Source organism: Pedobacter sp. PLR (genome assembly GCF_026239675.1).
GTDB lineage: Bacteria > Bacteroidota > Bacteroidia > Sphingobacteriales > Sphingobacteriaceae > Pedobacter.
Genome location: NZ_JAPIVQ010000007.1, coordinates 346028 through 403698, shown reverse-complemented (window position 1 = coordinate 403698; position 57671 = coordinate 346028). Strand labels below are relative to the sequence as shown.

Annotated in this window: 44 protein-coding genes, 1 tRNA gene and 1 pseudogene (2 of these 46 running past the window's edge); 33 read left to right on the top strand and 13 right to left on the bottom strand. The window is 38.3% G+C overall.

The window, feature by feature from the left end:
* From OQX61_RS19090 to OQX61_RS18980, 23 genes are all read left to right on the top strand, one after another.
* Positions 1-162, top strand: the end of a protein-coding gene (locus OQX61_RS19090; protein WP_265843394.1) for an SLBB domain-containing protein. It extends 2364 nt beyond the left edge of the window; only the last 162 of its 2526 coding nucleotides appear in the window; the start codon falls outside the window, past its left edge; it ends in the stop codon at positions 160-162.
* Between the two features lie 26 nt (positions 163-188).
* Complete coding sequence (locus tag OQX61_RS19085) at positions 189-1268, top strand: Wzz/FepE/Etk N-terminal domain-containing protein (protein WP_265843393.1); 1080 nt, start codon at positions 189-191, stop codon at positions 1266-1268.
* A 1-nt stretch (position 1269) separates the two neighbouring features.
* The gene (locus OQX61_RS19080; RefSeq protein ID WP_265843392.1) at positions 1270-2301 is read left to right on the top strand and encodes a ferredoxin--NADP reductase; all 1032 of its coding nucleotides are present in this window, start codon (positions 1270-1272) and stop codon (positions 2299-2301) included.
* A gap of 16 nt (positions 2302-2317) precedes the next feature.
* Positions 2318-3091 (top strand): glucose-1-phosphate cytidylyltransferase, encoded by a 774-nt coding sequence (gene rfbF / locus OQX61_RS19075; protein ID WP_265843391.1) that lies wholly within the window; start codon positions 2318-2320, stop codon positions 3089-3091.
* A 2-nt stretch (positions 3092-3093) separates the two neighbouring features.
* Positions 3094-4173, top strand: a complete 1080-nt coding sequence (gene rfbG, locus OQX61_RS19070) for a CDP-glucose 4,6-dehydratase (protein ID WP_265843390.1) — start codon at positions 3094-3096, stop codon at positions 4171-4173.
* Position 4174: 1 nt separating this feature from the next.
* Positions 4175-5227 (top strand): NAD-dependent epimerase/dehydratase family protein, encoded by a 1053-nt coding sequence (locus OQX61_RS19065; protein ID WP_265843389.1) that lies wholly within the window; start codon positions 4175-4177, stop codon positions 5225-5227.
* 4 nt (positions 5228-5231) lie between these two features.
* Positions 5232-7055 (top strand): thiamine pyrophosphate-binding protein, encoded by a 1824-nt coding sequence (locus OQX61_RS19060; RefSeq protein ID WP_265843388.1) that lies wholly within the window; start codon positions 5232-5234, stop codon positions 7053-7055.
* Positions 7027-7941: an acetaldehyde dehydrogenase (acetylating) gene (locus tag OQX61_RS19055; RefSeq protein ID WP_265843387.1), complete on the top strand. Its 915-nt coding sequence runs from the start codon at positions 7027-7029 to the stop codon at positions 7939-7941. The genes OQX61_RS19060 and OQX61_RS19055 overlap by 29 nt, the downstream gene beginning before the upstream one ends.
* A gap of 10 nt (positions 7942-7951) precedes the next feature.
* Entirely contained in the window at positions 7952-8962 is a 1011-nt protein-coding gene (dmpG, locus tag OQX61_RS19050) for a 4-hydroxy-2-oxovalerate aldolase (protein WP_265843386.1), read from the top strand.
* Positions 8959-10026, top strand: a complete 1068-nt coding sequence (locus OQX61_RS19045) for an NAD-dependent epimerase/dehydratase family protein (protein WP_265843385.1) — start codon at positions 8959-8961, stop codon at positions 10024-10026. The genes dmpG and OQX61_RS19045 overlap by 4 nt, the downstream gene beginning before the upstream one ends.
* Before the next feature lie 9 nt (positions 10027-10035).
* Complete coding sequence (rfbH, locus tag OQX61_RS19040; protein WP_265843384.1) at positions 10036-11337, top strand: lipopolysaccharide biosynthesis protein RfbH; 1302 nt, start codon at positions 10036-10038, stop codon at positions 11335-11337.
* A gap of 49 nt (positions 11338-11386) precedes the next feature.
* On the top strand, positions 11387-12736 hold the full coding sequence (locus OQX61_RS19035) for a hypothetical protein (protein ID WP_265843383.1): 1350 nt from the start codon (positions 11387-11389) through the stop codon (positions 12734-12736).
* Between the two features lies 1 nt (position 12737).
* A complete protein-coding gene (locus OQX61_RS19030) occupies positions 12738-13742 on the top strand; it encodes a glycosyltransferase (RefSeq protein WP_265843382.1) in 1005 nt (334 codons plus the stop codon).
* Complete coding sequence (locus OQX61_RS19025; RefSeq protein ID WP_265843381.1) at positions 13742-15055, top strand: hypothetical protein; 1314 nt, start codon at positions 13742-13744, stop codon at positions 15053-15055. The genes OQX61_RS19030 and OQX61_RS19025 overlap by 1 nt, the downstream gene beginning before the upstream one ends.
* Entirely contained in the window at positions 15052-16083 is a 1032-nt protein-coding gene (locus OQX61_RS19020) for a glycosyltransferase family 4 protein (RefSeq protein WP_265843380.1), read from the top strand. Before OQX61_RS19025 ends, OQX61_RS19020 begins: the two co-directional genes overlap by 4 nt.
* A complete protein-coding gene (locus tag OQX61_RS19015; RefSeq protein ID WP_265843379.1) occupies positions 16073-17179 on the top strand; it encodes a glycosyltransferase family 1 protein in 1107 nt (368 codons plus the stop codon). Before OQX61_RS19020 ends, OQX61_RS19015 begins: the two co-directional genes overlap by 11 nt.
* A gap of 56 nt (positions 17180-17235) precedes the next feature.
* Entirely contained in the window at positions 17236-17979 is a 744-nt protein-coding gene (locus OQX61_RS19010; RefSeq protein ID WP_265843378.1) for a methyltransferase domain-containing protein, read from the top strand.
* A 2-nt stretch (positions 17980-17981) separates the two neighbouring features.
* Positions 17982-19160: a glycosyltransferase gene (locus OQX61_RS19005; RefSeq protein ID WP_265843377.1), complete on the top strand. Its 1179-nt coding sequence runs from the start codon at positions 17982-17984 to the stop codon at positions 19158-19160.
* Positions 19153-20046, top strand: coding sequence for an NAD-dependent epimerase/dehydratase family protein (locus OQX61_RS19000; protein WP_265843376.1), 894 nt, complete (start codon positions 19153-19155; stop codon positions 20044-20046). The genes OQX61_RS19005 and OQX61_RS19000 overlap by 8 nt, the downstream gene beginning before the upstream one ends.
* Positions 20047-21123: a mannose-1-phosphate guanylyltransferase gene (locus OQX61_RS18995; protein WP_265843375.1), complete on the top strand. Its 1077-nt coding sequence runs from the start codon at positions 20047-20049 to the stop codon at positions 21121-21123.
* Positions 21124-21223: 100 nt separating this feature from the next.
* A complete protein-coding gene (locus tag OQX61_RS18990) occupies positions 21224-22171 on the top strand; it encodes a glycosyltransferase family 4 protein (protein WP_265843374.1) in 948 nt (315 codons plus the stop codon).
* Between the two features lie 74 nt (positions 22172-22245).
* On the top strand, positions 22246-24207 hold the full coding sequence (locus tag OQX61_RS18985) for a nucleoside-diphosphate sugar epimerase/dehydratase (RefSeq protein WP_265843373.1): 1962 nt from the start codon (positions 22246-22248) through the stop codon (positions 24205-24207).
* A 10-nt stretch (positions 24208-24217) separates the two neighbouring features.
* The gene (locus tag OQX61_RS18980) at positions 24218-25840 is read left to right on the top strand and encodes a gliding motility protein RemB (protein WP_265843372.1); all 1623 of its coding nucleotides are present in this window, start codon (positions 24218-24220) and stop codon (positions 25838-25840) included.
* A 124-nt stretch (positions 25841-25964) separates the two neighbouring features.
* Here OQX61_RS18980 and OQX61_RS18975 read toward each other — a convergent pair whose 3' ends face one another.
* Positions 25965-26723, bottom strand: a complete 759-nt coding sequence (locus tag OQX61_RS18975) for a GDSL-type esterase/lipase family protein (RefSeq protein WP_265843371.1) — start codon at positions 26721-26723, stop codon at positions 25965-25967.
* Positions 26724-27078: 355 nt separating this feature from the next.
* On the opposite strand from OQX61_RS18975, the gene OQX61_RS18970 reads away from it, so the two are divergent.
* Positions 27079-28278, top strand: coding sequence for an acyltransferase (locus OQX61_RS18970; RefSeq protein ID WP_265843370.1), 1200 nt, complete (start codon positions 27079-27081; stop codon positions 28276-28278).
* A 265-nt stretch (positions 28279-28543) separates the two neighbouring features.
* Here OQX61_RS18970 and OQX61_RS18965 read toward each other — a convergent pair whose 3' ends face one another.
* The 4 genes and pseudogenes from OQX61_RS18965 to OQX61_RS18950 form a co-directional block, all read right to left on the bottom strand.
* A complete protein-coding gene (locus tag OQX61_RS18965; protein WP_265843414.1) occupies positions 28544-29173 on the bottom strand; it encodes a DUF4143 domain-containing protein in 630 nt (209 codons plus the stop codon).
* A gap of 132 nt (positions 29174-29305) precedes the next feature.
* A pseudogene (locus OQX61_RS18960) lies at positions 29306-29701 on the bottom strand (AAA family ATPase); the annotation flags it as partial.
* 389 nt (positions 29702-30090) lie between these two features.
* Positions 30091-30798, bottom strand: coding sequence for a LytTR family DNA-binding domain-containing protein (locus tag OQX61_RS18955; protein WP_265843369.1), 708 nt, complete (start codon positions 30796-30798; stop codon positions 30091-30093).
* Positions 30799-30828: 30 nt separating this feature from the next.
* Complete coding sequence (locus tag OQX61_RS18950; protein ID WP_265843368.1) at positions 30829-31662, bottom strand: histidine kinase; 834 nt, start codon at positions 31660-31662, stop codon at positions 30829-30831.
* 385 nt (positions 31663-32047) lie between these two features.
* On the opposite strand from OQX61_RS18950, the gene OQX61_RS18945 reads away from it, so the two are divergent.
* The 8 genes from OQX61_RS18945 to OQX61_RS18910 all read left to right on the top strand — a co-directional run bounded on the left by OQX61_RS18945 (position 32048) and on the right by OQX61_RS18910 (position 46821).
* Positions 32048-34450, top strand: a complete 2403-nt coding sequence (locus OQX61_RS18945; RefSeq protein ID WP_265843367.1) for a TonB-dependent receptor family protein — start codon at positions 32048-32050, stop codon at positions 34448-34450.
* 238 nt (positions 34451-34688) lie between these two features.
* Positions 34689-37262 (top strand): TonB-dependent receptor, encoded by a 2574-nt coding sequence (locus OQX61_RS18940; protein WP_265843366.1) that lies wholly within the window; start codon positions 34689-34691, stop codon positions 37260-37262.
* Between the two features lie 8 nt (positions 37263-37270).
* Positions 37271-38476 (top strand): DUF4876 domain-containing protein, encoded by a 1206-nt coding sequence (locus OQX61_RS18935; RefSeq protein WP_265843365.1) that lies wholly within the window; start codon positions 37271-37273, stop codon positions 38474-38476.
* Between the two features lie 9 nt (positions 38477-38485).
* Positions 38486-40024, top strand: coding sequence for a DUF6850 family outer membrane beta-barrel protein (locus OQX61_RS18930; protein ID WP_265843364.1), 1539 nt, complete (start codon positions 38486-38488; stop codon positions 40022-40024).
* Positions 40025-40033: 9 nt separating this feature from the next.
* Positions 40034-41155, top strand: coding sequence for a cytochrome c peroxidase (locus tag OQX61_RS18925; protein WP_265843363.1), 1122 nt, complete (start codon positions 40034-40036; stop codon positions 41153-41155).
* Between the two features lie 240 nt (positions 41156-41395).
* The gene (locus OQX61_RS18920) at positions 41396-42862 is read left to right on the top strand and encodes a DUF3375 domain-containing protein (protein WP_265843362.1); all 1467 of its coding nucleotides are present in this window, start codon (positions 41396-41398) and stop codon (positions 42860-42862) included.
* The gene (locus tag OQX61_RS18915) at positions 42855-43427 is read left to right on the top strand and encodes a DUF4194 domain-containing protein (RefSeq protein WP_265843361.1); all 573 of its coding nucleotides are present in this window, start codon (positions 42855-42857) and stop codon (positions 43425-43427) included. Before OQX61_RS18920 ends, OQX61_RS18915 begins: the two co-directional genes overlap by 8 nt.
* Positions 43420-46821 (top strand): SbcC/MukB-like Walker B domain-containing protein, encoded by a 3402-nt coding sequence (locus OQX61_RS18910; protein WP_265843360.1) that lies wholly within the window; start codon positions 43420-43422, stop codon positions 46819-46821. The genes OQX61_RS18915 and OQX61_RS18910 overlap by 8 nt, the downstream gene beginning before the upstream one ends.
* A 116-nt stretch (positions 46822-46937) precedes the next feature.
* Here OQX61_RS18910 and OQX61_RS18905 read toward each other — a convergent pair whose 3' ends face one another.
* The 4 genes from OQX61_RS18905 to OQX61_RS18890 all read right to left on the bottom strand — a co-directional run bounded on the left by OQX61_RS18905 (position 46938) and on the right by OQX61_RS18890 (position 49565).
* Positions 46938-48056 (bottom strand): AhpC/TSA family protein, encoded by a 1119-nt coding sequence (locus tag OQX61_RS18905; RefSeq protein WP_265843359.1) that lies wholly within the window; start codon positions 48054-48056, stop codon positions 46938-46940.
* Positions 48057-48305: 249 nt separating this feature from the next.
* Positions 48306-48378 (bottom strand) — tRNA-Thr (locus OQX61_RS18900).
* Between the two features lie 198 nt (positions 48379-48576).
* Entirely contained in the window at positions 48577-49386 is an 810-nt protein-coding gene (locus OQX61_RS18895; RefSeq protein WP_265843358.1) for an endonuclease/exonuclease/phosphatase family protein, read from the bottom strand.
* A 23-nt stretch (positions 49387-49409) separates the two neighbouring features.
* Positions 49410-49565 (bottom strand): hypothetical protein, encoded by a 156-nt coding sequence (locus OQX61_RS18890; protein ID WP_265843357.1) that lies wholly within the window; start codon positions 49563-49565, stop codon positions 49410-49412.
* A gap of 155 nt (positions 49566-49720) precedes the next feature.
* Here OQX61_RS18890 and OQX61_RS18885 point away from each other — a divergent pair, with 155 nt between their 5' ends.
* Complete coding sequence (locus OQX61_RS18885) at positions 49721-50980, top strand: DUF2264 domain-containing protein (protein WP_265843356.1); 1260 nt, start codon at positions 49721-49723, stop codon at positions 50978-50980.
* Positions 50981-51032: 52 nt separating this feature from the next.
* Here OQX61_RS18885 and OQX61_RS18880 read toward each other — a convergent pair whose 3' ends face one another.
* The 4 genes in view from OQX61_RS18880 to OQX61_RS18865 are tightly spaced (at most 18 nt apart) and all read right to left on the bottom strand, a layout consistent with a single transcriptional unit that may run on beyond the window.
* Positions 51033-51830: an endonuclease/exonuclease/phosphatase family protein gene (locus OQX61_RS18880; RefSeq protein ID WP_265843355.1), complete on the bottom strand. Its 798-nt coding sequence runs from the start codon at positions 51828-51830 to the stop codon at positions 51033-51035.
* 15 nt (positions 51831-51845) lie between these two features.
* Entirely contained in the window at positions 51846-53594 is a 1749-nt protein-coding gene (locus OQX61_RS18875; protein WP_265843354.1) for a RagB/SusD family nutrient uptake outer membrane protein, read from the bottom strand.
* An 18-nt stretch (positions 53595-53612) separates the two neighbouring features.
* Positions 53613-56903, bottom strand: a complete 3291-nt coding sequence (locus OQX61_RS18870; protein WP_265843353.1) for a TonB-dependent receptor — start codon at positions 56901-56903, stop codon at positions 53613-53615.
* Between the two features lie 13 nt (positions 56904-56916).
* A protein-coding gene (locus OQX61_RS18865) for a FecR domain-containing protein (RefSeq protein ID WP_265843352.1) crosses the window boundary here: on the bottom strand, positions 56917-57671 show its 3' portion. Its footprint extends 310 nt past the window's final position; 755 of the gene's 1065 nt are visible here — the last part of the coding sequence; its start codon lies off the right edge, out of view — the gene reads right to left on this strand; its stop codon occupies positions 56917-56919.

The window sequence follows — 57671 nt, the reverse complement described above, 5'->3', positions numbered from 1 at the left end:
AGAAAGTTCCTGTTCTTTAATAACTACCCTAAGGTGAAACCTGGGGCAGAGATCATGGTCCCTAAGAAAGCTGAGAGAGAAAGAATGACAGCGCAGAGCTGGATAGGATTAGGGACTGCTATTGCTTCTATGGGAGCAATTATTGTATCCTTGCTTAGATAAATACATTAAAAGTCTTCTTTTATTAAATGAATTTAGAAAATAAAATTAAACAGTCCGAAGTGGCAGATGAAATTTCTTTAAAGGAAGTCATCCTGAAAATCAAAGATTTGTATCGGTATCTATTATCGAAAACCCTGTTAATTCTGTCCTTGGCGTTTTTTGGGGCAGTTATTGGATTTGGCTATGCTTATTTTAAGAAACCTAACTATACGGCCTCAACTACTTTTGTATTAGAAGAGGGGGGGGCTGGGGCTTCTGGGGGATTAGGCGGCTTAGGAGGCCTTGCTTCAATGGTAGGTATTGATGTAGGCTCAGGTGGAGGGATTTTTCAGGGTGATAATATTCTTGAATTATACAAATCAAGAAAAATGATTGAAAAGACCCTTTTAACGCCAATAGAGTATGAAGGTGGAAAACAATTATTAATAAACAGGTATATTGATTTCAATAAACTTAAGGAGAAGTGGGTAAATAAACCAGAACTAACTAACATTAGTTTCGACTTTTCTAAAAAGTTTACACGTCTTCAAGACAGTATTATTGGGACTATTGTAACTGATATTAATAAAAATTACCTCACTGTTGGAAAGCCAGATAAGAAATTAAGTATAATTAAGGTTGATGTTAAATCTGAAGATGAATTTTTTTCTAAATCATTCGATGATAATATGGTTATGAACGTTAATGATTTTTACCTACAGACTAAAACAAAAAAATCATTGGAGAATATAGCTATTCTACAGCAGAAGACTGATTCAGTTCGAATGATAATGTCCGGAGCTATTTATTCTTCGGCTTCAACCATTGATGCTACACCTAATTTAAACCCAACACGACAAGTTTTAAGAGCGCCTGTTCAAAGAGCTCAGTTTAATGCAGAAGCAAATAAAACGATCCTTGGAGAGTTGTTAAAAAATTTAGAATTATCCAAGATTTCCCTAAGGAAGGAAACGCCATTAATTCAAGTAATTGATCAACCAATATTTCCGCTTGAAAAGGATAAAATTGGAAAAATTAAGGCAACTTTAATTGGAGGAGTAATTGGGGGATTTTTGACCGTTCTCTTCCTTTTAGTGAAGAGGTTTTTTAAAAGTATTATGGCATAGTATGGTTACTTACACACTGAAAATTGTAGATATTAGAAATGAAACGGAGGATACTGTAACAGTATGTTTTAAGCAACCGGCTTTACGTAAAGTTAAATATAAAGCAGGGCAGTATCTTACTTTAATATTTCGAATTAATGGTAGGAGATATATTAGACCATATTCCTTCTCTTCTGCACCATCTGTTGATAAATTAATAGAAGTAACTATTAAAAGAATTCCAAATGGAATTGTTTCTAATCACATTCATGATCAAATTAAAACAGGAGATTCTGTAGAAGTGTTCGAGCCAATGGGTGAATTCATATATCATCCTAATGAAGATGTAAGAAACGTTTATTTTTGGGGCGTTGGTAGCGGTATAACTCCTTTAATGTCTTTAATTAAAGAGATTTTAGCTTTGAATAGTGAGATTCAGGTTAACCTCGTATATGGAAATCGAAATTTTGGTACCACTATATTTAATCATGTTATTAATGAATTATTAGTTAAATATAAAGACCAATTTAAAGTATGGCATTTTCATACCCAAGCTGTTTTAAGTGAGGATAATACACATGTAATTGAAGGTCGTATAAAAGAAGATCGGGCACTAGATATTTTAACAAAGATATATGCTCCTGAATCCTTGCATTATATTTGTGGACCTAGTGGATTAAAAGAGTCAGTGAAAACTGTTTTAAATAATATTGGAGTGCCACTGGAAAATGTTTTTGTGGAAGACTTTGAACTAGTTAAAGATCCTAAAGATTTTGAAGATATACATACCCAAGTTATAAACCTTAAATTTGAAAATGTAGACTATACGCTAGAGGTTATAAAAGGTAAAAGTATATTGGAATCGGCTTTGGATGCAGGAATTGAATTGGCATACTCTTGCCAAACTGGAAATTGCAGTACTTGTAAGGGTATTTGCATAAAAGGTGAATTAAAAATGATAGGTCTGTCTAATGAAAGATCTGATTTAATGATTAATGAATATTTACTTTGCTGTAGTCATCCTTTAACAATGGATGTTTGCATCGAAATCTAAGAAATGAGAAAATAATATGAAAGTTGTTATCCTTGCAGGGGGCTTAGGCACCAGATTATCAGAAGAAACTGTAGTTAAGCCAAAACCAATGGTGGAAATAGGTGGTATGCCCATCTTGTGGCACATTATGAAAATTTATTCCGCTCATGGATTTAATGATTTTGTAGTTTGTTTAGGCTATAAAGGCTATGTTGTGAAAGAGTATTTTGCAAATTATTTTATGCATAAATCTGACGTAACGATAGATTTAAAGAATAATTCTATTGAGGTTCATGAATCCGAGGCGGAGCCTTGGAAAATAACGTTAGTTGACACCGGTGATAGTTCAATGACTGGCGGAAGAATCAAAAGAATTCAAAAATATGTAAATGATGAAGCATTTATGTTAACCTATGGTGATGGTGTAGGAGACATAAATATAAAAGATCTTGTAGAATATCATAAAAGTCATGGAAAGCTATTTACAGTAACTTCTGTACAGCCATCAGGGCGTTTTGGTGCACTTGATCTATCTTCTAAAAACGAAGTAAAATCATTCCTGGAAAAACCAAAAGGTGATGGCTCATGGATTAATGGCGGATATATGGTTTGTGAACCAGGTGTTTTCGATTTTATAAAAGATGGCGATTCAACGGTTTGGGAACAGGAGCCAATGCAAAATATCGCATTAGCAGGTGAAATGAATGCTTTCAAACATTATGGATTTTGGCGCCCAATGGATACACTGAAAGATAAACATGATTTAAACGAGATGTGGGAAAAAGGTAGTTTTCCGTGGAAAAAATGGTAAGTATGTTAAATCAACTGGAAGAATGTTACAAGGGTAAGAAGATATTTCTTACAGGTCACACTGGATTTAAAGGAAGTTGGATGCTTAAGGTGTTATCTATGCTTGGAGCTGAAGTTAAAGGATATGCTTTAGCACCTTATACTTCAAATGATTTATACCATCTGATAAATGGTAATTCACTTTGTGATTCTGTTATAGCTGATTTACGCGATCGAGATCGCCTTAAAGAAGCTATTGTAGATTTTCAACCAGATTTTGTCTTTCACCTTGCGGCTCAACCACTAGTAAGACTTTCTTACGAAATTCCATCCGAAACATTTGAAATAAATGCTATTGGTACTGCCAATGTATTGGATGGTGTTAAAATGCTTAATAAAAAATGCAGTATTGTGTTGATCACAACTGATAAGGTATATCATAATAACGAATGGGTATACCCTTATAGAGAGGAAGATAAATTGGGAGGATATGATCCATATAGTGCAAGTAAAGCTTGTACTGAACTTGTGATCTCTTCTTATAGGAATTCTTTTTTTAATGTAAATAATTATACTCAGCATGAAAAAGCAATTGCTGTTGGGCGGGCAGGAAATGTGATTGGTGGCGGAGATTGGTCAAAAGACAGATTAATTCCAGATATAGCTAAAGCCTTTGGTCGAAACGATATTGTGAGTATTCGTAACCCTAGCTCAGTTAGACCTTGGCAACATGTTCTTGAACCTGTATTGGGCTATCTTTTACTTGGATTAAATTTGGTCAAAGATCCTATTAATTTTTCGAAGGCTTTTAATTTTGGGCCAAATGCGGATGATGCACTTTCGGTAACGGAAATGGTAAAGCTGGCTATAAACGAATGGCCAGGAAATAATTATGAAATAATAGGTCTGGAAAATCAACCACATGAAGCTGGTTTGTTAATGTTGGACATCAGTAAGGCAATTAAAGAACTAAAATGGAAACCGAAATTGTCCGCTGAGGAGGCAATAGCAAAAACCATTTTATGGTATAAATCTTTTTATAACGAGAAGGAAAAAATTGATGAGTTAACAGCTGCACAAATTAGCAGTTTTATATCAGGTTAATATGACAGAAAACCCCATAATTCAAGAAGATTTAGAATCTATATATCAATCTGATATTAATTGGTCAAAATTTGATAATTGTACTGTTTTGATCACTGGAGCTAGTGGATTTCTACCTGCTTACCTTGTTGAATCTATTCTGTACTTGAACCTTAAAAGGCCAGAACTAAATGTGAAGGTAATTGCATTGGTAAGAAGTTTATCAAATGCAAAAATCCGATTCTCTGAGTATTCCTCCAATACTAATTTGAGTTTTATCCAGCAGGATGTTTCCGAACCCATTACGTTAGTTGAAAAGGTTGATTATATTATACATGCAGCTAGCCAGGCGAGTCCTAAATATTATGGCACTGATCCAGTAGGTACATTAAAGGCAAATGTTTTAGGAACAATAAATTTAATGGAGTTTGCTCTTTTAAATAAAATTAAATCTTTTTTATATTTCAGTTCAGGTGAAGTGTATGGTGAAGTTGAAATCAGTAAGATACCTATAGAGGAGAACTCGTACGGTTATGTTAATCCTACGAATGTTCGCTCATGTTATGCCGAAAGTAAAAGAATGGGCGAGAATATTTGCGTAAGTTATTTTCACCAATTTGGAGTGCCAGCTAAAATTGCCAGACCATTTCATACTTATGGTCCTAAAATGAAGCTGGATGACGGCAGGGTATATGCTGATTTTGTTGCAAATATTTTGAACGACCAGGATATATGTATGCAAAGTGATGGTTCTGCAATTAGAGCTTTTTGTTATCTATCAGACGCAACAATCGGTTTTTTTAAGGTTTTACTTGAAGGAGGTAATGGAGAAGCTTATAATGTTGGGAATTCCAAAGAAGAACATAGCATCTTAGAATTAGCAGAAATACTTGTTAACATATACCCAGATAAGGGGTTAAAAGTTATCAGACAATTAAAGCAGGGTGACAATAGTTATTTGAAGAGCCCTCTGAAAAGAAATTCTCCAAGTATTAATAAAATTAGTGAGCTAAATTGGAAACCAAGCATAGATGTTGCTGAGGGATTTAAAAGGACCATTCAAAGTTATAGATAGAATTATGAAAGTAGCAGATTTAATTGCAGACTTCTTAGAAGAAAAAGGAATCAAACATGTTTTTGGTATTATAGGAGCAGGAAATGCACATATTTTTGACTCCATTCATAAGAAAGGATATACCGAGATTATATGTGTACATCATGAACAAGCTGCCTGTATGGCAATGCAAACATATTATAGGACATCTGGCATTGTAACGGCTGCAATTTTAACCACAGGTGCAGGCTCCACAAATGGAGTAACAGGTGTTGTTAGTGCATGGGCAGATTCTATTCCAGGTATTATTATATCAGGTAATGAACATTCAAAATATGTGGAGCTTCATAAAGACTTAAGGATGTGGGGAGTTCAAGGTTATGATAGCCCCGCAATGGTGGACAAAGTAACAAAATATTCTAAACAGGTAACTGAAACTAATTCAGTAATCTTTGAATTGGAAAAAGCTTACCAAATAGCCACTCATGGTCGTCCAGGTCCTTGCTGGATTGATATTCCTATGAATATACAATCTAGTAATATTGAGGAAAAAGATCTGATTCAATTCAACTCTTCCGATTTACCAGTATTAAATTTAGATAGTAATGAGGAGTTAAGTAAAAGTGTGTCACTAATCTCTGATGCCTTAAAGAGTGCTAAAAGACCTTTGTTTTGGTTGGGAAATGGAATACGATTAAGTGGAGGAGAACATTTATTAGAGGAGCTATTAAATAAATATAATGTCCCGGCATTGGTGACTTGGGCTGGAATTGATTTAATTGATTCTTATCACCCATTAGTTTATGGTAGAGCAGGAACTTATGGTCAAAGATGCGGAAATTTTGTCCTCCAAAATTGTGATCTGTTAATCTGTATTGGTACAAGGATGGCAATTTCTCAAATCGGCTATGAAATCAATGAATTGGCCAGGGGAGCGGATATTGCGGTTGTTGATATTGATAAATTTGAGTTAGAAAAATATAAGGATCGTTATAAGTATTCTGTAAATGCAGATGCAAAAGATTTTATTGAAATGCTATTAGGTCAAGAGCCTTCAAAATCTGTTGATTACTCTAGTTGGATTGCGGAATGTGATAAATATCGTAATGATTATCCTTGGGTTAATGACCAGGATCATCCTGATAGAGATGGATTTATAAACTCTTATAAATTCATAGAAAAACTAAATACACATTTAAAAGAAGACCAACATGTGACTACTGATATGGGAACAGCTCTTTTAAGTGGACATCAGGTTTTAAAAATGAGCAAGGATCAAAGACTGATGACTTCTACAGGCTTGGGAGAAATGGGTTATGGACTACCTGCTGCAATTGGAACATCAATTGCCAGAGATAAAGGCGAAGTAATGTGCTTGAATTGTGATGGAGGAATGATGATGAATCTTCAAGAATTACAAACTTTGGTACATTATAAATTACCAGTCAAGTTATTCATTTTTAATAATGATGGTTATTTGATGATTAAACATACTCAAAATGCTCTTTTTAATGGTAGAAGAGCAGGCGTAGATGGGAAATCTGGAGTTTCATGCCCTGATTTCAGTGAATTGGGTAAGGCTTTCGGGATACCGACATTCCAAATTCGGACTTGGGAGGATTTTGAGGAAATAATCCCTCAGGTTCAAGAGATTAGTGGTCCAGTGATTTGTGAGGTCTTTATGCATCCTAATCAGCCATTTGTACCTAAATTATCTTTATCTATTCAAAAGGATGGTACTTTAATCTCCCCTCCACTGGAAGATCTTTCTCCGCTTTTATCAAGAAATGAACTGAAAAGTAATATGATTTCTGGTTTGCATGAAAAATCAGCAGCAATGGATGCTTAACAAAACTAATATGACAAAATTAAGAGTAGCCATTTTGGGCAGTGGAAATATTGGGACAGATCTATTAATCAAAATTCAGAGATCCGAATTTCTCGAATGTGTTTTATTCATTGGAAGAAATTTGTCTTCTCCAGGTATGGCAAAAGCAATTGCTATGGGAGTAAAGGTCTCTGATGAAAGTATTAAAGCTATTGAAAAAGATCCTGATGCTATTGATTTAGTTTTTGATGCTACTTCGGCAAAAGATGCAGCCCATCATTGGAGTATTTTGGAAAAGCTAGGAAAAATCGTTGTAGATATGACCCCTGCTAAATTAGGTGGGCTTTGTATTCCTGCTGTAAATCTAGCTGAAGCGGTTAAACAACAAAATGTAAACATGATCACTTGTGGCGGACAAGCGTCTATCCCTATGGCCTATGTAATAGGTAAGACACAAAAGAATGTTGATTATATTGAAGTTGTTTCAAGTATAGCTTCTAGAAGTGCAGGCCCCGCAACCAGGCTGAACCTCGATGAATATGTAGATACAACAGAAATGGGCTTAATGTATTTTTCTAAAGCAAAGAAGACTAAGGCAATACTAAATCTAAATCCTGCAGATCCTTGTATAGATATGCAAACCACAATCTTTGCACAGGTTGAAAATCCAGATATGGAAGAACTAACTAAAGAGGTGAATATTATGGTGGAGGCAATTAGGAAATATGTACCGGGTTATAGCTTACTCGTTTCACCAATTTATGAAAATGGACGAATTGTGATTATGGTTAAAGCTCAAGGCTTAGGAGATTACCTTCCCAAATATGCCGGCAATCTAGATATAATTAACTGTGCAGCTATTGCAGTTGCAGAGGAATATTCAAAAGTTCAGAATAATAGTAATTAAATCCTTTTTAATGATTAAGCAGATATTAATAAGCGATCCTACATTGCGTGATGGTAATCATGCCGTTGCACATCAATTAAGCGCTAAGCAAATAGCAATATATGCTGAAGCTGCTGATAAAGCAGGTGTACCAATTGTAGAGGTTGGACATGGCAATGGTTTAGGGGCATCCTCAATGCAAGTAGGACTCAGTTTAGAGGATGATGTAACTATGCTAGAGACGGCTAGAAAACATCTTTCAAAAAGTAAATTGGGGATCCACGTGATTCCGGGGTTTGCTACCATTAAGAGAGATTTAATTAAAGCACTTGACATAGGGGTTGATGTGGTTAGAGTTGCATCACATTGTACAGAAGCAGATATTACTCAAAGACATTTAGGTTTCGTTCGTGAACGCGGAAAAGAAGCTTATGGGGTATTAATGATGACCCACATGGCTTCTGCTTCAACTTTGGTGGAAGAAGCCCAGAAAATGGAGCTTTACGGCGCTGAGGGGATTATAATTATGGATTCAGCAGGAGCCTATTTACCATCGGATGTTGAAGAAAAGATTACAGCGCTGGTTAACAATCTAAAAGTGCCTGTAGGTTTTCATGCACATAATAATCTTGGCATGGCAATCGCTAATTCTATAACAGCAGTGGAATCTGGAGCTAAAATTTTAGATGGTACAGCTAGAGGGTTTGGTGCTGGTGCTGGTAATGCGCAATTGGAAGTTTTGGTTGCAGTATTAGAAAAGATGGGATACATTACTGGAATTGATTTTTATGGAATGCTTGATGCATCTGATATTGCTGAAAGAGAAATTATGCCTCAAATTCCAGTGATTAAATCTGAAAGTATTGTAAGCGGTTTATCAGGTGTTTTTTCTGGTTTCGCTAAACATGTCACTAGAATTTCAAAGGAATATGATGTTGACCAAAGAGATGTTTACCGGGAATTGGGGAAAAGAAAGGTTGTAGGTGGACAGGAAGATATAATAATTGAAGTAGTTATGGATTTAATTAGAAACCGTAAATGATGACTGAAGCATTAAAGAATTTCACCTTTGAAGACTGTAAAAGATCGTGTATGCATCCGGATTCTTTTTCATCCTTAAATGATCAATCTATACTGGTTACAGGTGGGACAGGGTTTATGGGTAAATGGATCGCTGAGATGGTTTCTTATGTAAATGAAACTGCTAATTTTAATATTAAACTTTACCTCTTAGGCAGGGATATTGCAAAGTTTAAAGTGGAAGTTTCCCATTTAGCCCAAAAATCATTTATTACACTTATTGAACAAGATGTTAGGAACGTTAGGGATTTACCTACTGACATTAATTATATTATACATGCTGCGGGCTCACCGGATCACAGAGATCATGTTTCTCAGCCTTTAAGAACGATTGAAACCTTCTATAAGGGAACTCAGTCGGTGTTAGATGCAGCGACACGCCTTCCTGACCTAAAAAGAATTGTCCATATTAGTTCGCACCAGATTTATGGCACAAACGGACTGGAATCACCAATTGGAGAGAACTTTATTGGTAAACTAGAACCCAATAGTCTAAGTAATACCTATGCCGAGTCTAAGCGTATTTCTGAAACATTATGTTCAGCCTATAGAAATCAATTTAAGTTGCCAATCGTTGTACTTAGACCATTTGCTTTTATCGGACCTTATCAAGACCTCGAAAAACCCTGGGCAATAAATAATTTTATTAGAGATGGGATTCTAGGCGGACCTATTAGAATTTTAGGGAATGGATCAACTGTTAGAAGTTACCTTTACGGAAGCGATATGTCCTACTGGATTTTAAAGGCTTTAGTCAATGGAGGAGTTGGAGAAAATTACAATTTAGGTAGTAGCGAAGCTATTTCCTTGGTGGATCTTGCCAAAAAGATCAGTAGTCAAATCAATAACAGCATTGAAATTGTCTCTAAGTCCTCTAAAGAAAGTTATACCTATTTATCAAGGCTTGTTCCTGATACCTCCAAAATTGTTAAGAGCTTAGAAGTGAATGAAACATCAGCTTTGGATGATTCAATAAGCAGAACAATAATATGGAATCAACTAAACAAAAAAGTTATAAAAAAATAAATATCTCAAATGAACTTAAATAATATTACACCAGAACTAAAGGATTTATTAGAAATCAGTATAAAAAAAAATATTAATAAACCGATTATTGCTGGTGAAAATTATATTCCAGTTACTGGTAAGGTGATAGATGAAGAGGATATTCTCTTTGGTGTGGATGCAGCATTAGATGGCTGGTTAACAGCTGGACGTTTTGCTAATAAATTTGAATATGATTTTGCTCAATATTTTGGAGCTACTAAGGCATTATTAGTGAATTCTGGGTCCTCAGCTAACCTTGTCGCATTTTATACGCTTACTTCTCCAAAATTAGGTGATAGAGCGATAAAGCCAGGTGATGAGGTGATTACTGTGGCCGCAGGTTTTCCCACCACAATTAATCCAATTATACAATTTGGTGCAATTCCAGTATTTATAGATGTCGATATCGCAACACATAATGTTAAACCTGAAATGATTGAGGCAGCTGTGAGCCCGAAAACTAAGGCAATTATGATTGCGCACTCATTAGGTAATCCCTTTGACTTAGATGAAGTGATGAGGGTTGCAAAAAAATATAATCTTTGGGTGATTGAAGATGATTGTGATTCATTAGGCGCAACCTACAACGGAAAGAAGACTGGAACTTTTGGAGATCTTTCAACTTTCTCATTTTATCCTGCACATCATATCACTATGGGAGAAGGTGGAGCTGTTGTAATTAATAATCCTGAGTTGGCTAAACTAGCAGAAAGTTTCAGAGATTGGGGTAGAGATTGTTACTGTGAGCCAGGAAAAGATAACACTTGTGGCTGTCGTTTTGATCAGCAATTAGGATCGTTACCTTTTGGCTATGACCATAAATATACTTATTCGCACATTGGATTCAATTTGAAAGTAACCGATATGCAGGCTGCTTTCGGTGTTTCTCAGATCAAAAAAATCGAACGGTTTGTTGAAAAGAGAAAAGAAAACTATGCCGCATTATACGAAAGAATGAAGGAATTTGAAGACATCTTTATTCTTCCTGAACCAACTCCAAATTCTGATCCATCTTGGTTTGGATTTTTATTAACCTTACGTGAGGGAGATTCAACAGACCGTCATATGCTGGTTCAGCACCTTGAAGAGAAAAAAATAGGAACGAGACTATTGTTTGGTGGTAATTTATTAAGACAGCCTGCATATGCTAACATTGAGCATAGAGTGGTGGGGGATTTAACTAACACTGATATTATTATGAATCAATCATTTTGGCTAGGAGTATGGCCTGGTCTAAATGAAAGTCATTATGACTATATCGCTGATACAATAAGAGAGTATATTAAATGATAGATTTATTAGAGTCAATCACTTTTAGTTTTAAAAATACGAGAAGGCTATGGTAAATCCGTTTAAGATTTACAAATCCCTTGAAAGGGAAATTATTTCCAGTTTAATTTTTAGGTTATTATATATATTAGTGCAACTATCTACAGTAGTAATTGTTGGGCATTTTTTCCTGCCAATTACTGCTGGATATTATTTTGTACTAAATAGCTATACTGCACTTTCAGTGTTTTTTGAGTTAGGGGTGTCTTTTGTGATTATGCAGAATGCGGCACATGAAAGTGCAAAATTAGTTCGAGCGGATTTTGATCAACCAGGCATAAAACTAAATAGACTTTCCTCTCTATTTAGTTTCACATATAAATGGTTTTTTATCTCTTCGCTTTTATTTATAGCGCTTGTTGTAATTTCATCGCCTTTTTTCTTTAGTCATCAGGCTATTAATAATGTAAACTGGCAAGGGCCATTAATAGTACTGTCAATTGCAATCGGAATGAACCTATTGCTAAATGGCATTTATGCTTTTTTTGAAGGATGCAGATTTATTTATGAGATTTCTATTATTAAGATCATTCAGACGGTAAGCTTCCTAATAATTTTTATTGCTTTAGTATTTTCTGGCGCTGAGCTTTATGCTTATGGTATTGGTCTAGTATTATCAATAAGTATTAGCTTAATCGCTACCTTTAAATTGAAAATTTGGAAGTATTATAAGTCAATTGTTGCTTCAGATAAGAATGCTGACCAGATAATGTGGGCTAAGGACTTATTGCCTTATCAATGGCGCTTTGCTGTAAGTACGATTTCTGGATTTTTAATTTTTCAACTCATAAACCTATTGACGTTTAAATTTCAGGGACCTATAGTTGCTGGAAAACTAGGTTTGACCTTAAGTTTGATTAATGGTATAATAACAATTTCGATGGTTTGGTTTAACACTAGAGCGCCTATGTTTGCAACTCTAGTTGCTAATAAGCAAATCACGGAACTAAGGGAGCTTTTTAAAAAAACATTAGCAATTTGTGTTCTATTTCATCTAGCGCTTAGCATCTGTTTTATAATATTTAAAGTCGTTATTATTGATTATTACCAGTTGATATTTAATAACAGGCTTTTGGATAATCTTTCAATTTACCTTTTACTATTTAATTCTTTGATTAATGTTATTATTTTTGGATTAGCCTCATTTTGTAGATCTGACAAGAATGAACCATTTTTAATTAACTCTATTGTATTTGGTATTATTAATTCATTGTTCTCAATAATCTTGATTAAGTATTATTCTCTATTTCATTTTATTCTATTTATGGTTGGCTGCACCTTATTAGTAAACCTTCCCTGGGCATTAAATATTTATAAGGGAGTTTTAAGGAAATTTTTGGACAAAAAAAACACTGTTTAATATGGAACCTATCGACTATACAATACTTTTTAATGAAGGAGAAGCCTTGGAGGCAGATTTAATTTTGGAATTAGGTGATATATCTATTATTCCCGATGTTTCCATAATGATACCAACCTATAATAGACCTAAACTATTGTTTGAAGCACTAAATAGTGCATTAACACAAGATTATAAGGGAAATTATGAAATCGTAATTATTGATAATTGTTCAGATAAAGAGTCTTTTTTGTTGGTAATTCAGAATTTGAAATTATTAACAGTTCCTCAAAATTGTAAAATTAGATTTTATAAATGTATATCCCATTCTAATGGTTGGAATATGGGGATTATTAAGGCAGAAGCTAATTTTATTGTAATGTTACATGATGATGATTTGCTTAATTCAAATCATTTAACCGTTACCTCACGTCTGGCAAAGATGAATAAAGATATTGATATACTTTGTTCTGACTCTCAGGTTCTTATGGAGACGGATGTGCTCTCGAAGGCGAATAAACTATATGCATGGCTAAAAGAGAGGATTAAAGAGGTTCGAAGGGGGAGATTAATAAAGCTCAAGATCGTTGACTTTTATTTTGAAAATCCGGCTCCTAATACTGGAATATTTTTTAAGAGAGATTTAGTCTTAAGGCATGGCGGCTTTAATTCAAAGTATAACCCTATTCCTGACTATGCTTTTCTTTATCAATTTTTAAAGGATGGACGAACCATATTCTATCTTAATCAGAAGCTGTCGTCTATACGTTTTAGCGTTAACGATGGTTTAAAAAGAGACACTAATTTAAGGGTGAAGGTAAAGATTGAATTAATCAGAAAGGATATACGTGGTAGTAATTTTTTTCTAAGAAGTTTCGATCTTGGATATCACACTTGTAATAACTTATTAACAGTATTGGAGCTTAAAAACAAAAAGTCAGGATTTGATAATTTTCAAATATTTGCTTTAAGGATGTATACCCGAATTCTGTCTTTAGTGGATTCTTCTTTTCGAATTTGGTTCTAATGTTTAAAACTGGAGAAGCATTATATGTAAAAAAGCACTTTTTGCTAAAAGTATTATTGGTTTCCCTTAATGTTTTCTTAATAATATTAGGTGGATTTTTTGACCTAGGTAAAGGTTTACTGATAATGGCTATCGTGACAAATGTGTTTGTCATCTGGGAAATGAGAAGAATACAACCGGCAGTGCTAATGGGTGTTTTTTTTCTTTCATACGTTATGTACTTAATTCCATACTATTTTAATGACTATATTATTTCCGCACATGTTAAGTATTATAAAAGGGAATTGTATGATCAAGTGCTAGGTATCCACCTGCTTTTTCTTAGTTCATTTTTACTCTTTCTTAAGATTAAGATTAATGTGAATTATTTAAAAATAAAAGATTTGATTAAACCACGTAACAATGTGGTAGTGTTTTCTTTTTTATATTTGATTCTACTAGCAATTATTTTTTCAATAAAAGGGTCAAGTGTTCTGGGAGGCTCATATAGTACTTATATTGATAACTTAGAACAACAAGGTGGAAGTGTTGAGTATTTTTACATTTTCTTTACGATCGCGTTCTTTTTTACCACTAATACTACTTTAAGATACAGCCTGTTATTTCTGGTGATTTACTATTGTTTTATAACAATAACTCGTGGTTATAGAATCCAATTTGTTCAAATGATTATTTTGGCTTTTGTATTGTTCTTTGATGGAAAGTTTAAAACAATTTACATGATGATAATGGCATTTTTTGGATTTATTGTTTCAGAGATTGTTGGTTTGTTAAAGATGATGGGTTCAGTGTCATTCGACGATATGATGACATTATTTGATAAGGCAGACAAAGGTATTATTATTAACAATCAGACAGACGTATTCTATTCTTCTGTGGTTTTTTTAGGCTTAATTAAAGACGGTGTTTTTTCGTTGGGTTTAAGATTATGGTCTGCACTAGGTTTTGTTTGGAATTGGTTTGTCCCATCTTCTTTTGTTTGGAAGGAGGCTCGCTTACCACTTTTTGCTTTAGATCACACTACGTTAGGAGGGGGTGGATTGATTTCAGCTTATTTTTATGTGTGGTTTGGATATTTAGGGCCGATTCTGATTGGTCTTGGTTTGGCATCATTATTTAATAAAACATACGCTTCTGCGGACCAGAAAACCTTTAAAATAGTGCCAATTCTTGTTTTAAGTCTTTATCCTAGATGGTTTGCTTATGACCCTGGGAATTTTTTAATGAGGTTTTCCATTTATGTGTTTATTATTTACATGGGATTTATATTTATCCATAATTATATGAAAACACTTGAAAAACAAATGACATGAGTAAAAAGGTAGCATTCCTGGATCTGAGTCCTTTTTTTGGTGGTGGCCAAAAGTTTTTATTGACTATACAGAAGTATTTGTCTGATAAAGACAGCTACTATTTTTTAGTTAAAGATAAAAACACTTTTGATCAATTGCTAGGAGAAAATAAATGCCTGATTGAGTCGGATAACCTACTTTCTCAAATTGGGATAGTGAATGATTTTATTTTGCAAAATGGCATTGATGTTATTATTTTGAATGGAAATAGACCAATCTATTTTTCGCCGTTTATCAGGGTGAAAAATAAAATTGCATATAAACATACTTCAAATAATGCCTTCCGAGCTCATCGAAGGATCTTAGGACACCTCCTTCTAAATGTTTGTTATTTATTTTGTAATAGAATAGTTTTATTATTTGAGGACGCAATAACAGAAGTCTTTTGGAATAAAAAGAAGGTTCGAATTATTAATAATGGAGTTGAGTCTCCTCGGGACTTAAAAGATGAAAAAAAATCATCAATAGTCAATGTTCTTTGTGTTTCCAGGCTTGATTCAAACAAAGGTGTTGATTGGTTAGTAAAAGTTTTTCTAGATACTTTTGGTGGGAATAAAGATATACAGCTTACCATTGCAGGCTTTGGACCTCTTTATGAATACTTGAATGATTATATAGGTAAGGGTACAGGGAATATAAAATTACTTGGATTTGTTGATGATATTCCTTCTGAGTTATTTAAAGCAGATGTTTTCGTACTGCCATCTAAATTTGAATCTTTTCCTTTATCTATACTGGAAGCAATGTCTTTTGGATTGCCTATTATTGCAACAGATACAGGAGGAGTAAAGGAAATGGTCATAGAGAGTCAGAATGGTTATCTCATAAATTACTTAAATGACAGACAATTAAAAGACTCTTTGCTCAGTCTATGCAATAATACTCGTTTGAGAGCGTCTTATGGATATCATTCTTCTGAAATTTTTAATGAAAAATTTATAATTACAAAGTGTGTTGAGAAAATTGAGAAGTTGGTCTATGAAATATGATAGTGATGTTGTTTATGATGCCAATTTTGCGATTAACAAGCATAGGGGCATGGGGAAATATATTAATAACTTTATTAATGTTTTGAATGTTAACTTGGGATTAAGGACAATAGGGCTGTTAAAAGGTGGGACGAAGATTGTTCCAAGTCGGGATTATCATTCATTTGGGTTCTCATTATATATACTATGGGAACAGCTTTCAATGTATTTTTTTTCACGAAAGTTTAAAGGAGTCATAATTTACCCTTATAATACTGCTTCAATTTTTTCCCGGAAGTCGGCATCAAATGTTTTAATTGTTCACGATTTAATTTACTTTAATGATTTTGAAACTAAATCATTAAAGCAAAGGTTAGGTGCCAGTTATAGGCGTTTCGTGGTTCCTAGGGTAATAAATAAATTTGAACATATTATCACTGTATCTGAGTATTCAAAGAAGCAATTACTGAATCGGTTTAATCTAGATGGTAATAAAATAGAAGTTATACCCAATTCTATAATTTTTAATCTAGAAGAGGCAAATCATAATCCAAAATACAATCAAAGGGATAATTATATCCTTCATATTGGAGGAGAGCCTGAATATAAAAATTCTAAATCTTTACTATATGCCTTTAGTAAGCTTCCAGATGAGGTAAGGAAATCATACAAAGTTAAAATGATCGGAATAAGAGACAAGAAAGTCCTTAATCAATATCAATCCTTGGCTGAAAGCTTGGGTATCTCGGAAGCGATCGAATTCTTAGCTTATCAAACTGATGAGGAGATTATACAGCTCTATAAGAATGCTAAAATGTTTATTTTTCCTTCGTTTGATGAGGGATTTGGGATACCGATTATTGAGTCATTCAAATTTGGTTGTCCGTTATTGTGTAGTAATACCTCATGTTTCCCGGAAATAGCTGGAAATGCTGCACGATACTTTGATCCTGCTAATTATACTTCTATAGCGTCAGCAATTGTTTCTTCAATAATGGAAGTGGAAGAAACTGAAAAAAATATAGAATTTGGATATGATCAGGTAAAAAAATATTCTTCGGATTTGTTTGCGGAAAAGATAAGGTTTTGGTTCTCTGAGAGTTTTGACAATATTTAGATTTGCTGTAAATATTTCAGAGAACTTAAGTTTAATTTTCACCATTAAAACAAATTATGTCTATTAGAAGTGAATACAAAAGTAAGGTACATGAAGTTTTTTTTAATAATGAATCCAAAGATTTACTCTTCAAGGATGGAGTAACACCTTATGTTAAAGACAAATTTAGATTTGAAAGAGCCGTTACTTTGTTAAGTAACCCAAGAGGTAAGACTATTTATGAGTTAGGTCCTTATCCTGGAACAGGTATTTACTATTTTGGAGAATTTAATCATATACTAGGGGTAGGTAAATCAAATCCTGATTTCTTAAAAAAAACAACTTCTCTTGGCCATAAACTGATAGATATAGATTTTGAATATATTAAGAAGGGAGAGCTATCGGGTCAGGCAGATATTGTTTTGGTTATGGAGGTATTAGAACATATTAGAATGTCTTATAAGTTTATTGGAGGCATAATTGATGTGGTCAAACCCGGAGGCGTTTTATATTTAACGACTAATAATCAGTCTTATATTGGCTATTTAGTTAAGTTAATTCTTAACAAACCAATATTAGATCCTATTGAAACTGAAGGGACCTTTTATCCTGGACATTGTCGATATTATAGTTTAAATGAACTTGTAAGTGTTTTTGAGAAATCAGGATTTCTAATTTTAGAATCCAATTATGTTAATTTTATACCAGGATATAAATTATATAAGAATAAAAGATTTGGAGCGATAAAAAATGCTTTTTTAAGACTATTTCCAAAACGTTTTTCCACCCACATAGAAATTTTAGTAAAGAGACCTGAATAAAAATGAAGAAAAAATGTCTTGTAATAATTCCTGGAATACCTTTTCCTCCTGTCGATGGCCATAAATTGAAGATTTATAATTTCATCTTAATTTTGGCTAAACATTTTGATCTACATATTATAAGTATATCAAGAGAAGATGTCACAGTGGAACAAAGAGAATTTATGATTCAAAATAGTTATAGGCGTAAGCATTTTAAAATCGGTATGTTTGGCGCATTTTTTCGATTATTCAAATCTATCTTTTCAACAATACCTTTTCAAGTCGCTTATTTTACTTTACCTTCTATAAAAAGGTATATAATAAATAATGGGGGAAAAGAAACACATGCTGTTCTTAACCTTATTAGAACAGGTGGCTATCTAGATGTACTGGCAGATAAGTCAATTATTTTAGATATGGTGGATTCTTTATCAAGAAGTTATCTAAAGTCAAAGGAAACAACAAGTTCTTTAGTCTATAGTTTTATCTATGGGGTTGAAGGGGATAGGCTAGTTGAGTATGAGAAGAAGAGTATTGAAAAGGTTGACCTTACACTTTGTGTGAATCAAGATGATGCCAAAAATTTAAGTAGTTATGGGAAGGTTAAATGGCTTCCTAATGGAGTAAAGGAATCTTTGTTTAATTATACAAAAAAATGCAATGATTATAATGATTGCGTGGCATTTTTTGGAGCTATGTTTTATCAGCCTAATGTTGATGCAATGATCTGGTTTGATAAATACGTTCTAGATCACTTAGACCCCAAAATAAAGATTCTTATAATTGGAGCCAGACCTTCTAATAGTATATTAAACATAGCTAAGAAAAGGAAAAATGTAAGAATAACAGGGTTTCTTGATGATCCTTATATTATTCTTAATTCATGCTTTGCAATTATTGCTCCTATGCAGAATGGTGGTGGGATACAAAATAAAATAATCGAAACAATGGGTATGGGAAAGGTGAACGTTCTAACATCTTATGCAGCTGACCCGATAATTGGTGCTGAAAACAATAAACACTTTATAGTTGAAAATGATCCTGTTATCATGGCAGAAAGGATTAATGAAGTTTTCATTAATCCATCTTCTTTCGCTAATATAGGAAAGAACGCCGCGATTCTTATTAAGGAAACATATACTTGGGATGCATATGAGAAAACATTTATGACCCAGCTAAATGAAATAAATAATGACTAAAATTTTAATGACCGGCAGTTCTGGGTTTTTAGGAAAGATCATAAAAGAGAAACTTTCTCCATATGATCTGCTCACTCTGGGGAGATCTAAATCTGATATTTATATGGATTTGGAAAGTGAAGTCCCGCTATTGCCAAAAAGTGATATTGTGATCCATGCAGCAGGTAAGGCACACTTCGTTCCAACTTCTGCTGAAGAAAAGCAATCATTCTATGACGTGAATGTGTTAGGGACTAAAAAATTACTAGAAAGCTTAGAAAAATCTGGTTCAGTACCAAAGAGTTTTGTGTTTATAAGTACAGTTGCAGTTTACGGAAAAACAACTGGCGTTTTAATTAACGAGGAAAGCCCACTTCAAGCTGAAGACGCATATGGTGTTAGTAAGATAAAAGCTGAAAAGATCATAGAGAATTGGTGTAATCAAAATAAGGTTATTTGTACAATTTTAAGATTACCATTACTAGCAGGCCCGACTCCACCAGGGAATTTGGGAGCCATGATTAATGGAATAAGAAAAGGGTATTTTTTTACTGTTGATGGTGGCGGAGCTAAAAAAAGTATTGTGTTAGCTGAAGATGTTGCTGAAGTTTTAATTAAGGTCTCAAGTATAGGAGGTATTTATAATCTCACTGACGGTAGACATCCAACTTTTTTGAGTTTATCTGAAAAAATAGCTAGTGAACTTGGGAAATCAAAGCCATTAAATTTGGATTTATGGTTCGCTAAGGTTTTGGCAAAGTGTGGAGATCTTTTGGGATCATATGTTCCAATCAATTCTAATAAATTATTTAAAATAATTTCTAGTCTGACTTTTGATGATTCAAAAGCAAGAGAGAAGTTTGGATGGAATCCGAAATGTGTATTAAGTGAATTTAAAGTTAAATAGATGAGTAATATTAATGTTTTAATAATGGCTGGTGGGGTCGGTAGCCGTTTTTGGCCTAAGAGTCGTAATAGTTTTCCTAAACAGTTTATTGATATTTTGGGGGTGGGGAAATCTTTACTGCAATTGACCTATGACCGATTTTTAAATATCTGCCCTGCAGAAAATATCTATATTTTAAGTAATGAGCAATATAAGGATTTGATTAATAATCAGATCCCAGGTCTTAATGAGCAACAGATTCTTTTAGAACCAAGTCGAAATAATACAGCTCCGTGCATAGCTTATGCATGTTACAAGATTATGCAGTTGAATCCGGAAGCAAATATAGTTGTAGCTCCTTCTGATCATTTGATTTTGAAAGAAGTGGAATTTCTGACTAAAATTAAAGAAGCTTTAGATTTCACAGCAGAAAATAATGCATTATTAACTTTAGGTATTAAACCTACACGACCTGATACTGGATATGGCTATGTGAATTTTAATAAAACTTCGGCTAATGGAATTCATAAGGTAGAGCGTTTTATGGAGAAGCCTGTGTTAGAAAAAGCAAAAGAATTTGTGGAGAGTGGTGATTATTTATGGAATGCAGGTATTTTTATTTGGTCTGGAAGTGCAATTAAGCAAGCTTTTAAAAAGTATGCACCAGATATTGATGCTATATTTGATGAAGGTTCTTCGCATTATAATACAGACTCTGAGAGATCTTTTTTAGCTCAAAATTATTCTAAATCCCCAAATATATCTATAGATTATGCAGTTCTTGAAAAAGCAGACAATGTCTATACTATTCCTGCTGATATTGGTTGGTCAGATTTAGGTACATGGGCATCTTTGCATGCTGTAGCTGAGAAGGATGCTAATCAAAATTCTTTAAACTGCAGTGAGGTTAGCCTGAATCTAACTGAAAATTGTATTATTAATTTGCCAGCAGGTAAGGCGGCTGTAATCAAGGGGTTAAAGGATTATATTATAGTTGATGACGAAAAAGTTCTTCTAATATATCCGAAATCTGATGAGCAGGAGATCAAAGAAGTAGCTAAGAATATGGCAGATAATTTTGGAAATCAATACTTATAATATTTTTATCTAAGGTGAAACTATAAGAGACATAAATCTTACTAGGGATTCTTGTAGTTTGAAGTTGTAAAATGTTAGATAGTTGTACAATTAATAATAGATGTTATACATAATATTAGTGCCCCTTTTTTTTGTCGGAATGCTCTTGTATTTCAAGATTGCAGACCATTATAATATTATTGATCATCCGAATGAGCGCAGTTCTCATTCGGAGGTTACCATTCGCGGAGGTGGAATTATCTATCTTTTCGCAGCATTGATAGCGTTGATAATGCATCCAGAATTCTGGCTGCCAATCTTGGGCTTATTTATTATCGGCATCATTAGTTTTGCAGATGACCGGATCACCTTGTCTGGTAAGGTTCGGATTTTGTTCCATCTGGCCGCAGTTACGTTGCTTTTTCTTTTTTTGGGGGTGTTCCAAATCTTACCCCTCTGGGCTAGCATCATGCTATACATTCTGGTCATTGGGGTTATTAATGCTTACAACTTCATGGATGGGATTAATGGGATTACAGGTGCCTATAGCATAGTAGTCCTTGGAGGATTGCAATTTGTAAACTACGAAGTGGTTAACTTTATTCAAGCTGATCTGATCTGGTTGCCAATTTTAGCCTCTTTAGTTTTCTTATTTTTCAATTTCAGAAAGCGGGCAAAATGTTTTGCCGGAGATGTAGGGAGTGTGACGGTTGCTTTTTGGATTATATTTTTAGTGATGAAATTGGTGATGTTGTCCGAGAACTATGCTTATGTATTGTTTTTAGCTGTCTACGGTGTAGATACTGTATTGACAATTATACACCGTTTAAAATTAAGACAAAATATCTTTGATGCACATCGCCTGCATTTTTATCAGATTTTAGCCAATGAACAAAAATGGCCACATTTAGTGGTCTCTTCAGTATATGCATTATTACAATTGGGCATTATTGTTGCAGTGATCTATTCACCATGGAGTTTTCTATCTGTTTTTTTAGTGACAACGATACCTTTGGTTTTGATCTATTGCTTGGTTAAACCTCGAATAATTGTAGTGACGGAAATGTAATTTATAGCTAAGATTAAGCATTACTTTATGGTTTATTTTTTATTAAATTTGGCAAGATGTACTAACTAAGCTCTATGTTCACTAAACTTGAAATTGTATCCCGCTGGATTATCTTTACCATTGATATCTGCCTGAGCCTCCTGGCTTTATTATTTGCTGTTATTTTACAGCATAACTTTATCATTGATAAGATTAATTTTATTGGGTTCTACAAATCAGTACTGCTGGTGATCGCCGTGAATACTTTGGTATTCTATAGTGTGAAAACTTTTGCAGGTATTGTCAGATATACTTCTGCACAAGATTCTTTTAGGATTTTGTTTTCCGTAATTCTAAGTTCCTTAGTTATATTCTTTACCAATGCGGTGATCATTGTGGGCACCGGTTCTTCTGTGGTGAGTAATGTCGCCATAGTGATCTATACCTTGTTTAGCTTCCTCATGTTGATTACCTATAGAATTATTGTGAAATATTTCTTTATGTACCTTAAAAACGCAAAACTGGATAAAATCAGAGTGATCATTTACGGCGCGGGTGAAGCTGGTGTAGCTACTAAGCGGACTTTTGATCACGATGCTAAAGTAAATAAGACCATCATTGCTTTTGTAGATGATGATTTGAGAAAAGTAGGAAAAACAATTGACGGGGTTAAGATTCTGGATGCCTCACAGCTGGAGCATTTGATAGTGAAACATGAAGTAGATGAAATCATCTTTGCTTCCTACACTATACTACCAGACAGGAAAAACCAAGTGGTAGATGTTTGTTTAGAACATAATGTGAAAATATTGAACATTCCTTCGCCTGATGTATGGGCAAGAGGACAGGTAACTACAGCTCAGATTCAAAACTTAAACATCGAAGATCTTTTAAACAGAAAGACAATAGAGATTGATATTGATGGAATTCAAAATCAATTGAAAGATAAAAGGATTTTAATAACCGGTGCTGCCGGCTCTATAGGAAGCGAGGTTGTCAGACAACTATTGAAATTTGAAACTGGTTTGATTATTCTTTGCGATCAAAGTGAGACCGCACTCCATAATATTTATTTAGAATTGGAGGAAACTCATGCCAATACCAATTTCCATGCTTTTATTGGGGATGTAAAGGATGAAAAGAGAATGGAGTTTCTTTTTGAAACCTATAAACCGCATTATGTGTACCATGCTGCTGCGTACAAACACGTTCCTCTAATGGAGGATAATCCTGCTGAAGCCATCAAAACAAACGTAATGGGTACCAAGATGATTGCAGATAAATCAGTGAAGCATGGTGTCCAGAAATTTGTCATGATTTCTACGGATAAGGCGGTAAATCCTACCAATGTAATGGGAGCTTCCAAAAGAATTGCAGAGATTTATGTACAGTCGTTAAACAATTCCTTGCACCATACCGATCATATTTTTAGTAATGGGCTAAGTTATATCAATGACTTAAATACAAAGCCGATCACCAAATTCATTACCACACGTTTTGGAAATGTTTTAGGTTCTAATGGATCGGTAATCCCTCGTTTTAAACAACAGATTGAGAAGGGGGGGCCAGTTACTGTAACTCATCCGGAAATTACCCGTTACTTTATGACCATTCCTGAGGCTTGTAGACTGGTATTAGAAGCAGGTTGTATGGGGAAGGGCGGAGAGATCTTTGTTTTTGATATGGGAAAATCAGTAAAGATTGTGGAATTGGCTAAAAAGATGATCCGTTTAGCAGGTTTAGTACCTAATGAAGACATTCAAATTGCTTATTCGGGCTTAAGACCAGGAGAAAAGTTATTTGAAGAACTCTTGAATGATAATGAAAATACAATGCCTACCCACCATGAGAAAATCATGATTGGGAAGGTGAGAGAATATGACTTTAATGAAGTACAATTACAATTGGTGAAATTAGCAGGTTATGCAGTAACCGACCATACCACTAAGGTAGTGCAACAAATGAAAGTTATGGTTCCAGAATTTAAAAGTAAAAACTCCATCTTCGAAGAGTTGGATGTGGCACGTCAGGAAGTTCCTGAAATACCACAGAACTAGAACACCCCTCATGAATTTCAAAATTAAACACCTCTCCTGGATAGGAGCCTTCATTTTTGGTAGCCTTAACCTGAAAGCGCAAACACCAAATGTCAATATCCCATATTCTTACCAATTTTATCAAAAACTAAACAAATCTGTTTACGATGTAGATAATCGATCGCATTCTTCTATCAAGGGATATTATGCAGATGATTCTTTGTTGGTGCATCGCTATAGTGAGTTGATGAAAATGGGTACAGATTCTTTAAATCGCCGTTCATGGCTAAGAAGAAAAATCACAGAAGAACATTTACTGAATTTTAAAGGCGAAGATTACGAAGTCTATGCTGATTTTCTGCCTGATTTTCAGATTGGGAGGGAATTTAATGAAGGGAAAACAACCTGGATAAATACCAGAGGTATTCAGGTAGGTGGAACAGTTGGGAAGCAGTTTTCGTTTTATACCAATGTATATGAAAATCAAGGGGTGTTTGCGAATTACCTGACAGATTATATCAATACCAATCAGGTGGTGCCAAGCCAGATGGCTGGTAGTAAGCTAGGTGGGACCACAAAAGACTGGTCTTATGCAACGGCTTTGCTATCCTATACACCCAATAAGCATTTGAATCTTGCTGTAGGTTACGATAAAAATTTTATTGGGGACGGGTACCGTTCGATGTTACTTTCAGATGTAGCAGCAAACTATTCTTTTGTAAGGTTGCGTGCGAGTTTAGGAAATGTACAGTATCAAACGATTTTTGGCTATATGCTGGATCCGGGTGCAGAAAAGTTGACTACAGATAGACGTTTAGGAGATCGTGGTAAATGGGCAGCGATGCATTATATAGATTGGAATGCAACAAAACGCTTCTCTATCGGATTCTTCCAGGCAGTAACCTGGGCCGATGCAGAGCCGGAAGGCAAGAGAGGTTTTGACTTTAATTATATCCATCCTTTTATATTCCTTCGTTCTGTAGAGGGTGCAAATACTACTTCTCCCGATAAGATGCGTTTAGGAATCAATACCAAGTATGAAATTTTTGATAAAACAACGGTTTACGGTCAGTTTATGATCGATGAATTTACGGCCAAGGAATTTTTTGGCAACAAAGGTTATTGGGCAAACAAATGGGCTTTACAGATAGGTTTTAGAGGTTCTGACTTGTTTAAAGTAGATCGTTTAAATTATCTTGCTGAGTTTAATACAGCGAGACCTTACACTTACGCACACTTTGACAGGGTATCCAACTATGCTGCTATGAACCAACCTTTGGCACATCCAATGGGGGCAAACTTTAAAGAAGTGTTGGGACTCATGAATTATAGCTATAAACGATTCGACTTTCAAGGACAGTTAATGTATGCAAGATATGGCTTGGATCCGGAAGGAAAGAACTACGGTAAGGATATTTTTAAGCCTTATGAGACCAGGGTATCCCAATATGGGAACTATATCGGGCAAGGTATCAAAACTAACTTGTACTTTGCTGAAGGGCGTGTGGCTTACCTTTTAAATCCAAAATATAATCTACTTCTTGAAGTTGGAGGGGTTTATAGAAAAGAAAGCAATAATCTGGGCGCAAAAAACACTGGCTTAATAACATTCGGGTTAAGAAGTACGTTTAGAAACTTATATCAGGATATGTAAGCATTTAAACATTGCCCCAAAGAATTTATAGATTCAATAAACATTTGTTTTGAAATAAGGGGGCTATTGATTCATATACGCTCTTTTTTTCAAAACACACTGGATGAGATATAATAAACAAGAATTATAAGTTAGATAAAACAGGCTTAATTATAGAGTTCCACAGTTTGTAGCCTTCATTATTAAAGTGATTACCATCAGGTTGCCATATTCCAGATATTATATTCCCTTTTTCATCGAACATTCTAGTGGCAACATCTATATAGGAGCAATCCTTTTCTTTTGAACAATATTCCTTGATTAAACGATTCGCTATAATTCCTTCCGGATAATTAGTAAGAATCCTTGCTGGAGCTGGTTTAATAGATATATATATCAATTTTGTTTTTGGGTAAAGTAATTTGATTTTTCTGTGTAGTATTTTAAAGGCATGGAAAATGTCTTCTCCATTTAAACTGTCGTCTATTCCAAAATCACGCATAATTGAAATGTCATTGTCTCCATCATATACTACTATTGCTTTAGGGCTTCTTTGTCCTATTAGCTTCTCTAGATAAAAAATAACTTCTCTGATTGTTGCACCACCTACCCCTCTATTTACGACTTTTAAGGGAGCCATGTCCGTACTTAAAGTCACCCATTTCTCAATCATGGAACTGCCTATGAAAATAAAATCATAGTTATTTAGTGCCAATTTATCCGTATTTTCAAAATTTAAAAATTGACTAGAAAATCTATCCATCCAAGGCTTATATTCAACATCTACACTAGTGTCTGAATTCAAAGACTTTGCTTTTTTAGTGTCTGAAATCTTTTTACAACCAAACAATAGTGCGACAACTAATATAGGGAGCAGACCAAATTTATAAGATACAATTTTCATGATTTTTCTACTTGACGGCTCAATGTAAAAAAATCAAATGACTTTAGTCATATAAAAAACATAATTATGTAATTTATTATGTGATCAAGTGTTCGGATATGATTTTCTCCCGTTAGATTAAACGTTAAAAAATGTATCTATTGCTAAGCATAAAGTCTGTTGAGATTCTTCCAGATGGGAACTTGGCTTTATTTAAGCTAAGTTCTAAGTGATTTAAGATGAGTCTTATATCAATCAAAAGGGCTTTGAATTTCAGTTCATTGTTGATGAAACAAAAGGAAATTACTCATATAATTATGAAATTTTAACAAACATTTAGTTCCTTATAAGAAAAAAAATTCGTTATTTTGCCGCAATGTCAAGTTTAGAGAAGGCGAAAGTGCAACGAGTAAATGAAAATTTTGATTTTGTAGATACAATTAGATGTGTATCAATGATGGGTATCGTTTTTGAACATACATCAGTAGCTTGGGTTACAAAATCTGATCAATTATCCTACAACCTTTTGATGATTGCTACAATGCAACTATTCAAATTTGTTACCATCGCTTTTTTTATTATCGGTGGGTTTTTGATAAATCACAAGTTTACGGAGAATACTCCTGTTCAATATCTAAGAAACCGTTTAAAAAGTACTATTGGACCATGGGCTTTTTGGGTAATGATATTGATTGCCCTAGATGCAATACGCTTGGTGTATAAATATTTTAAATCTGGGGGTCAAATGGAACTGCCAGGAATCTGGACTTTTTTAAGCGCAGAAATTTATAATACTGTCTTTTTTACTAGCTTCTGGTTCGTGCTTAACTTCTTGATATGTATAACTATTTTACTCATTTTCAAGAAATATCTATACAAAATAAGCTTTGGAGTCTGCTGTGGGCTTTTATCATTAGTTTACAGCTTGAATATTTATTATGGCTGGTTTTCAACTGCACATACAATAGCCTTGTTTGGATTTATTGTCTATCTCTGGTTGGGGGTTTATATGAATTATTATTATAAGCAGGTGATGGCTTTTATCAATACTACTTCGTTTAAGAAATTAATATTAATCAATACTGTTTTTTTTATTTCAGCCTGTGGAGAATCGCTACATTTAATAAATATAGGGGCTGAAGATCCGCTCAATACATTACGCATAACAAATATTCTGTTCTCAATCAGCATGTTTATACTGTTATTGAAGATTGGAAAAATCCCTGGCTTAATCAATACACTTAAGCCCAGACAAACTACCTTTGGAATCTATCTGGTGCATATGATTGTAGTTTTGTATGGCCTTCCCTTATTTTTTTCCATGGGACTTCAAATTTTAGCAGAAGAACTGAATATATATCAGAGGCTTGCGTATCATGTAGTGAGATTTATTGTGGTTTACGGTTTGAGTTTTTTTATTGTTAAGTTGATTATGGGTACTCGACTTAGATGGTCTATAGGTCAGAAAGCTACTAAACCTAAAATAAATGATAGTAATGAGGGTATGCACAGAGAAGAGAAATCACCTTCAACTACTAAACAAAATATTGAGGTACCTGAAATGACAAAGGTTTAAATAATCAATCTTATATCGGGAAGGAATTACACTTAATCTGTACTTTGGGCTATGTAACCTACCTTTTAAATCCAAAGTATAACCTTCGCCTTGAAGTAAGAGGGGGTTATAGAAGAGAAAGCAATGATTTGGGCACTAAAAACACGGACTTAATCACATTCGGGTTAAGAAGCACATTCAGAAACTTATATCAGGATATGTAATCCTGTTTAGAAAATATTCATGGGAACGGCCAGCATTCAAAACGCTGGCCGTTTTTTTGTCATTAAACATTCCTCCAGCTTGTGATCGTGTATTTTGATCTTTCCTGATCTTCTGTGCCACCATAGATCAATGTTTTTGTCGCCTTTAACTCAGGACTCAGTTCTTCAAAGTAATCCATCTCTTTGAAAAGAGAGCTGGAGATGGTCTGTGTTGCTTTGACCTCATAAATATCGATACCATTAGCTTTTTCTAACAGTATATCAACTTCGCGTCCATTACTTTCTTGCCAAAAGTAATATTCTTCATGTAGGTATAAATGGTTGTTTTTTTTCTGGTATTCGGCCAGAATCATATTTTCGAAGAGATTGCCTTTTAGCCTGTTTTGTTCAAAATCATCAGGAGTTCTGATCCCTAATAGATTATTAAGCAGGCCCGTATCATAAAAGTAAAGTTTAGGGCGTTTTACCAGTCGTTTATTAAAGTTCTGATGAAAAGGCTGCAACAGGAATATGATATAACTACTTTCCAGTATGGAGATCCAGGATTTGGCTGTAGGTTGAGAAATATTGCAGTCATTTGCAAGCGCGCTGATATTGAGCAACTGACCTGCTCTGCCTGCACAAAGGCCTATAAATGTACGGAATAAGCTAAGGTCCCTGATGTTTAGTAATTCAGTAACATCTTTTTGGATATAGGTCTGAATATAATTTGCATAAAAAACTACCGGGTCTATTTCCCGATCGTAAATAGCAGGATAAAATCCTTTAACGGCTGTCTCTGCGTAGGTGTCATCAAGCAGGTTTACGCTTTTAAGTTCACTGAAGTCTAAGGGTGAGAGTTTGAATAGTGCGACTCTACCAGCCAATGTTTGGGTAATGCTATTCAGTAGATGAAAGTTTTGCGAACCGGATAAAATGTACTGACCCATTTTTCCGCTTTCATCAACAATACCCTAGATATAAGAGAAGAGTGAGGGTACACGCTGCACCTCATCAAAAATAACATTTTCATCATATAGTTTTAGAAATCCTATAGGATCCTCCGTTGCGAAGGCTCTCATGTCAGGGTTTTCCAGAGATACATATCTATAATCAGCAAATATTTGCTTTAATAACGTGGTCTTTCCTGATTGCCTTGGGCCGGTGACTGCTATTACAGGGAACTTGCTTTTTTGTTGTTTTATTTTTTCCGCTATTTGCCTCTGTATAAGCTGTTTCATGTCACAAATATAACTTCTATTTTGAAATTACATAGAGTCTACTTTGAAATTACATAGCTTTCATTTTGAAATTACATAACCTACCCAGTGTTCTCATTGTACAACTGTCAAATCTTTTGTGCAAATAAATTTGGTGATTGTTGTTAGAAGATTTAATTAATATATTAGTTATTAATCTAAGGTTAATTTAGAAGATGGTTAGTGTAAAAGATATTCCGGCAGGATCCTGTTTTGCGTTGTAGTACCCTGATTTCTGTCGCTTGACAGAGGTCGGTTTTTTTTCGTTTATACACGGCTCTCCAATTATCCAATGTTGAAAATTGTTCTATTCCTGTAACTGTAAACTCAAGATCATTGCATGGGATTGATTCACGATGCTTTGAATAACGTTAAAGATCAGTCAAGCCGAATGTGCTGAACAAATTATCTTTGTACTGCTTGCCAATCGGGAGTTTCTCCTGAAAATCATAAATCTCAACCATATTCCCGTTAATTGATTTTATGGCACTTATTCTTACGATGTAAGATTTCTGAAGACGAATAAATTGCGCTTTAGGCAGTTGATCTTCAATTCTTTTCATGGTCATATGGGTTACAATCATTCTATCTTTGATCATGATCTTTACATAATCACGCATTCCCTCTATGTAGAATATTTCATCAAAGCGAATGCGCTGAAGTTTGTGGCCTTCTTTAACGAATAAGGATTCGGAAACTGGATTTTTTACTGATGGTTTCTCCTTAATGACTTTCAATACCTTATTTACTGACTTTAAAAAACGATCGAATGATGCTGGCTTTACCAGATAATCCACTGCATCGAGCTCAAATCCATCAATTGCAAAATTTGGATGTGCGGTTATGAAAATCACGAAAGGTGGTGTTTTAAGAGAACGAATGAAATCAATTCCGTTGATTTCAGGCATTTGTACATCTGAAAATAACAAGTCAATCTCGTTGTTTTGTAAGATTTCAATAGCTTCAAAAACATTTCCACAACTTGCTACAAGGTTGAGGTAGGGAATTTTCTGTATATAGCCTTCAATGAGTTCCTGTGCAAATGGTTCATCGTCAATGATAACGCAATTAATTTTCATTTTTTATTAGAATTTAGAGAGGCGAAGCGCTTATATGTTTATCAATAAGGTAATCTTATATTGACTTTCAGCGGGTTCAATATTTAGTTTGTAATTATTAGCATAGTGTAATTGTAGTCTTTTCTTTACATTGTTTATCCCGACGCCATTAAATTCACTCTTCACCACCCCTTTTCCTACGCTATTGGCCACTTCAAAAAGAAGGGTTTTTTCTTCGATTTTTAAAAAGATAGAAACCCAGGCGGGGCCAATACTCGCATCTGCTCCATGTTTAAAAGCATTTTCAATAAAAGGAAACAACACCAGTGGGACGATAGGTTGATCCTCCACTTCTCCTTCAATGCGAAAGTTAATCGTAACATTGTTTCCATACCTTACCCTTTCTAATTCAATGAAATCCTCTAAAAAGCTCAATTCTCTGGAGAGTAATACTTTCTCCGCTTCCGACTCATACAAGGTGTAGCGTATCAGATCCGATAGGTGCAATATCAGTGTGGAGGCTCGTTGATCAGATTTGATGCTTAATGTGTAAATGTTGTTTAAGGAATTGAATAAAAAGTGAGGGTTTATCTGAGATTTTAAAAAATTGATTTCAAGGTTTAGGTTGTCTCTTTCGAGTGCGATGCTCCTGGTGCTAAGTGAAAAAATGGACTTAATTAGTTTTATGCTTAATGGAGGCATAAAGATGTAAGTGGCGTCAATTAGCGTGTAAACGATTTTTTTTGGAAGAAAAATGCTTTTTATACCACCATCTAACACGCTGTGTGCGTACAAAGTCATCCTGGTCGACATGGTAAAATGGGTGCTGATGTATTTAATGGTTAAATAGGTGACGATCAGCCACCAAAAATAAACGACCGCCATCCATAGGAATGTAGTTAAGAGCTTCCCTTTAAATAACGCCTTTGGAAAGATGTAATAAGCTATAAAATAGAAGCTGGTAATTACAGTAAAAAGATCCTTGAATACTAATGAAAAAACTATTGCAGGATTTGGGTCAAACCTGCTGTACGCTAAATAGTAATTTAAGGTTAAAAATGCCCATAATATCAGGTGTAATGAAATTCTTAAAGTTGGTGTATATATCTGATCCCAATTAATAGAACTTATCCAATCCGCAGCCTTGTTATTTTCTTGCCGGATATTCGGGTGTTTTGTCATGTGTATTCTAGTGTTTCGTCGAAAATAATTCTACAGGGGAATAAGTTGAGCGTAATTTGAGATGATGTATAAATTAACCTTGATATCCTTGACGAATGTAACCAGAAATGTTAATGCTATTAAATTTTTAATTGTATTTTTTTTCATAGGATTAAATATTGATGCGATTGGCCAGGTTGAGGTTAGTGGTCGTATCGTAGATAGAAATATTGGGGCTGTTCCTTTTACTATGGTAATATTGAAATCTAAAGTGCCGATCCATAAAAATATCACTGCTTTGGCAGATAACAACGGGTATTTTCTGGTTAAAAATGTGATTCCGGGAAATTATACTTTCAGCGCGACTATGATGGGATTTAAGGTCTTTTCCAAAGAATTACAAGTCGTAGCATCTAAAAATTCCTTAATCATAGACGATGTTATGCTGATAGATGAAGCACTGAGCCTTGAGGGAGTGAACATCACGGCAACAAAAACTAAAAAAATCATTGAGCAAAGACCTGACCGGATCATTATGAATGTTGCTGGTAGCGTACTCGCTGCCGGTAATGATGCCTATAATTTATTGAGTATTGCACCTGCTGTACAATTGATAAATGGGAGGTTGAGCCTGCAGGGGAAGTCAAATGTGTTAATCCTGCTGGATGGTAAGAAAATTCCCGGCGCAAGTCTGGAAAGCATTCTTGCCAGCATTCCTGGTGATCAGATAGATCGTATCGAGCTGATTACAAAGCCTTCTTCCAGGTATGATGCGGATGCAAGTGGTGGGGTAATTCAGATTCTGACTAAAAGAGATAAACAACAAGGTTGGAATGCCAACATCACAGGGAACTATAATCAGGGAAGATATGCAGGTGCTGCAGGAAATGCCGGGTTTAGATATAATTCTAAAAAAGTGGGTTTCTCTTTGAATGGAGGATATAGTGGAAGAGGAGATTTAGAAGAGGGCTATAGTAACCGGGACTTGTATCGCGGGACGGAAAAAGTGGCGGACTTTAAGCAGACCTTTAGCTACCCGGATAAAACCCTCGGATCGCTAAACATTTCAACAAGTATAAACTATCACCTGAGTGCTAAGTCCTTGTTGGGAGCAGATGTTGACTATATAAAATCCAGTATTAACGCTAAAGGTAATGTCTATTCAAACATCATTCAGTTAGCTGATTTATCCACCGGGAACACTGTCAGTGATAACAAACTTAAAACAAATGTCGATTTCTCGAATTACAACCTGTACTATAAAACCAAATTTGACACTATCGGTTCTGACCTTTCGTTGAACGCTAATTATTCCAGGTATTTATACAATACTGATCAACAGTTCTCGCAGGTTATTTCTCCTTCAGATGTAAGTGGAGCCTCTTTGTTTAAAAATGTCACACGCTCTGTTTACGATATTTATACCACATCTGTGGATTATACAAAAGCATTTTCTGGAAGCCTAAAATTTGATATGGGCGCAAAATATGCCTTGACAAACAACAATAGTAATCAGTTTTTTAATGGAGAGATGTCTTCTGATATCGGATACAAAGAAGCAATTTATGCCGGTTATTTAAAAGGCAATCAAACCTGGGGAAAATTTTCAGTACAAGCTGGATTAAGATTAGAACATACAGCTTATAAAATAAACTCATTTAATATTGATTCCAATTATACCAATGTATTCTTTAATATGCTTGCTGAATATAAAGTGACCAGTGATTATAGTACATCGGTATCTTATAGAGGGGCCATAAACCGACCTTCCTTTAACAGCTTGATTCCTTATATGGTGTTTAGGGATAGCTATACTTCTTTTGTTGGTAATCCTTTGTTAAAGCCAGAGTTAGCGCATGATTTTTCATGGACTAACATCTATAAGAAATACAGTGCTTCTCTTTCCTATACGAGAACAACAAATAAGATTTTACCCATCTATAATTATGATCCGGAAAATTTCAGCTACAGCGAGACTGTCGGTAACTTTAAACAGGGGACCTTGTGGAGTCTGAATGTGATTGTTCCCATAAAATTCAGCTCATGGTGGGAGAATACCAGTAGTGTAAATGGGATGTATCAAAGAATCAATTATAGTGATCCATCGAGTTTTTTAGGCCTGCAGCTGAGAGATAAGTATTCTTTTACCGCTAATACTTTTAACAGTTTTAAACTTTCAGAAAGTTGGTCTGCTGAGCTTGCTGCCATCTATTATGCTCCATCCATTCTCGGCCTGTTCAATGTCTCACAGTTATCAAATGTAACATTAGGTGTTAAAAAGGTATTCTTGAATAAACAGGCTTTTGTTAAAGTAGGGGTTAGTGACCTGTTTTGGAAAAACAAGGTAACGGTAACTTCTAACTATATCCCTATTGTTGAAACCGCTTATACCAGAAACGATACCAGAAGAGTAAGAATTAGTTTCCAATACATTTTTGGAAAGAAAAATCTGAAGCCTAAAAAAGGAAACAATTCTGGTAATGATACAGAGAAGCAGAGACTTGGTCTATAATCTTAAAGAAGAATGGATGAATCCTGCGAAAATTTGTAATTCAAGCTCATGGATACAAATTCGCGATTCGCGAATCGCGAATTTGCAATTCACTTAAGGTTAAAACACATCATGGTAAAAGGAATCATTTTTGAAATTTCTCTTTTTTTTAGAGAATAAAACCTACTTTTGCGTTTAATTAGATTTCTTCTAAATAACGAATAAGGATTAATTCGTTATTTTTCAATTAATAACAAGGATGCGGGGTAGCGATTATTTTCTTTTTATACTTATTTGTCTGATTTCAGTAACACTCGTATTACCGGCTCAGGCGCAACAAAAAGACCAAAAAAACAATCCTTCTAAAAAGGATACAGTAAACAACAAAGTCGACAGCTTAAAAGCAAAACAGATTTCACTGGAGGAAGTGGTCATCACGGCTAAGGAATCCAAAGGTTTAAGCACTTCTTCGATCATTGACCGTCGGGCAATGCAGCACTTGCAACCTTCCAGTTTCACGGATTTACTGGCGCTGTTACCAGGAGGGAGATCTGTAGATCCTAACCTAAAAACGGCCAATTTAATTGGTTTAAGGCAGACAGGTACGCCCAGCACCGACTACGATATTTCTTCTTTAGGTACCTCATTCCTGATTGACGGCGCGCCAATCAGCACCCGTGCAAATATGCAATATACCGGTGGTTTAACCGGACAAACCGATCTCAACACCAAAAGAGATGTGACGGCTAAAGGCTTAGACATGCGGACCCTTTCCACCGATCAGATTGAACGGGTAGAAGTGATCAGAGGGATCCCTTCTGTAGAATATGGTGACATCACCAGTGGGGTCATAAAAATCACCCGTAAACAAGGCGAAAGCGGTGTTGAAGCGAGGTTTAAGGCCGATGGATTCAGCAAACTCGCTTATGTTGGAAAAGGTTTCGCCTTCCCTGATAAGAAAATACTGCTGAATGTAGATTTTGACTTCCTCGATGCTAAATCCGATCCCACCAACCGTTACGAAAACTATAAAAGAATAAATACCTCCATCCGCTTAAACAAACTTTGGGAAAATAACACCAGAGACATCAACCTGAAAAGTAGCCTGGATTATGGAACTTCCATGGACAACCAGCGTACCGATCCTGATATCGACCTGTTGGGCGTAGATAAATATAAATCTGAGTATAACCGTCTGGCTTTTACCAATAGCCTGAACATCGATTTTCATCAGCAAAAATTCCTGAAATCTATTGTGCTCAACTCTTCACTGAGTATGCAACGCGATCAGATCAACCAGACAAAATGGGTGCAGACAGATGCTGCGGCAATCTTAAACCCTTTTACGGAAGCAGGCGTCCATGATGTCGGCTACCTCCCTGCAAATTATACCGCACACCTGCTGGTAGATGGTAAACCTATAGATGGTTTCCTGAAAATTATGGCGAACATGGGTTTTAAATCCGGAAAAGTCAACCATGCGATCCTGGCAGGAACAGAAGCGAATTACAGTAAAAACATGGGCCGCGGACAAGTGTTCGATCCTTATCTTCCACCTTCAAAGGGCATGACGACCAGACCAAGGGCCTATAGTGACATCCCTGCAACGAAAGACCTGTCGTTTTTTGCAGAAGACCGTATTGATGTTAAACTAGGAGCGCATAAGCTCGAAATGGTAGCCGGGGCCAGAGCAATGATGATGGGAGGCCTGTCAGCAATAGATCCCCGTGCCAACGCACACTGGACTTTGCCGAAAATCAACATTGGTACTCAACAATTACAGATAGAACTGGGAGCCGGAATCGGCTGGCAAAGCAAGTTCCCGGTCATCGCTCAGCTTTATCCGGATTATACCTATGTTGATCTGGAACAGCTCAACTATTACCACAATAACCCGGAATATAGAAAAGCCAATGTCATGACCTATAAGTTTTTGGTAGAGAATCCAAACCTGCAACCCGCAAGAAATAAAAAGTGGGAGCTGAAAGCGGATTTCTCCATGAACCGCAACAGATTGAGCATTACTTATTTCAAAGAATCAATGTCCAATGCCTTTAGAAATGGCACAGAGTTGAGGTTTATGGACTATAAGAAGTACAATACTTCCGGCATAGATCCGGATAAGATAACTGCGGCACCGGATATTAAAGATCTTCCTTATAAAGATTGGAGAAGGATGCAGTTGCTAAGTGTGGTGCAAAATGGAAGCGCTTTATATAAGGAAGGTATCGAATACCGTTTCTCCAGCGCAAGGATGAAAAAAATCAATACCCGGGTTACCATAGATGGCGCTTGGTTCAAGTCGGTTTATCAGAATAGTTTACCGGTTTATAAAACTAAAGACCTGGTGATTGATAACGAAGATTTCACCTATGCCGGTCTCTATGCGGAAAATGATGGTTACATCAGGTCGCAGCTGAACACCAATATGATGATCGATACCTACCTGCCGAAAATCGGACTGGAGTTTTCTACATCTATCCAGAGCAGGTGGTTCTCCAGCACACAAAATGCCCGTAGAAGCGGAACCCCAATGTCATATGTCGGCGTCGATGGCATCAGTCACCCTTATACGGAGGCCGATAAATCCGATAAGTACCTGCAATGGCTCAACACGAATGTTTCGGAAGTGCTGTTCCAGAAAAACACAATCCCAATGGATATAGACGTCAATTTTAAGGTGGTCAAAAACTTTAAAGATAAAATCCGCGTGGGCATGTTCGTGAACAGGTTATTTAACTATGCACCGGATTATAAGGTAAATGGCTTTACAGTCAGAAGGACTGGATTAAACAGCCCTTATTTTGGAATGGAATTGAATTTTAATTTATAATAAAAGAGATGATAAAGATGACTTTACGTAGTTTATGGATCCCCCTTTGTGCATTATTACTGCTCAATGCCTGTAAAAAAGATAGCACTTTGCAGCTGAATCAGGTGGCTTTAACCCTGACACTTGCAAACCCACCCGAGCTTACTGATGCAAAAGTATCGGTGCTGAAAGTGACTTTTAAAGAGATCAATAGTGGTAAGGAAACCGTATCTACCAATGTAAAGGATCAAAAAATGAACATCTCCCTGAGCGAAGGTTCTTATGATGTGAGTCTGGAAGGAACCGTCGAATATAAACTTAACGGAGAAACGAGGAGCAGGAAAGTAGGCGCCCTGAAACAAGGATTGGTGCTCACCGGAACGCAACACGAAGAAAATCTAGCCATGTTTACCGTGCTGGAAGGTAAAGGATTTGTGATTCAGGAGATCTTTTTCACCGGAACACAAACGGCACAAAACAAGCCCTATACTGGTGATAAGTACTTTGTGATCTTTAACAATTCCGCAGAAACGCTGTATGCGGATGGTTTGGTGATTGCACAGTCGGACTTTTTAACGACTCAGAAAAGAGCCTATACGCCGGATGTGATGTCGCAGGCAGTAGCAGTTGGGGCAGTAATCAGGATCCCTGGATCCGGAAAAGATCACCCTGTATTGCCGGGTAAATCTATTGTCATCGCCGATGATGGGATCAACCACAAAGAATTTAACCCGGTTTCTGTAGACCTGACAAAAGCAAATTTCGAGATTTTCACGCCTAACAGAGAAGATATCGACAATCCGCAAGTGCAAAATATGGAAAATGTATACAGCAGAATGGTTTTCCATGACAGAGGTTTCACCAGTTATGTATTGGCTCATTTCCCGGATGGTACTGACGACTTTTTGACCAATCAAAAATATGATTATAGCTATTCCTTGCTGGTAAACGGTGTGGTTTATCCAATGGATCAGGAAGAATATAAAATTCCAAACAGCTGGATCATCGATGCGGTAAACTTAAGCGTCCAGTCGGAATTTCAATGGATCGTAACAGACCCCTCTTTAGATATGGGATGGACTTTCTGCGGTAAAATTGCCTCGGATAAAACCAGATATGGTAAAAGTGTAAGACGTAAAATACTTTCTACAACGACTGAAGGTAGGGTAATCCTGAAAGATACCAATAACTCCAGCCTTGATTTTGATGCGGAAGCGATTCCTTCCTTAAAGTAATAAAAGAAAATGTTGAAGCAATTAAAGGTTTTTATAGTGATCATGATCGCTGGTATCGGTTTTTCCCATGCCAGTGATACCACTATGGTGGATAGCCTTGCGCTGCTGAAAAGAGTCAGGGAATACCATGCACCAGTCACACAGTTTACCGATGGCTTTTATAGCAATCCTGCCTTGAAATATTACGCCAGGAATTCTTCGCTAACAGAATTGAATGCCGGCTATAATGCAAACAAACAAGGGAGGTATGAATTGCAGCAGGGAAATGGTGGGCAACGCTTTGGCTTCAATACAGAGGCGTTTTTGAAGCATAAAGGCAAGGATGCCCTGTGGGGTTCGGCGGCTTATTCCAACGGAAAAAGAAAAAATGTGCGCTGGAATGAAAGTTCTGATTATGCCATTGTTGCGCCTTATGTGATGGCAGATACGGTGGGTGGCGATCTTGCTTATGAAGAATATTCTTTTAGTGGCGGATATGGGATCCTGTTCGGTAAAACGACGCTGGGGATCACCGGAAAATATCGGGCATTGCTCGAATACAGAGATATTGATCCGAGACCTAAAAATATAGTGTCGGATCTGGAGATCGAAATCGGCGCCTCCCGTGCATTAAATCAGAAATACCAGCTGGCCATGGGCCTTTCTGCCAGAAAATACAGCCAGGAGAATATCATGAAGTTTTATAGTCCGCTGGGTACGCCCATGGTTTACCACATGACGGGCCTGGGGACAGATAACAAGCTGATCGCAGGGAATAAACTGGAAAACTACTACACCGGTTCAGGATATAGTTTCCAGCTTCAGCTGGCCCCAAAAGATAAGATCGGGTTGTTTTCTACTTTGGAGTACCGCGATTTCTCTGTTGAAAAAACAACACAGATAGTTTTGCAGGTCTTGCCGATGTCGGAGCTTAAATCTAAGCTTTGGAAAGGGGAGCTGGCTTATTTACTGGGAGATCAGGAACGACAGTATGGTGTAAAACTAGCGGCCGGGAACGAACAAAGAAGCGGGACTGAAGCGAAATTTGACAACCGTGGACAAGACAATATTGTACAGATCGCTTCCAGTAAGAACTATCTGAATGAGCAGTCGGAATTCCGGTTAACAGGGATTTACAATGTACAAAAGGAGAAAGCAGTATCATGGCAGCTATTGGCCGATATCGGTTATACGGCAGATAGAACGGAATATGTAGACCCTGCCAGAAGCATGGATTTTGCCGCCATTAGTGGTGGTTTAAATGTTGGATTAAGTAGTCTGATGGGAAAATCATTAGTACAGGCTTCAGTGGGTGCAATGCTTTCTAAAAACACCAATGCAACACGCTCATGGTCAGATTTAAACACTTCCAGCGCGGTTTACCGCATGCTGGAAAATAACTATGCCTACCATATTTCCGATTATCAACAGTTAAATTTGTCCGCAAGATGGGATTATCCACTTAAAAACGGAATGGGCATCTCGCTGAAATCAAGCTATAGTTATACCAGTTTCGACTCAAAATATACCGGAAATCAGTTCCTGCTTACAGGAGGGATTACTTTTTAATAAATGACAATGAACAGAATATTTATCATCCTTTCTTTTCTTTTGATCTTCGTGATCGGCTCTGCTTTTTATGCAGAAGATGAGCAGGAAACGTTAAGAGCACAGTACAGTAAACCGGTTAGCCAATGGCCAAAACCTACGATTGACAGCGGTGTAAACTGGACGGAAATGAGCTCTCTTCCTGCAATTGACAGTACTTATTTTGACCTGATGGCTGAACCAAAGGTGATGCTAGGACAAATCCTGTTCTTCGATCCCCTGCTTTCCGGTTCTAATCAGGTTTCCTGTAGCAGTTGTCACGATCCGGAAATCTCCTGGGCTGATAAACGCGCTGTAGCACTCGGAAATGATCATTTGCAAGGCAATAGAAACACGCCTTCCTTACTCAATGTGGCGGAACGTAAAACCTTGTTCTGGGATGGCAGAGCGGCAACATTGGAAGCCCAGGTGGATGGTCCGATTACCGCACACCATGAAATGAATATGAAGCCTCAGGCTTTGCCGAAGAAATTAGGGAAAATCAAAGGCTATAGAGAGTTGTTTAAGAAAGCTTATGGACAGGAAAAGATCACTTATCCACAAATTGTGGAATCCTTAGGTGAATTTGAAAGAACGATCAGAAGCAAAAGAAGTCGCTTTGACCGTTTTGTGGATGGAGAAACGAAAGCCCTGGACGATCAGGAACTGCATGGATTACACCTTTTCCGCACCAAAGCAAGGTGTATGAACTGTCACAATGGTAAATACCTGACGGATGAATCCTTTCATAACATCGGCCTTACCTATTATAAACGCAAATACGAAGACTTAGGAAGACACCTGATCACCGGAAAACCGGAAGATGCAGGGAAATTCAGAACACCTTCGCTTAGAGATGTGATGCATTCGGGACCATGGATGCACAATGGTCTTTTTGACAATATCACCGGGGTTGTGAATATTTACAATAGTGGCATGCACATGATTGATCCAACGGAAGCACAAGCTAAAGCTGATCCATTGTTTCCGAAAACAGATCCCTTGTTAAAACCATTGAAATTAACCAATGGGGAGATCAAAGCGGTCGTTGCTTTTATGAACGCGATTTCAGCTACACAGTATCATATGAAAAGACCGGACTTACCAAGGTAATTCCCTGATTCCTGTAAATAATAAAAAATATCAGCTTAGGTTCTTTAAAAATATCAGCAGTTATGCTCCTGAATTTCTTGCAATCTGTCTGGTAGACAGTTCTTTCTCATGTCCTGGTCCGGAGCTTTCCTGAGCTCCGGAAAGCCAGGAATCTAACCTGGTAATTCTTGAAAATATCGCGGTAAAATGGGCCTTTGGGTTGGATTTTGCGTACTTTTGCGGTCTTTTTAACTTATGCCGATGATAGACAGTGCCAAAATTCTTGATGTACTCAATAGCTCAGCAAGTGTGAATTTGCTGAAGCTGAGGAACAGGGATATTGTGATAGAATTTCTTATCAATACTTTTATAAATGAGGAAGCAACCGTTTCCTCCGATCATGTTCATTCCTTGCTGGCTGATTTTCTGGATCTTAAGCAGGTGGATAAAGATGAGGAGAATGAGATTGAAAGCTTTGACTCTTACGAGGTAAAGGCTAGAAAATATGTGAGGAAGTGGACGGACAGTGGTTTCCTGACCAATTACCAGGACGACCAGGGGGAAATATTCTACGAGATTTCTGTGCATTCCAGTAAAACCATCGACTGGTTAATGAGCTTGCAGAAGAAAGAGTTTGTAGGTACAGAATCCAGGTTTAAAGATATTTTCAATCAATTGAAAGAACTGGTGGAGTTTACCAATGGAGACCGGGACAATCGCCTGGCCATTTTAGAGGAAAAGCGACTGGAAATTGAAAGCCAGATCGAACAACTGAAAGCAGGTAAAAAGGTGAAGGTTTACCAGGACTATGAGGTGATTCCACGATACAACCAACTCACGCAAGGGGCAAAAGAACTATTGTCGGACTTTAAAGAGGTGGAAGATAACTTTAAAGACATCACCAGACAGATTTATCAGAAACACGCGGAAGGCAGCTTAACCAAAGACCATATTCTGGAATTTACTTTCGATGCTTTAGATCAGATTAAAGACAGTCAGCAGGGTAAAAGTTTTTATGCCTTTTGGTCCTTCTTGTTAGATCCGGTATTACAGGAGGAATGGACCACACTGAGCAACACTTTATTCGAAAGATTAGACGAAAGAGGTATTGTGGTGGGTGATTTCTTCCTGAAAGGAATGAAGAAATACCTTCATGCTTCCGGACAGAAGGTCTATAAAGCAAATGATAAGATGGCAGAGAAACTCGGCCGTATCATTAGAGAATCTGAAGGTTCCAAAATACAGGTTACACAGAACATCATCCAGGAGATTAAAACGATGTTGATCGAGGTGGGCAAACAGGAAAACCGTCCGGATATTGGATTGGTCCTGGAGTCAAACCTGGATATCTATCCGTTTTTTGAACAGCGTTTAATGCTGGAACAACCGGAAGAGTTGCTTTATAAAGTAAGGCCTAAGCTTGCCGATAAAGACATCCTAAGTTCGCGCCATCTTGGTAAATTATTCGGTCAGACGAAGATCGATAAAGAAGTGCTGCGGAAAAAAATCAGAACGGTATTGTCAGGGAGAGCCCGCGTTTCCCTGTTCGAAATTATTGAAGCGGACGGTGGTATCGCAGATGGCCTTCCGGAGCTGTTTGGCTATCTATCCGTCGCCAAAGAATTTAAACATACCATCAACCCAGAAAACACACAGCGTATTTTATTTGATGCTCAAGGGCAGAAATCGATAAACGTACCTGAAGTAATCCTATTGAAGAATGAGTAATTTTGAAGATAAAATAAAGCCTTATTCCAAGGCGATCATCAGGCTGTTGAAAGGCCCGGTGTACTCCCAATCGAGCGTTTGGGAAGACATTATTCATTACCAGCGAGAGATTCAACACTATTTAAATGTGATTGGTCTGGAACTGATTCTGAAAAAAGAAGAAGGCCTGGCTTTCTTTAAACAGTTCGAAAACAATGAAGGCAATACGATGGGACTCATCTCCCGCCGGCAAATTGGCTTTGAAACCTCTATCGTCCTGGTGATCTTACGCCAGATGCTCGAAGATTTTGATAGCAACCCAACCTTAATCGATGGCAATGAGAAATATATCAGCCATAAAGAGATCCGTGAAGAGATTGAATTGTTCCTGCCCGAAAAATATAACCGCGTGAAATTCCTCAAAGAACTGGACAGCTATATCCGCAAGGTTGTGGAGCTGGGTTATTTGAAAGAGCAGCAGGAAGCTGATGCAGAGCCGTTTTACCGGATTCAACGCATCATCAAGGAGAAAGTAACCCTGGATGTTTTAAAAGATTTTAAACTGAAACTGGAGGATTATGTATAGTTTATTTAGCACGAGTTCCGATAAAGCAGGATACCGTTTGCAATACATGGAAGTGTACAATTGGGGAACTTTTGATGGGGAAATCTTCAAGATTTCGCCTAAAGGAAACAATTCCCTGCTAACGGGCGCAAATGCCTCTGGTAAAAGTACGTTTATTGATGCTTTACTCACTTTGTTGGTTCCTGTGAAAGGGGATCGTTTTTACAACCAGAGTTCTGGTGTAGAAAAAAAGGGAGATAGAACGGAAGAAACGTATGTGTATGGCCATTATGGCAATATTCAGAATGAAGGAGAGCTAAAAGCAACTACCCAGAAGCTGAGAGACCATACCGCTTATTCCGTATTACTGGCCTGCTTTGAAAATACAGAAGGACAGGTGATCACCTTGTTTCAGGTGCGCTGGTTTAGCAATGGCGAGCTGAAAAGAAGCTTCGGTATTGCCCATGTGCCACTTGAAATTGAAAAAGACTTTGGCCAGTTTGATGGTAAAGGGATCTGGAAAAGACGCCTGGACAAAATATATAATTATGCGGTTTCTAAAAAGCGCGTAGAGTTTCTGGACGGTCCAACCAAGTACGCAGAAAGAATGGCGCATTTGTTTGGCATGCGTTCTGTAAACGCGTTGAGCTTGTTTAATCAGGTAGTAGGGGTAAAAGTGCTGGAAGATCTGGATGAGTTTATCCGCATGAATATGCTGGAATATCAGGATGCCGAAGCAGAGTTTATCCAGCTGAAAGAAAGTTTTATCACTTTGATGGATGCCAAAACAAACATCGAAAAGGCGAAAGAACAGATTGCACAGCTGACACCAATCAATGATCTGGCGACGCAGCTGGCGGAAATTGAAAGCAAGTTGTCGGTTTTACAGAAAGATAAGGATACTGCTGTTTTCTGGTTCGCCGGAAAAGGAGTAGAGCTGATCAGCGCCAAGCTGGAGAAAAACAAGGAGACGCTGCAACAGCTGAAACTGGACCTGATCCTGCTCAAGGAAAAAGATGAGGCCGCAAGGAAACAGGAAAGAGCACTTTCCATGTCCATTGAAAATGAAGAGGTCTGGAAGCAGATTGAAAAGATTGAAGAGGAGATTAAGCAGGCGGAGAAACTACGGAATCACCGTCAGCATAAGTTAGAAAGCTATAACCGTTTGGTGAAAGAGCTGGAGCTTCCTCAAAATCCGGATGCTCATGTATTTGCTGATTCGCGGGCTTTGACGCAGGAAAAACGCTCGGAAGTAGATGTGCAGCGCGAACTGGAAGAAGAAAAGAAAAGACAGATCAAGAATGAGATCGACAGGCTGCAGGTAGAAGTGGATAACTTGTTGGCGGTAGTTGGTTCTCTTCAAAAGAATAAAAACAACATCTCCGGAAGAGAAGCAGACATCAGGGAAGATATCCTGGCACATGTTGGCGCAACGAAGGATGAACTGCCATTTATCGGGGAACTGATTCGCGTAAGGGAAGAAGACCTGGACTGGGAGCCGGCAATAGAAAAAGTGTTGCATAATTTCGCTTTAAGGCTGATCGTTCCGGAAAAATATTACAATGAGGTCAATGCTTATGTGAACCGGACCAACCTGAAAGGGCGGATTACGTATCAGCGATACAAGGGTTTTACTTCGATGGGCAGCCTGAAGAGGAGGTCGCATGATGGGGATTTACTGGTCAACAAGCTGGAATTTAAGGAAGGCAGCGCGTATTCGGAATGGTTAGAAGACGCGATTGCCGGTCAGTATAATTACAGTTGTGCCGAAAGTCTGGAAGAATTTAACCGCTATGAAGAGAAAGCGCTGACGAAAGAAGGGCTGATCAATGCGGTCAAAGGAAAGCATGAAAAAGACGACCGTCCACACATCGCCAGAAGAGAGAATTTTGTACTTGGATGGGACAATAAGGATAAGATCACGCTGTTGAAAAATGAGCTGACGGCTTTCCAGGAGCAACAAAAGGACAACCAGCAGCAACTGGAATTCATCAACCAATCTATCAAAAAGATGGAGGAGCTGAAAGAGAAATTCTACCAGTTGTATTCTGATTATGCGGTGTTTGAAGACCTGAACTGGGCAGTTTATGCGCAGGAGATTGAAGAAAAGAAAACTATAAAAGAAAGTCTGGAGAAAACCAACGATAAGGTCAGGGAGCTGCAAAAGCAACTGGAAATCGTAAAGGGACAATTAGACTCGATTGATAAAGAAAAAGAACGTAGCGTGAAGCTGAAGCACGATACGGAGTGGATGAAGCAGAGTCTGGAGAAAGAACTGGCCCTGAACAAGGACACCTTATCGGTGTTTGATGGTCATGTGCTGGATGTTGCCGAATTTGAAGCGACACATGAACATTTGTTGAACATTCAGCATGTGAACTTTAAGGCAACGCAGGATAGTTTCAGGGAGCAGAATATGAACCTTGGAAATGACTTGCGCGCTGAAAAGCATAAGAAAGAAAATGCCGCCAGAATCAAGATCAACAATTTTAAACAGCCAAATGAGCAGTTGATTCAGAAGTTTAAAGACTGGCGTTCTGATGTGAATGGCTTGCCGGATTCTACGAATCTGGAGTTCATCAGCGAGTATCAAAAGCGCTTGCAACAGCTTAAGGAAGACAATCTGCCTAAATATGAGCAGAAGTTTGAAGCCTACCTGCAGGAAACGATCATCAATAAGATCGGTGATTTCAGGATGTTCTTTGAGAACTGGGCGGAATCTATCAAGGAGAACGTAAAGGTCTTAAACGAAGCATTATTCGAGATTGATTTCAAAAGCACGCCGAAAACGTATATCCAGCTGGTTGCACCGGACAGGATTTATGAAGATGTGAAAACTTTTAGAACCTTATTGAATAATGCGATCCCTAACGGCCAGGAAGGTGACGACCTGATTGAAGGTAAGAAACGTCATTTCGACCTGAATATAGAGCCATTAATTGAGAAATTAGAGAAAGAAGAATGGCGCAAAAAAGTGATGGATGTGCGTTCCTGGTACAGCTATAAAGCGGAAGAGTTTTATAAGGAAACCGGTCAGAAATACAAGACTTATGAGAATATGGGCCAGCTTTCCGGTGGAGAAAAGGCACAATTGACGTATACGATCCTGGGTTCTGCCATTGCCTACCAGTTCGGCCTGACTAAAGAAGGATTGCAAAACAATTCCTTCCGTTTTATCGCCATTGATGAGGCATTTAAGGCCCAGGATGAGGATAAAGCACGTTACCTGATCACTTTATGCAGACAGCTGCATTTACAGTTGCTTGTGGTGACGCCTAGTGATAACATCCATATCGTGGAAAATGACATCTCTTTTGTCCACTTTGTGGAGCGTAAAGACGAAAGACATTCCTGGTTGTATGACATGCCAATTGAACAGTTTAAAGCAGAAAGAGAACACTTTGTGAAAGACTAAGGTCTGGTCATTGTGGTTTAGTTTGTAGTTGGTAAATTAAAAAGCCAATTACAAACTGAATCGCATAAGATTAGATCAAGCGGAATTCTTGAGTTTTTTTGTTTTTAAATCATTTTCTACCTGAATATATCGGCAAGTGTGGAATGTAAAGCCTCTCTTTTCAGATCCTTTGCAATCACTATACCATTGGGAGAAATCAGCAGATTAGCCGGAATGGTTGTGATACCATAAATCTTATAAGCCAGATTTTCATTTCCTTTAAGATCAGAGAGCTGTGTCCAGATCAAGCCGTCCTCTTTAATCGCCTTTAACCATTTTTCCTTATCTTTTTTCTCATCAATCGAAACGCTCAATACTGTAAATCCCCGGCTTTTGTACTTGTTGTAGGCCGAAAGTACATTTGGATTTTCGGCCCGGCATGGTCCGCACCATGAGGCCCAAAAATCTAGTAATACATATTTGCCATGGTAATCAGAGAGGCGTACAATGTTTCCATTAACATCAGGTTGGGCAAAGTCCTTTGCCAGCTTGCCAACGCTCATTTTTTTTCCGAGCTGGATTTTTTGGTTTATGCTTTCGCCCTGTACCGAAGCCTTAAGCTTAGAAGAAAGCTTGTTAAAACTGTCTTCAACCTTTTCAATCCAGCGGCTGTCACGAATCAGCTCGCCTAATGTAACCAGACTAACATAGGATGATCGATGTTTATCCACAAATGAAAACTGGACCGGTACCATCGAATCAAGATGAGCGTGATATATACTTTTTAAGCGGGCGACCAGGGCCTTATCTTTTTGCTCCTGTAAACTTAGTTCAGAGGGGTCACGCATGGTTGTCATTTTATCAAAATAAGGTCGAAGTGCTACCCTTAGTTCATCATAATCCATATTTAGTGGTGTACCAGCGTTTGTGGAATGGCGAAGAGTATCTGAAGAGTGAAGTGTAATATTGCCTTTTTCCAGATAAACCGTGGCTGCATCGAATATTATATTTGCATATTTTGGATTCTGATTACGGTAGAGGCTTGCTCTTATTGGCCCCGAAACTGACCCTGAAAACTGGAATGATTTGTTGTGCACTGTTACCGAATCATGAACAACACCCTTTGTCGAACGGTAAGAAAGAAAGATCTTATCGCCCTCTTGAAAACCATCACAATGACCGGTTATGGTGAAGTCCTCCTGTGCAAAGCCTGAAAAGGTTACCAATAGGAAAGCTAGTAGTAGCTTGATTCTCATCTTCTAAATTTATTTATTTCTTTTCGAATGTCCTAATTGTATTCTTCATTTATAGGCTACAGTAAAAAAGCGACCAATAGTTCTGCTTTTAGTACGAACTATTGGTGTTCACTGCCCCACAACATTTGGCATTGATCCAAAATGAGATGGTCGCGACAGCGTAGCGAGAGTTGAGTATACAACCAATGCTATATGAAGCAAAGTCAATTTGAATAGAATAAGAAATGGATATGGGAAGGGAAAATAAAGAGCCTCCTATCGGGATCGAACCAATGACCTACTGATTACAAGTCAGTTGCTCTACCAGCTGAGCTAAGGAGGCTTTTATTATGGATCAAGAGTAAATAAATGCCCTTGATTTCCTGGTGAGGCCACAAAAGTAGGTTTTTCTTTCGTTTTGCCAAATTTTTTTACCGGGTTTTTGTTTAACGCGCTAAAAATCAGGAATTTTAAATTTCTACCTCTTTTGAGTTAAAATGATCGGAGCATTTAAAAATCAAAAAAGGTAGAAGGATTCGAATTAAGGAAGCTGATAGATGGCCATCACAGGAAGGTGGTCGGAAGCATCAATATTTGGAAATACCTGATGTGAAATCACCTTCATACGACTTCCTTTTTTCAACAGGATGAAATCGATCTCTTCTGTAGGAACATCCTGAGGAATGGTTGGCGCACAATTTTCGGTGCAGCTGCGGGTAAAATGTTGTTCCAGAATTTTCATAGCAGGTGTGGTTGAAGTCAGGTTTAAATCTCCTGCAAGGATCACATCTCCCTTTTTGCTACCTAAAAGGCGGTTGATCTCTTTCACTTGCAGCATTCTATGTTCATTATTCAAATCCAGATGTGTGCTGGCAAAGTTTAAAGGCTTACCATTAGGCAGGGTCACCTGAACTACGGCAAGGCTGCGGGCTTCGGCATCTAATCCTGCTTTAGAAGGCAATGGATAGCGGTTGCTACTGTTGATCGGATATCTGGAAAGTATGCCTACCCCGTATTCGCCACCTTCAAAATCTATCCCTTTTGAAAAGAAATAAAACATTCCGGTGAGCTCGGCCAGTGTTTTCAATTGATCTACCTGTCCGGTTCTTTTGGTTAGCTTATCAATTTCTTGTAAGGCCACGAGATCCGGAGTATGCTGCTTAATTACCGCTGCAATCGCAGGAAGGTCAATTACGCCCGGACGTTCCGGTGGATTTCCATGATGAATATTATAAGTCATCACTTTGAGGGTTTTTGGGTTCGATTGCGCCATGACTGCTACGCTTAGGAAATTGCAAAAGACTAAGAGGGCGCCAAAAGCGGAGATAAATTGAAAAGGTCTTTTTTTCATTAGAATTGGGTTTTGATTTGTGGTTATAATTTTGGTTTGTGTTTCTGGTTTGTACTCCTGGTTTGGTTTCCTGTTTTGGTTTTCTGGTTGCTGATCAGGCTCGTTACTGTACTCATTTGATTAACTTCTGACTGGTCCGGATCTCCTGTTAATGCCAGGTCCGGCTCGGTATTCCGCATACCTGCTGCTGATTTTTTAATTTATAGCTGGCACCGGATTTTGAACTTATCATGAAATCACTGTTGGCATTAAATATCAAACGTTTGCGCAACTAAACCCTGTAATTAACAAGGAATCTCTGCTATATTCGAACTAAGGTATTTAATTAAACGATATGGAAAGAAGGAAATTTTTAGCTGCGGTATCACTGGTAGGAATGGCTGGAACGTTACAACCCAACCAACTTTTAGCAATAGAAAAACAAGTGTTTCCTGCCGGGAGCAAACCTAAAAACGACCGCGAATACTGGTGGAAACTCCTGTATAAAATCGCAAATCCGGTAACAGAAAATCTCGCCAATGGCACCTTAAAACAGAACATGCTGGTAGAGAAATCGCCTACGTTTGACAACCGATCCATCCATGTCACCTATCTGGAAGCAGTAGGCAGAACTTTTGCCGGCATCGCCCCATGGCTGGCCCTCCCTGATGATCAGACAGAAGAGAGCCGTCATAGAGAAAAAATGAGAAAGGATGTCCTGCAAGGACTGACTCGTTGTTTCCAACCATCCAGTCCGGACCAGTTAAACTTTAAAACCGATCATCAGCCGATTGTTGATGCCGCTTATCTCGCTCAGACCTTCATCAGGGCACCAAAAGCACTATGGGAGCCACTGGATGCAAACACCAAAGCAAACATCATTGCCGCTTTCAAATCCTTAAGAAACCGGAAACCTTTCAATAGCAACTGGCTGTTGTTTGGCTCCATTACCGAAGCCTTTTTACTCTCCATCGGAGAAGAACCTGATGCAGAAAGACTACGGAAAGGTCCTGAAAAGCTAAACGAATGGTACAAAGGCGATGGCTGTTACGGCGACGGACCAAACTTCGCTTTTGACTACTATAACTCATTTGTGATCCACCCGATGATGGTAGACACGATGAAAATCATGATGGACAAAGGGCTGGTGACTGAAAAAGAATATGAACTGGCCTTATCAAGGATGGTCAGGTATGCAGTCGGACAAGAGCGCATGATCTCTCCGGAAGGCACATTCCCGCCAATCGGACGATCTATCACTTACCGCACCGGTGCTTTTCAGGCGCTAAGCCAGGTGGCGCTGCTCGGAAAACTTCCGGACACGATTAAGCCGGAACAGGTACGTTCTGCCCTTACACAAGTCAAGAGAAATATGTATGATGTACCCGGAACATTCGATAAAAACGGCTGGTTATTACTTGGTTTCGTAGGTCATGATCCGGAAATCGCCGATTATTATACCTCTACAGGCAGTTTGTACATGGCTACCCTTTCTTTTTTACCCCTGGGTTTACCTGCTGAAGACCAGTTCTGGTCGGCACAAAAGGCGGATTGGACCGCAAAGAAAGCATGGAGTAGTCAGAAATTTCCTAAAGATTATCATGTAGATTATTAAACAATATTGATAATTCCAGCTCCGGATTACCGGAGCTGGAATTAAAAGGAACTTACTTTGTTTTATAGGTGACAACCAGCGGCAGGTGGTCTGAAGCATGGATGTCCCGGATCACCAGGTGTTTCATGACCTTAAAAGCACTGCCCTTTTTAAGCAGTATAAAGTCTATCTCCTTATTAGGGTTCACATCAGGAATGGTTGGCGCACAGTTTTCAAGGCAGCTGCGGGTAAAATGCTGCTCCAGGATCGCCATTGCAGGTGTATTGGATTCCAGATTGAGATCTCCACCAAGAATCACATTGTTTTTCCGCTCTCCAAGAATCCGGTTGATCTCCGCAACCTGCAATAAACGATGCGCATTGTTTAAGTCGAGGTGAGTACAGGCGAAGTCCAGCATACTGCCATCAGGGAGGCTGACATTGATGATGGCCAGCGAACGTTGCTCTGCTTTGATGCCTTCTTTAAAGGGAAGCGGAAAGCGCTCGGTATGGTTGATCTTAAATTTGGAAAGGATGGCAACGCCGTATTCACCACCCTCAAAATCTATCCCTTTGGAAAAAAAAGAATACATCCCGCAGAGTTCTGCGAGCTTTTTAACCTGATCTACCGCGCCACTGCGTTTGGTAAATACGTCTAACTCCTGTAAAGCAACCAGATCAGGCGCTTCCTTATTGATGACAGCTGCAATGGCTTGCAGGTCTATCACGCCAGGTTGTGCAGGAGGGTTGGCATGATGGATGTTATAGGTCATCACTTTCAGTGTTTTTGGGCCGGGGCCGGCGGCGATAGTCAGCAGGCTGGACAAACACAACAAAAATGCGATGCTTAAAAATTTGTTGAAGGAATTCATAACGCTCATTTTAAATTAATTTCGGCCTTCCCAGTTTGGGTTTTGTACCAGGTTTTTATTTAACAGTAACTCGTTTATAGGAAGTGGGAAAAGGTAATCCCGGTCTTCACGGAAGGTTTTCGGGGTATTCGGATTGATCAGCACATTACCTCCACTGGTGTTGTTTTCCAGAATGATCTCACTGCCAAGCTTCAGAAACTGGATGCCGGTGCCTGTAGGTTTTGTGCCGGTATAGATTTCTATATCGGTCTTGCCATCTTTATCCAGATCATATTTTCCAGGGCCCGGGAAATACATGCCTTTATAAGGTTGTGCATTTAAACGACCTTCTTTCCAGCGGATAAGATCCGCCCAACGGTAGCTTTCCATCACCAGCTCTATGCGTCGCTCGCGGCGGATTTCCAGGATTAACCCCTTGTTTGCCGCATTTACATGCTGGTATTGATCAGCAAGGTAAGGATCCGGGTTTGCATTGCTATAGGCAAGATCCAGATTGGGCATGCCTACCCGATCGCGAAGGAGCTTGATGGATTTGTCCAGGTCTGCCTGAGTAGCTTCTCCCAATTCCGCTTTTGCTTCAGCGTAGTTGAGCAGCACCTCGGCCATCCTGAAAATTGGCATGTCGTTTTCCGATCTGTTAAAGGAATCTCCTGCCTCGGAGGTGACAAATTTGATGAGCTGGTAACCTGTGGTGCTGGCGCTGAATTCAGGAACCAGAACTTTGGTATTGCCGATGCGGGTGTAACCGGGCGTACGGATGGTTTGTGACAACCTCGGATCTCTGTTTTGAACCTCCTCAAAGTACTCCATCTTCTCATAACCCGGCAGATCCGTAAATCTGCTGCCGTTTTTCATCAGATAGGTATTGACCAGACTTTTGTTTAAGCCGGGTCTGCCGTAGGAGGCCGTAATGGTATAATAGTTTAGGTTGTGGAATACCTGTAAACCGGCGCTGAACCTTCTGCCCAGAATAACTTCCTGATCTATCGAAGATTTAGAAGAGAATAGCTCCAGGTAGGCTTTTTCCGGACTGCTTTTGTAAATGCTGTACGGACCTGTAGTCATGAGGGTATTGGCTGCGCTTGCTGCTGCTTTGAGGAACAGGTCTGCATTAGGCAGGTTAAATTCAGGATGGTATTTCCGGAAGGTTCCTTCGCTCAGGCAGATCCTTGATTTCAGGGCCAGCGCAGTCCATTTTGTTACTTTCTCGACATTCTTGCCCGCATCCATATTGGCGATGGCAAAGTCAATATCGGCAAGAACCGAGTCCATCACTAAGGCACGTGGACTGCGGGGCATGGATAAAGCACCTTCGTCATTGATGTTGATCGTACCTGAATACCAGGGTACATCGCCAAATCTGCTGACCTTATCAAAATAGAAATAGGCTCGGAAAAAGCGTGCAGTAGCGGCATATTTTTTCCCTGCAGCCGGGCTCATCACCCTATCGTAGTTTTCCAGGAAGTAATTGATGTTTCTTAACTCAGACCAGCTCCAGCCCCCTCCGGAGATGGGTACCGTGCGCTTTCCGGTAATCAGTTCGCCAAGGTCGGACTTGACCACATTGTCTGCACTTTCATTGTAAATCCCTTCTGCCGATGGAAAGGTAGAATAAAAAGAGTTGGTGTATAGGTTCAGGTCGCTTTCCGTCTTGAAAAAGGCATCAGGAGAAATCGAAGATAGTGGTTGCCTGTCCAGGAAGCCTTTTTTACAAGAGGTCAGCAGCAGGCAAAGGGCAAGGATATATATCGGGTAAATTTTCATTTTTGTTCAGATTATAGGTTAAAAGGATACGTCTAAACCGAAGGAATACATCTTATTAAAAGGGTATACTCTGGCATTTGGATCTTCTGCAGCATTGTTGTAATCTCCGGCTGCCTGCTCCGGATCGATATAATCCGTTCTTAGCTTAGTGAAAGTGAAGAGGTTTTCGCCGCTGAAGTAAAATCTTGCCCTGCCGATTTTTAACTTTTTAACCAGATTTTCCGGGAGTGAATAACCGATGGTCAGGTTTTTCAGACGGATATAGGCCAGGTCCTGTAGGTAACGATCGTTTTTTACATTCAGTGATCCACGGTCATTTAAGGCTTCATAGCCCCTTAACCTTGGGAAGTAAGCATCCGGGTTTTCCGGAGTCCAGACATCAACCATAAAATCTTTTGGTACGAAGGAGTAATAGGGGCGGGAATAAGGACCCCAGAATTTATCCGCATTATTTCCCGGATACCATTGTTGTTTTCCAACACCCTGGAAGATGGCCGAAAGGTCAAAATCACCCCAGGTAACACCGGCATTAATGCCAAAAGAGTAGCGGGGAAGGGAGTTTCCAATAATTTCCAGATCTCCATGATCCGCTAAGGTGTTTTGGCCGTTGTCTACCACGCCATCGCCATTAAGGTCTTTGAACTTCAGGTCTCCGGCAGCTAGTTTAGACCAGTCGCCCGGTGCCCGCAGTCTTTGCTGGTTTACATAATCCTGGTTGATTGGGTAGGCCTTTGCTTCGGCATCGGTTTGGAAAATGCCATCTGTGCGATAGCCCCAGATCTCCCCGATCTTTTGTCCGACGTAATAGTTGCTCAGCAGATTGTTTGTATTGTCAAACCTGGTGATCTCTGCATTGTAGTCTGACAGGCCTAGTCCGGCACTCCAGCGGAATGGTTTTCCTGCTAAATTCCCGTTGCTGGTCCAGTTCACCGCAAGTTCCCATCCCCTGCTTTGCAGGTCGGCAACATTTTCTCTTGGTGGAGAGGAGCCATATACACTGGATACGGTTTTTCCGCTGGTCAACATATCGATGGTATTTCGCACATAGTAGTCGAAGGAAGCCGTTAAACGGTTGTCAAAGAATCCGGCATCTACCCCAAAATTGGCAGACCTTGCTTTTTCCCAGGTGAGGTTATTAGAGATCGGTGCCGGAGTAGCCAGGTATTCCGTTTTCTTTCCATTGATGATGTAATCCATCGTGCCACGGGACAGGAGCTCGATGTAGCCATATTTGGCGGCCTCCGTTTGGTTGCCTAAGGAACCATAAGAACCACGAAACTTCAGCTCGTTGATGCTGCTTTTTAAAGGTTCAAAAAAGGCCTCCTGACTTAATCTCCAGCCAGCAGATACAGAAGGGAAGAATCCGAAACGCTTGCCCGGAGGGAATTTTGAACTGCCATCATACCGGCCGTTAACCTCCAACAGGTATTTTCCGGCATAGTCATAGTTCAACCTGAAGAAGGTACCCAATAGCGCGTATTCATCGGCGCCTCCACCTGCAGCAATATCCCCCGATCCCAGGTCCAGATCATTGAGGTCCTGAGAGACCAGGTCTTTTCTTTGTGTAAAAACTCTTTTGTAGGTGTTGAGTTCCTGATTGTAGCCCAATAAGCCTTTAAAAGTGTGCTGTCCAATGGTTTTATTGTAATCCGTGTACAGGTTAAGCACATGTGCCTGCTTGGTGTAATTGGTTTCAGAAAGCTGGTCAAAGCCGAACTGACTGATAACTCCTGGAAAGATAGACCATGGCGCTTGTGTTCTGCGGTTCCAGATGCTGTATGGATTGTAGGTATAAGCGTAATTTCCTTTGATAGACAGGTCTTTGGTGATTTGTGCAGCAACATTGAAGAGATTGCTGAACTCCTGTTTTTTTTCATTTCCTTTTGACTTGCCATTCAACAGGTCTGCGAAAATACCATCACCTATGGTGTAGTTGTTTAATTCCGTCCGGTAGGTCGCTGTTCCATCCGGGTTAACCGGTAAATAGGAGGGTAGCGCATGTACGGATACGGATACAAAATTGCTGTTGACACCCCATCCCGGATAATCGTAGTTGGAAGCATTAAATTGCAGGTTATTTCCTATAGTCAGCCATTTGTTGACTTTAGTATTGATTTTTGCCCTTAAGTTGTAGGTACTATATTTATCCTGGTTGAGCTGCATCATCCCGTTTTGCTCGAACATGCGTCCGGAGATCAGGAAATCTGAACTTTCTCCGCCACCAGAGATGCTTAAGGAGTGGTTCATGGAAGTTTGGGTGTCACGGAAAACGGTATGCCACCAGTCGGTATTGCCATAATAGACATATTGGTCTTTTCCCTTTCTATTGTCAATGATGTAATCCGGAAGGCTTTTGTCGGTCTTTCTTCTCAGCAGGTACGCGTAATCTTCATCGGTATACTTGGTATAGGTATCGCCCACCGCGGCAAGAAATGCCTGGTCGTTCATCATCGCCGCATCATAACCATCGGTCATGAAATCGGTGCTTGAAGTGGGAGTGGACCAGCCGAAGTTATTGCTGTAACTGATGCTCGTTTTTCCGTTTTTCCCGTTTTTGGTGGTGATCAGAATCACGCCGAAGGCTGCCCTTGCACCGTAAATAGCAGCGGAAGACGCGTCTTTTAGGACGGAAATATTGGCCACATCTCTTGGGTTGATGCTATTGATGGAGCCGGGAACCCCGTCAATCAGTACCAGCGGTTCGCCACCTGTTTTACCGCTGTTGATAGAGGTGAAGCCCCGGATATTGATCTTACCAGCTGCTCCTGGTCTGCCATCTCCAAAGGAAATGTTCAGGTTTGGAGAAGCACCCTGTAGCCCCTGGGTGATGTTGGCAATGGGACGGTCTTCCAATGTTTTAGCGTCTATGCTGGCCACTGCCCCGGTAAGGTTTACCTTTTTCTGGGTGCCGTAACCCACCACAACCACCTCGTTGAGGTCGCTCAGATCTTCGGGCATTTTTACCAGTAAGGTGATTTTCTCGCCGGCTTTTAGCTCATAGTTTTTGAGGTGCTGGGTACGGAAACCGATATAAGTAAGTAAGAAGGAATAGCCTTTGCCTAATGGCAGGTCTGTAAAGCTGAACAGTCCATTGCTATCGCTGGAAGTGTTTTTTTTAAATGAGGTACCCGCATTCAGGGCCTGGACGGATACGCCGACTAAAGGAAGCCCTTTGTCGTCATTGACAGATCCGGTAACCATGCCTTTTTGTTGTGCCAGCGCGCTTCCGCTGAGGCCTGAAATCAGGAGCAATAGGAACAGCCATTTATTGCAATGGCAATTCAATAGCCGGGTAAATTTTAACTGCATAATTTTTAGTTTGTTAATTGGTTTTTTCAATATTCAGTACAGAACTTTCCTCCCTGAGAAGGAAAGAACCGTCTGCATTCAGGGTTATTTTTAAGTTGTTTAAGCGCGCAATCTTGTGTAGAATAGCTTTCAGGGTATCACTTTCATTGAATTGTCCGGTTAAAAGGATTTGTTTATGGACCTGATCGCAGTTGATGCGCTGGCCATATCGTTCAGAAAGTTCAGCGCAGACTTGTGGTAACGGCGTTTTGTCGAACTCAAGGATGCCGCCAACCATCATGGCTGCCGTGGCTTTCGCTACGGGTTTTTTCGATTTTTGCAGGGCTTGCCTTTTCGGGCTGAACCGTTCCACCAGGATCTGGCCGGAAAGGTATTGGAAGCGCTCACCAGGGTAAAGGATAACCGCTTTGAAGGCCTTGTTTTTGGCAGAAGCTCCGGTGCTTACCCGTACTTTCCCATGGAAGAGTCGTACTTCTGCTTTGTTTCCTTTCCATGCCCGTACCAGAAAGGAGGTGCCTAGCGCAGTGGTCTTTATCCCTGAGGAAAAAACACTGAAAGGACGGTTTTTGTCGGGCGCCACATCAAATCTGGCTTCCCCGCTGAGTATCAGTTGCCGGTGTTGCGCAGGAAAGGGTTTCGGATACCGTAAACTGCTGTTAGGGCTCAGCTTAACGGTGCTTCCATCTTCCAGCTGAAACTGTTGGATATGGTTACCCGTGTTTTTCAGGTAGACTTCCTGATGGGTTTTTTTTGCGTGTTGAACGAGGC

Bases quoted from the DNA above. Each gene is read 5' to 3' on its own strand.
- OQX61_RS19085 (WP_265843393.1), top strand. From the start codon at position 189: ATGAATTTAGAAAATAAAATTAAACAGTCCGAAGTGGCAGATGAAATT.
- OQX61_RS19080 (WP_265843392.1), top strand. From the start codon at position 1,270: ATGGTTACTTACACACTGAAAATTGTAGATATTAGAAATGAAACGGAG.
- rfbF (WP_265843391.1), top strand. From the start codon at position 2,318: ATGAAAGTTGTTATCCTTGCAGGGGGCTTAGGCACCAGATTATCAGAA.
- rfbG (WP_265843390.1), top strand. From the start codon at position 3,094: ATGTTAAATCAACTGGAAGAATGTTACAAGGGTAAGAAGATATTTCTT.
- OQX61_RS19065 (WP_265843389.1), top strand. From the start codon at position 4,175: ATGACAGAAAACCCCATAATTCAAGAAGATTTAGAATCTATATATCAA.
- OQX61_RS19060 (WP_265843388.1), top strand. From the start codon at position 5,232: ATGAAAGTAGCAGATTTAATTGCAGACTTCTTAGAAGAAAAAGGAATC.
- OQX61_RS19055 (WP_265843387.1), top strand. From the start codon at position 7,027: ATGAAAAATCAGCAGCAATGGATGCTTAACAAAACTAATATGACAAAA.
- dmpG (WP_265843386.1), top strand. From the start codon at position 7,952: ATGATTAAGCAGATATTAATAAGCGATCCTACATTGCGTGATGGTAAT.
- OQX61_RS19045 (WP_265843385.1), top strand. From the start codon at position 8,959: ATGATGACTGAAGCATTAAAGAATTTCACCTTTGAAGACTGTAAAAGA.
- rfbH (WP_265843384.1), top strand. From the start codon at position 10,036: ATGAACTTAAATAATATTACACCAGAACTAAAGGATTTATTAGAAATC.
- OQX61_RS19035 (WP_265843383.1), top strand. From the start codon at position 11,387: ATGGTAAATCCGTTTAAGATTTACAAATCCCTTGAAAGGGAAATTATT.
- OQX61_RS19030 (WP_265843382.1), top strand. From the start codon at position 12,738: ATGGAACCTATCGACTATACAATACTTTTTAATGAAGGAGAAGCCTTG.
- OQX61_RS19025 (WP_265843381.1), top strand. From the start codon at position 13,742: ATGTTTAAAACTGGAGAAGCATTATATGTAAAAAAGCACTTTTTGCTA.
- OQX61_RS19020 (WP_265843380.1), top strand. From the start codon at position 15,052: ATGAGTAAAAAGGTAGCATTCCTGGATCTGAGTCCTTTTTTTGGTGGT.
- OQX61_RS19015 (WP_265843379.1), top strand. From the start codon at position 16,073: ATGAAATATGATAGTGATGTTGTTTATGATGCCAATTTTGCGATTAAC.
- OQX61_RS19010 (WP_265843378.1), top strand. From the start codon at position 17,236: ATGTCTATTAGAAGTGAATACAAAAGTAAGGTACATGAAGTTTTTTTT.
- OQX61_RS19005 (WP_265843377.1), top strand. From the start codon at position 17,982: ATGAAGAAAAAATGTCTTGTAATAATTCCTGGAATACCTTTTCCTCCT.
- OQX61_RS19000 (WP_265843376.1), top strand. From the start codon at position 19,153: ATGACTAAAATTTTAATGACCGGCAGTTCTGGGTTTTTAGGAAAGATC.
- OQX61_RS18995 (WP_265843375.1), top strand. From the start codon at position 20,047: ATGAGTAATATTAATGTTTTAATAATGGCTGGTGGGGTCGGTAGCCGT.
- OQX61_RS18990 (WP_265843374.1), top strand. From the start codon at position 21,224: ATGTTATACATAATATTAGTGCCCCTTTTTTTTGTCGGAATGCTCTTG.
- OQX61_RS18985 (WP_265843373.1), top strand. From the start codon at position 22,246: ATGTTCACTAAACTTGAAATTGTATCCCGCTGGATTATCTTTACCATT.
- OQX61_RS18980 (WP_265843372.1), top strand. From the start codon at position 24,218: ATGAATTTCAAAATTAAACACCTCTCCTGGATAGGAGCCTTCATTTTT.
- OQX61_RS18975 (WP_265843371.1), bottom strand. From the start codon at position 26,723: ATGAAAATTGTATCTTATAAATTTGGTCTGCTCCCTATATTAGTTGTC.
- OQX61_RS18970 (WP_265843370.1), top strand. From the start codon at position 27,079: ATGTCAAGTTTAGAGAAGGCGAAAGTGCAACGAGTAAATGAAAATTTT.
- OQX61_RS18955 (WP_265843369.1), bottom strand. From the start codon at position 30,798: ATGAAAATTAATTGCGTTATCATTGACGATGAACCATTTGCACAGGAA.
- OQX61_RS18950 (WP_265843368.1), bottom strand. From the start codon at position 31,662: ATGGCGGTCGTTTATTTTTGGTGGCTGATCGTCACCTATTTAACCATT.
- OQX61_RS18940 (WP_265843366.1), top strand. From the start codon at position 34,689: ATGCGGGGTAGCGATTATTTTCTTTTTATACTTATTTGTCTGATTTCA.
- OQX61_RS18935 (WP_265843365.1), top strand. From the start codon at position 37,271: ATGATAAAGATGACTTTACGTAGTTTATGGATCCCCCTTTGTGCATTA.
- OQX61_RS18930 (WP_265843364.1), top strand. From the start codon at position 38,486: ATGTTGAAGCAATTAAAGGTTTTTATAGTGATCATGATCGCTGGTATC.
- OQX61_RS18925 (WP_265843363.1), top strand. From the start codon at position 40,034: ATGAACAGAATATTTATCATCCTTTCTTTTCTTTTGATCTTCGTGATC.
- OQX61_RS18920 (WP_265843362.1), top strand. From the start codon at position 41,396: ATGATAGACAGTGCCAAAATTCTTGATGTACTCAATAGCTCAGCAAGT.
- OQX61_RS18915 (WP_265843361.1), top strand. From the start codon at position 42,855: ATGAGTAATTTTGAAGATAAAATAAAGCCTTATTCCAAGGCGATCATC.
- OQX61_RS18910 (WP_265843360.1), top strand. From the start codon at position 43,420: ATGTATAGTTTATTTAGCACGAGTTCCGATAAAGCAGGATACCGTTTG.
- OQX61_RS18905 (WP_265843359.1), bottom strand. From the start codon at position 48,056: ATGAGAATCAAGCTACTACTAGCTTTCCTATTGGTAACCTTTTCAGGC.
- OQX61_RS18895 (WP_265843358.1), bottom strand. From the start codon at position 49,386: ATGAAAAAAAGACCTTTTCAATTTATCTCCGCTTTTGGCGCCCTCTTA.
- OQX61_RS18890 (WP_265843357.1), bottom strand. From the start codon at position 49,565: ATGCGGAATACCGAGCCGGACCTGGCATTAACAGGAGATCCGGACCAG.
- OQX61_RS18885 (WP_265843356.1), top strand. From the start codon at position 49,721: ATGGAAAGAAGGAAATTTTTAGCTGCGGTATCACTGGTAGGAATGGCT.
- OQX61_RS18880 (WP_265843355.1), bottom strand. From the start codon at position 51,830: ATGAATTCCTTCAACAAATTTTTAAGCATCGCATTTTTGTTGTGTTTG.
- OQX61_RS18875 (WP_265843354.1), bottom strand. From the start codon at position 53,594: ATGAAAATTTACCCGATATATATCCTTGCCCTTTGCCTGCTGCTGACC.
- OQX61_RS18870 (WP_265843353.1), bottom strand. From the start codon at position 56,903: ATGCAGTTAAAATTTACCCGGCTATTGAATTGCCATTGCAATAAATGG.